Raw genomic sequence first — 55,277 nt, forward strand, 5'->3', positions numbered from 1 at the left:
CTTGCGTCAGGTTCTCGGCGACGATGGCGTCGGTTACGCAGCCCTGTTCCATGGCCGCCTCCAGCAGCGTTTCGAAGCGCTCGCGGGCATGCGCTTCGCCCTCGAAATCGGCATTCTCCAGCAGCACGCACCACGGCGTGTCACGGAACAGCGGCACGCGCAGCTGCGGATAGTGCTTGTCCACCAGTGACAGCGCAAACTGGCCCATTATCTCGAAGCCGGTCAGTCCCGCATGCAGGTGCTGGCGTGCCAGCCCGAGCAGGTCGACCGCAGCCTGCACCGAAGGCACGGCAGCCCAGGCGGTGAGCTGCACGCGCGGCTGCGGGTAGAGCTTCATGGTCGCGGCGGTGATGACGCCCAGCGTGCCCTCGCTGCCGATGAACAGGTCGCGCAGGTCGTAGCCGGTATTGTCTTTGCGCAGGCCCTGCAGGCTGCTCCAGATCTCGCCCTGCGGCGTGACCACTTCCAACCCCAGACACAGCTCGCGGCTGTTGCCGTAGCGCAGCACCTGCGTGCCACCGGCGTTGGCGCCCAGGTTGCCGCCCAGCGTGCAGCTGCCCTCGCTGGCCATGCTCAGCGGAAACAGCCAGCCCGCGTCGGCCGCGGCCTGCTGCACGTTCTGCAGAATGCAGCCTGCTTCGGCGTTGATGGTCTGGTTGGCCACGTCGATGGCACGGATGGTCTGCATGCGCTGCAGGCTGAGCACGATATTGCGCCCATGATCGCGTGGCACGGAGCCGACGACCAGGCCGGTATTGCCGCCCTGCGGCACGATGGCGATCTGCTCCGCTGCACACAGCTTGACCACCTCGGCCACTTCCTGCGTGCTGCCGGGCTTGACCACGCACAGCGCCAGCCCCTCGTGGCGCTTGCGCCAGTCGCGGCAGTAGGGGGCGGCATCGCTGCCGGTCAGGACGTGGGAGGCACCGACGATGCGGGCAAAGGAATCCGGAAGTGCGTCTTGCATGGCGCAATGATACGGCTCTCGAACGCGCCAGGCGGGCAGATAATGCATGCAGGCCATGGTGGCGACGTCAAGGATCTGGAATGAACGGAAGCGGGCAGCGATCGGCAATGCCCTTGCAGGGTGAGGGAGGCGCAGCGCGCCGCCTGTTGCTGCGCCCCCTGCTCGACGACCTGTTCGCCGGGCTGACCGTGGCCGGCGTACTGTTACCCGAGGCGGTGGCCTATGCGGCAATCGCCAACGTGCCTCCGGCCCATGCCCTGCTCGGGGCGCTGGTGGGGCTGTGCCTCTATCCCTGGTTCGGCAGCAGCCGCTTTGCCATCGTGTCGCCTACCTCGTCGGCTGCTGCGGTATTTGCCTCTGCCGTGGCGCTGGGTGGGGTGCCGATGGGGCTGGCGCTGGTGATGCTGACCGGCGTGCTGTTTCTGCTGGCCTGGGCGCTGCGGGCTGAATTCCTTGGCGCGTTCGTTTCGCGGCCGGTGCTGCGCGGCTTTGCCTGGGCGCTGGCACTCACCATCATCCTGCGGCAGGTGCCGCATCTGGCAGGCATGCCTGTATCCGCACCGGGCTTTTTCTCGTTGCTGGAGCAGCTGTGGCACTACCGCGCGCTGGTGCATGGGCCCAGCCTGGTGTGGGGCTTGGTGGCGCTGCTGTGCTGGGGGCTCTTCAAGCGCCTGCACCGCTGGCTGCTGGTGCCGCCTTCGCTGCTGATTCTGGTGGCCGGCATCGTGGCGTCGCAGTTGCTGGCACCGGCGCAGGACGGTGTTGCACTGGTCGGCGCCATCGAATGGAACTGGGCCGGCTGGCACTGGCCCTGGCCCTGGCCCAGGCTGGCTGATGCCTACTGGCTGCGCGCTGCAGAAATCGCGCCGGCGCTGCTGGTGATCCTGTTTGCCGAGTCCTGGGGTTCGGTGCGCACGCTGGCGCTGCAGCATGGCGACCGGGTGGCGCCGCGGCGGGAGCTGCTGGGGCTGGGTCTGGCGAACCTGGCCAGCGGAGCGCTGCAGGGGTTGCCCGTGGGGGCAGGGTTTTCAGCTTCGTCGGCGAACGAGGCTGCAGGCGGTCGCAGCAAGCTGACGGGACTGGCTGCTGCGCTTGCGCTGGCGCTGCTGCTCTGGCAGGGCCGCGACTGGCTGGCGCTGCTGCCCGTGCCGGTGCTGGCGGCCGTGGTGATCGGCATTCTGGCGCACAGCCTGTGGCCGCGCACGGTGTTGCATAGCCTGCGCTTGCGCAGCGACACCTGGCTGGCCTGGGTGGCGGCCGCGGCGGTGCTGGTGTTCGGCGTGCTGTTCGGGCTGCTGCTGGCGGTGGCGCTCTCCGTGCTGCTGGTGCTGCGACGCTTTGCGCGCCCGCTGTGGAGCGAGCTGGGACAGCTGCCGGGAACGCGGGACTATCTCGACCGCAAGGCGCACCCCGAAACCTTGCGCATGCCGGGCATCACCGTGCTGCGGCCCGAAGAGCCCGTGTTCTTCGCCAATGCCGAGCGTATCTTCGCCGGCATGCGCGAGCACGCCTTGGCCAGCGGGACGCAGGTTCTGGTGCTGAGCATGGAGTTGTGCGACACGCTGGATTCCAGCAGCGTGGAGGCGCTGGCCGAACTGGCCCAGGATCTGGGGCACCACGGTTGCACGCTGATGCTGGCGCGCGTCAAGGACCGGTCGCGCGAGTCGCTGCAGCGGGCCGGGCTGCTTGACGGCAGTGCGGGGCAACTGGTGCCGGTTTTCTGGAGCGTGGATGATGCGGTGCAGGCGGCGCAGCAGCGGCTGAACTGCCTTGCCGGCGATCTGGTCTAGTGCAACGACGGGCGCCTGTCTCAGGCCTGCGCCGAGCCTGCGGGTGCGTCAGGCGTTGCAGCGGAGGGTGCGGTCGCCGCTGCCATCTGGTGGTCGACGTTTGCGTCCGCCTGTGCCAGAGTCTTTGCAAAGAATTGCCGCGCCGCCTGAAAGCGCAGCTTGATGTGCATCACGCAGGCCACGAACAGCGCCACGCACAGCACGGCTTCCAGCAGGGCGTAGTAGCTGCTCGGCGCACGGTCGCTCCAGGCGCGCACGGCACCTTCGCAGAAATACAGCCACACCATCAGGCTGAGCCAGCGGTAGGTGTACATGCGGTTCTTGAGCAGGCCGGCCAGCGGCAGGCACAGCGGCAATGCCTTCAGCGCCAGCCAGGAGCCGCCCGGACGCACCGGCGCCAGCCACAGTTCCCACGCCACCAGCAGCAGCACCAGCGCCAGCAGCAGCCCCACGGCCGCAACACGCGTACGGCGGATGGCAGGAGTGGGCGGGATCGGCTGCAGGCTGAGGTCGTTGAATTCGTTCATGGAAAAGGATCTGGCAGAAAGCCGCCAGCGGCAGGAGACGGCTGCCAAGGCTACCACGAATGCGCTGCCATTGCCGCACAAAGATGGCATGATGGCGGCCATGCAGAAACTGCTTAGACGCTTGCTCGACTTTCATGCGCGGCTGCCCATGCTGTTGCTGGACTTTCCGTGGCGCGAAACCCTGGCCATGCTGCGCCAGCGTTTCCGCGAGGACCATCTCTCGCTCACCGCCAGCAGCCTGACCTTCACCACGCTCACGGCCATCGTGCCCTTTTTCGCGGTGGTGCTGTCCATCTTCACGGCCTTTCCGATGTTCGGCAAGCTGCAGCGCGCGCTGGAACAGTGGATGGTGCAGAACCTGATCCCCTCGGCCATCGCCAATCCGGTGGTGGAAAGCGTGACCGTGTTCGCCACCCACGCCAAGCAGCTCGGTACGGCGGGCACCGTATTCTTCGTGCTGACGGCGCTGATGCTGATGTCCAGCATCAACGAGCATCTCAATGCCATCTGGCGCGTGCGCAAGCAGCGTCCGATCGGGCAGCGCCTGCTCATTTACTGGGCTGCCGTCACCATCGGACCGGTGGTGCTGGGGGCCAGCGTGGCCACTACCTCCTATGTGCTGTCGCTGTCCAAGGGCTGGATCACGGGCACGCCGGTCGGCACGCCGGGCGGCGTCCAGTTCCTGATCAACACCGTCGAGTTTGCCTTGATGGCGGGGGGCATGGCGGCGCTTTACCACTTCGTTCCCAATACGCGCGTGCGCTGGACGCATGCGCTGGCCGGTGGCGTGTTTGCGGCGGCGGGCATTGCGCTGGCGCAGCGCCTGCTGGCGGCCTATCTGGCACGTGTGCCTTCCTACTCGGTGGTGTATGGCACTTTTGCCACCTTGCCGATCCTGCTGCTGTGGGTTTATCTGGCATGGATCATCATCCTGCTGGGGGCCGTCATCGCCGCCTATCTGCCCGCCTTGCTGCACGGACTGCGCCGCCGCGGGCAGGGCATGGGCTGGCAGATGCAACTGGCGATCGAGTTGTTGCGCAAGCTGCACCATGCCCAGCAGATGCCGGCTCGCGGCGTGCCGCTGGAACTGCTGTCGCAGCAATTGCGCGTGGAGGCCCCCCAGCTGGAGCCGGTGCTGGAAGAACTGGCGGAGTTGCGCTGGGTCGGGCGTCTGGACGAGGCCGATTCGCCCTGGGTGCTGCTGGTGCCCGCGGAAAAAACCCGCCTGGAACCGCTGATCGCCCGCTGGCTGCTGCCGCAGACGCCGCAGTTGCAGCCGCTGTGGCACCACACGCTGGCGGACATGACGCTGCTGGACGCGCTCAAGCGCGAGAATGTGGCGTCCAAGACGGCAGTTTAGGCGGCGCAACATTCAACGCTGGCTGTCTGACGGCTTGGATGCCGCATACTCCGTCACGCTTGGACTGACGCGCATGGCAAGCTGGCATCAATCCTGCGGGATTGGCTGCATGTTTTCGTCTGCCAGGCCGACCAGCAAGGCTCGCCCATCGGCACGCAGGCGGAATTCTCCGTAGGCGGCTTGGGCCCAGCGCTCGCCGGTGCCTTCCTTGAAATACCACGCATCCGTGACCAGAACGGTGCGGCCACTCTTGCGGCTGAGCGGCATGCGTCGCTCGTCGGACGCCAGAGGCGGGCGACGATCGTCCAGTTCCAGCCGTCGTGCGGTGGCCAGGCCGTTCGCGGCACGCTGGAACACCACATGGCGGGCCTGCTCCAGGCTTTCGTCCATGCCGCCGGTGGGGGTGGCCGGGCCCAGGTCAAACGCCAGTGCCATATAGTCACCCTGCAGCAGGGAGCGTGGATCGACGGGTGCCAGTTTCACCAGCAAGCGCTCCCCATCGCGGATCAATGCCTCATTGTTCAGCACTCCGGGCAGCAGAATGGCGGCCATTGCGGCAGGAACCAGCAGCACCAGATGGCGACGCAGCCGATCAGGAGCCGCTGCCGGTGCATGGCTTTCGGGGATGGACAGCATGGAGGCTGACAGCAGCGGTGCCTGGCGGGCCTGGGTGTGTCGCAGCCAGACTGCGAGCGCGCCTGTGACCAAGGCCAGCCCGATCAGCGAAATTGCCTTGTGCACCAGCAGATAGTCGGTCTGGTAGTAGATGGCCCCGATGACCCACGCGACGGCCGCTGCCGCCGCCAGCGCCAGCCGCCAGCGCTGCGTGACGGCAGCCGTGGCCAGGAAACACAGCGGAATGCCCAGCGACGGCAGAAACCACGATGCCACCACCAGCAGCACGGCCAGCAGGCCCAGCGCAGGCTGGTGCAGCAGCGGCCAGCGCTGGGCCCCAATGGCATAGGCTGCCGCCGCGAACAGGCCGGAACTGAGAGGCAGCCACCATTGCCAGAACTGCAGGCCGGCCGCTTCGGTCCACACATTGTTGCCCCATGCAGTGGGGGTCATGCCCCCGCCGCCCAGCATGCCGGTCATCATGAAGGTCATGCCGGCGCTGGCAGCCTGTTGCACCAGCACCGTCAGCATCCACCCGGCCCAGAAGGCCTCACGCCGGGCAGCGAAACGCACCAGCGGCAAGCCCAGCCAGCGTGCGGGGGAGCGCAGCATGGCAAGCGGCCAGATCAGGGCGATCAGGGCGGGCAGCCAGGCCAGCGTCCAGGTCTGGTCCAGCATCCATAAATCGGTTTGCGCGTAAAGCAGACTCGCGATGACGGCGGGCATCATCCAGCACAAGGCGGCGCCAAGCAGCAACTGCAGCCACGGCTCGCGCAGAAAAACCACCAGTCCCATCAGCACGGCGAACAACAGCCACAGGGCTTCCCGCTCACCCCAGAGCGAGCCCGCTCCGATGACCAGGAAGGCCAGCCCCGTAATCAGCATTGCATACGCCATTTGTTCCAGGAACAGCGGGAGCGTCGGCTGACGCAGCAGCAGCACCGTTCCCGTCGTGAACAACGCTCCCAGCGTCAGCGCGGCGGAGCTGGTATTCCATGCAAACAGACCGAGCGCGATCACAAAAGGCACCACGGCAAGCCAAGCGCCGAGTGCCGTGAGCAGGACCACCGACCAGGGACGCTCGCCGGAATCCGGAACCAGGGCTGCAAGGGCATGTGCCCGCGAGCTCCACCAGCCATGCGCCACGCCCGTATCCAGCGCCGCAGTCAACGCGATGTCGTTCTCTTGCGGGGCATGCTTCTCGCGTTCGTCGTCAACCGGACGTGTACCTGTCACTGCACGGTAGCGTCGCATGATCCAGGCCACGGCACCCGCCAATCCCAGCATCGCGAAGATGCCGAGCAGCATGATGAGAAAAGGGTCGGCATAGCCGGCCAGGCGCAGCAGGCGTTCCGTGAGGAATACGAAAAGCAGTACCAGGACCCCGAGGCTGGCGGCACTCAGGATCAGTACGTCGAAATGGCGGCGCGTGCCATACCAGGCAACCATGGCACCGAACAGCAGCAATCCCGGCAACAGTGCGACGGCATGGCCCATGAGTGTCAGGAACTGCGCCACCGACAGCGAGCCGATCAGCAGGACCGTCCACAGCATGGCCACACGATGCGACAGTGCACTGCTGCCCGTGATGCGGCGCCAAGCAGGATACAGCGCGACGCTGACCAGCAGGCTTGCCGCAAACGCCGCGAGCATGGACAGCAATTGCGGCGCCTCGTAGTTGCTGGCCCACCGGTCCATCTGGGCCCAGGCCCACAGGCTGATGGCCGTGTTGGCAATCAGGCTCCAGGGCATCCACAGGGCGCGGTGACGCAGGCCCAGGCACAAGGGCAGCGTCAGGCCGGCCCACAGGGCGAACAGCTGCCAGGGATCGGCGCCGGTTTGATAGGTTTGCCCGAAATACGCCAGCAGCCCGCCTACCGATGCTCCTGCCAGGACGCCCAGGGCAAGGCTGGCGGCCCGGAAACGCGCCAGCGCCCAGCTGCCAACGCTGCTGGCCAGCAACAGTGCACCCAGCAGGGCAAAATGCACCGGCCGCTCCCACAGTCCCCAGTTGGCTGCAATCCACAGGATCACGCCGAAGCCGGCCATGACAGCGGCGAGCAGCGTCAACGCCGGCACCGCCAACCGGTTGGCCGCGGCGGGCTGCGCGTCCATGCCCGCGGCGTTGTGAAGGGCTTGTCCTTGCGCGGGATTCAGCCCGAAATGCCGGGCCAGGTCGAACAGGTCTTGTCTGAGCGTCATGGAACTGTGCTTGCCCAACACGGGAGATGCGGCCCTGGCAGGCCGCACCGGCACCGTGTCACGCGGTTGCGCGCACCTGCGACATGCCTTTCACCGCTGCCTGGATGGCGCGCAGCACGCCATCCGGAGCCTCGGTCATCAGGCTGTGGCCGGCCGGCAGCGTGAACACCTGTGACTTGCCAGCGGCGCCGATCAGGCTTCTGGCGGCCTTGGGCGGCGTCATCTGGTCGGCGCTGCCCAGCACGAAGGTGACGGGGCAGTTCACGCGCGCCATGTCTTCCAGCCCGGTGGCATAGCTGTTGCAGGCATTGAAACCGATGTTGAATACATTGTGCGAGCGGTTGCTGGCCAGCACGTACTGCATCAGCGCGCGGGCGCCGCCGTAGGTCCAGCTGCCCACATTGGCGCCCTGGCCCGGCACGGCCGCGCACAGCGTGGAATGCGAGAAGGTGTTGACCATGTCGATGGCCTTGCCCGGCGCCGAGACCGACATCTCCAGCAGCGCCGGCGATACCGGCATCGGAAACGCTGTGCCCACCAGCACCACCTGCACGACGCGTTGCGGATCCAGGCTGGCCGCATGCAGCGCAATCAGCGAACCCCAGCTGTGGCCCACCAGCACCGCCTCGGTCACCTGCAGGTCGTCCAGCAGCCCGAGCACGCTGGCCGCCGCTTCGGCCACGCTGGCCGGCGGCGCGCCGCTGCTGCGGCCATGGCCGGGCAGGTCGATCGCCAGCACGTTGAAACCATGGTTTGCAAAGTAGCGGCTCTGCAGTGCCCAGACGCTATGGTCGTTCAGCACACCGTGGATGAACACCATGGTCGGCAGATCGGGGTTGTAGTCCTTGCCACCGGTGTACGCGTACAGCACTTCGTTGTTGACGGTGCGTTTCATGCCTGGCCTCCTGCTTTTTCTGCCGCTTTCAGGGCGCGTTTCAGATCGTCGATCAGGTCGTCCGGATCCTCCAGGCCGATGGACAGGCGGATGGTGCCCTGCGTGATGCCGGCCTGCGCCAGCGCCTCGTTGTCCATGCGGAAGTGCGTGGTGCTGGCCGGGTGGATCACCAGGCTGCGACAGTCGCCCACGTTGGCCAGGTGGCTGAACAGCTTGAGCGCCTCGATGAACACCTTGCCCTGCGCGCGGTTGCCGGCGATGTCGAAGCTGAATACGCTGCCCGCACCGCGCGTGCCATGGCGCAGCAGCTTGCCGGCCAATGCGTGGCTGGGGTGGCTCTCCAGCAGCGGATGGCCCACGCGCGTGACGAACGGATGGCTGGCCAGAAACTGCACCACTTTTTCCGTGTTGGCCATATGGCGCTCCATGCGCAGCGGCAGTGTTTCCAGCCCTTGCAGGATCAGCCAGGCACTGTGCGGGCTGAGCGCCGCGCCAAAGTCGCGCAGGCCTTCGCGGCGCGCGCGCAGCAGGAAGGCCCCGGTGCTGCTTTCCTCGCTGAACACCATGCCATGAAAACCGTCATAGGGCTCGGTCAGCTCCGGAAACTTGCCGGAGGCCTCCCAGTCGAAGCGTCCGCCGTCGATCACCACGCCGCCCATGACCGTGCCATGCCCGCTCAGGAACTTGGTGGCCGAATGGTAGACGATGTCTGCGCCCAGCTCCAGCGGCTTCAGCAGATAGGGCGTGGTCAGCGTGGAATCGACCGCCAGCGGCACGCCGGCCGCATGCGCGATATCGGCCACGGCCGGAATGTCCAGCACATCCAGACCCGGATTGCCCACGGTCTCGCCAAAGAACAGCTTGGTATTGGGCTGCACCGCATTGCGCCAGGCTTCCAGATCGCCCGGCGGCACGAAGGTGGTCTCGATGCCGAAGCGCGGCAGCGTGTAGGCCAGCAGGTTGTGGCTGCCGCCATAGAGCGCGGCGCTGGCAACGATATGGCTGCCCGTGCCCATCAGCGTGCTGATGATCAGGTGCAGCGCGGCCTGGCCGGTGGCCACGGCGATGGCGCCCACGCCGCCTTCGAGTGCGGCCATGCGCTGCTCGAGCACGGCGTTGGTCGGGTTGCTGATGCGGGAGTAGACGTGCCCCGCACGCTCCATGTTGAACAGCGCGGCCGCATGGTCGCTGTCCTGGAACACGAACGAGGTCGTCAGGTGGATCGGAACGGCGCGCGCGCCGGTGGCCGGATCGGGCGTGGCGCCGGCGTGCAGGGCCAGCGTATCGAAGCCGGGGTTGGCGTAGCCAGGCATGGGGTCTCCTTCAATGTTTTGTGCCGATTGTGCAAGTGTATATGCTGGGTGCAGCGGGCTAACACGGAGGAAAATGTCTCCAAATGTGGGCTATATTGATCCTGTTGTTTTGTTTTTCACCGGCCATTCCAGAGACAAGGTGCCAACATGAAAGTAAGTGACATTCTTCGCGTCAAGGGCAATACGCTGTACACGGTGCACCCTGACGATTCGCTGCTCAACGCGCTGAACGTGGTGGTGGAGAAGGACATCGGGGCACTGGTGGTGATGGAGCATGGCGAACTGGCAGGCATGCTGTCCTTCCGCGAAATCAACATCCAGCTGGCCAAGAACGGCGGCAGCCTGGGCAACTCCACGGTGCGCGCCGCCATGGATGACCACCCCATCACCTGCACGCCCGAAACCGCGCTGGACGAAGTGCGCCGCATGATGCTGGATCACCATGCCCGCTACATCCCGGTGATGGAAGGCAAGGTGCTGCAGGGCGTGATCAGCTTCTACGACGTGGCCAAGACCGTGGTGGAAAGCCAGAACTTCGAGAACAAGATGCTCAAGGCCTACATCCGCGACTGGCCGGCCAAGGACGAGGAAGACGCCGGCGTCGAATAAGCCTTCGGCACTGGGGCACAGTTGCACAGGGCCCGTGGATTCGAAAGGGTTTCGCATGACACAGGCCATGTTTCGACTGGCAGGGGTTGCAGCAGCAGCGGCTGTGCTGGCTGCCTGCGCCCCATTGCAGGCGCCGTCCGCGGCACCGGCAGCCTCCACGGTTCCACCCAACCCTGAAGCCTCCAGCGGCTGGACCAGCAAGCCCGGCTGGCAATGGCAGCGTCAGGCCGTGGCGGCCGCCAATCCGCTGGCAACGCAGGCAGGGCTGGAGATTCTGCGTGCCGGCGGCAATGCGCTGGATGCGGCGATTGCCGTGCAAATGGTGCTTGGGCTGGTCGAGCCGCAATCCAGCGGCATCGGCGGCGGCGCCTTCCTGCTGTATGACGATGGCAGGACGCTGCAGGCTTGGGACGGGCGCGAAACTGCGCCGGCAGGTGCAAGCGAGACGCTGTTCCTGGGCGCCGATGGCAAGGCCCTGCCGTTCCATGAAGCGGTAGTGGGCGGGCGCTCGGTCGGCGTGCCTGGCGTGGTCGCCATGCTGGAGCAGGTGCATCGAAAGCAGGGCAGCCTGCCGTGGAAGCGCCTGTTCGAGCCGGCGATCCGACTGGCAGAGGCGGGCTTTCCCGTCAGTGCGCGCCTGCACCGGCTGCTGAGCGCCGAAAAATACCTGCGCGCCAACGACAGGACCGCCGCCAGCTATTTCCATGGCCCGGACGGCCAGCCCTGGCCAGTCGGCCATGTGCTGCGCAATCCCGAATATGCGGCCGTGCTGCGCGGCATTGCCGGTCAGGGCGCACGCTACCTGATGCAGGGCGAAGTGGCGCAGGCCATGGTGCGTACCGTGCAGGGTCATGCCGGCAATCCGGGCAAGCTGGCGCTGAGCGATCTGGCACGCTACCAGCCGCGCCAGCATCCGGCGCTCTGTTTCGATTACGAGGCCGTAGCACGCCGCTACGCCATCTGCGGCATGCCCCCGCCCAGTTCGGGCACGCTGGCGATCGGGCAGATCCTGGGCATTCTCAATCACACCCAAGCCGCGAAGCTGCCTCTGCAACAGGGCCAGCCGAGTGCCGACTGGCTGCACCTCTACACGGAGGCAGCGCGCCTGGCGTTTGCCGACCGCGCGCAGTATGTGGCCGATCCCGATTTCGTGCCGGCCCCGGGCGGCAGCTGGCAGGCCCTGCTGCAGCCGGCCTACCTGCAGCAGCGCGCCAGCCTGATCCAGCAGGGGCCGCAAGGGCGTTCCATGCAGACTGCGCAGCCGGGCGAAGCCGGTGGCGTGCGTGCCGCCTGGGCGCCCATGCCGGCCCAGCCCGAATACGGCACCAGCCACATCAGCGTGATCGATGCGCAGGGCCGCGCCGTCTCCATGACCACCACCATCGAGGACCAGTTCGGGGCACGCCTGATGGTCAACCGCGGCAAGGGGCTGGCGGGCGGCTTCCTGCTGAACAATGAGCTGACGGATTTCAGTTTCACGCCCACGGATGCCGCTGGACGCCCGGTCGCCAACCGCGTGCAGCCCGGCAAGCGGCCACGTTCCAGCATGGCGCCCATCCTGGTATATGCGAAGCGGCCGGATGGCAGTCGCGGCGAACTGCTGATGAGCGCGGGCAGCCCGGGCGGCGCGCTGATCATCCATTACGTGGCCAAGACGCTGTACGGCACGCTCAACTGGGGCCTGAATCCCCAGCGCGCCATCGACCTGCCCAATTTCGGATCGATCAACGGTCCCACGCTGCTGGAGCAGAAACGCTTCGCCCCGGCCACCATCGAGGCCCTGCGCAAGCGCGGCGCCGAGGTGCGCGAGATGGACATGACCAGCGGCCTGCAGGCGATCCAGAAAACGCCGCAGGGCTATTTCGGCGGGGCCGATCCGCGGCGCGAAGGGGTGGTGCTGGGAGACTGACAGGCAAGGTGGAGCCTGATCCCGCAGGTTTCAGGCTCGTTCCGTGCCTGCAAAGCGGGACAGGACGCCGCGTCGACTCAACAGGCGGAAACTTGCTTGAGCTTCTCCAGCGCCAGCACGTAAGGCGGATCGTTCGGCACATTCGCCAGCGCATAGCGCACCACGCGCACGGTAGCCGGATCGAGGCTGCACACGTAATCTTCCAGCGCGGAACGCTCCTGCTTGCCGCCGGCGTGCCCGTGGTACACCACCAGCACGATCAGCCCATGCGGCTGCAGCAGCTGCCAGATGCCCTCCAGCGCCGCGATGGTGCTGTCGGCCTGCGTCGTTACCTGCTTGTCACTGCGCGGCAGATAGCCCAGATTGAACACGGCGGCCTGCACCGGCTGCTGCACATGCTGCTGCACGGTTTCATGTCCGGCATGAATCACGCTGACGCGGTAAGCGACGCCGTGTGCCTCCAGCCGTTCGCGCGTGGCCGAGATGGCCTGCTCCTGCACATCGAAGGCATACACATGCCCGCCATCGCCCACCCGTTGCGCCAGCAACAGCGTGTCGTGCCCGTTGCCGGCCGTGGCGTCGATGGCGATATCGCCCGGCTGCAAGGCGCGTTGCAGCAGCCCGTGGGCAAAGGGAACAATCTCGGGCAGGTGGCGGGTGAGGGCAGGGCGCATGGCGTATCGGCAGACAGACAGGAAAACTCAGGCGGCAGGCATCAGGCCCTGTTCGGCCATCGACAGGCTCTGCCCCCGCGCCACGATGATATGGTCCAGCACGCGAATGTCGAGCAGGGCGAGCGCCTGTTGCAACTGGCGCGTCAGGGCAATGTCGGCACTGGATGGCTGCACCTGCCCGCTCGGGTGATTGTGCGCCAGCACCACGCTGGCGGCATGGTGGTGCAGCGCGCGCAAGGCCACTTCGCGCGGGTAGACGCTGGTCTGGTTAAGCGTACCGCGAAACAGCGTCTCGAGCTGGATCAGCTGGTGCTGGCTGTCGAGAAACAGCACGGCAAAGCACTCATGCGGCAGATTGCCGAGGTGCGCCTGCAGGTAGTGGCTGACCAGCGCCGGGTGGTTGAGCAGGGTACGCTGCTGCAGCTGTTGCGCCATGGCCCGGCGCGCCAGTTCCATCACGGCCAGCAGTTCGGCACGTTTGGCGGTGCCGCCCAGGCCCTTGATCTGCCCTAGCGTGCGCGCATCGGCATGCAGCAGCCCGGCCAGACCCTGGCAGGCATCAAGCACATCCTGCGCCATGACCAGCACGTTGCGCCCGGCCGTGCCGGTGCGCAGCAGCAGTGCCAGCAGTTCGACATCTCCCAGCGCTGCGGCACCATGCTGCAGCAGGCGTTCGCGCGGACGGGAGGCATGCGGAAGGTCGTGGAGCGCCATGAAAACCCATTGATAAATAAAAAGTATTATAAATGAGTGATGCCGGATTTGATCCCGGGCAGGCGACAATGCCCTCGCTCCGCCTGCCATGCAGCCAGCCTCTTACAATAGCGCATCCAACCTCCGGACCGGATCATGACTGAAGCTACCCCCTCCGCAGCCCCCGGCACGCCCGTGGTGCAAGCCGATTCCTTTCTCACCCTGCATTACCGTCTGTCCGGTCCGCAGGGCGATGTGATTGACACCTTCCTCGAGCAGCCCGCCACGCTGTCGCTGGGCACTGGCGAACTCTCGCCGGCGATCGAGGAGAAGCTGATCGGCATGCCCGAGGGCACGCACACCACCTTCGAACTGCCGGCCGGCGCCGCCTTTGGCGAGCGCAATCCGCAGATGCTGCAGTGGCTCAAGCGCAGCGTGCTCAAGGAAATGGGCGATCCGAACGAGGAATACGCGGTCGGCGAAGTGGTGCAGTTTCCCACGCCCGACGCGCAAGGCCAGTTTGCCGGCACCGTTGCCGAGCTGGGCGAGGACGCCATCCTGTTCGACTTCAACCACCCGCTGGCGGGGCAGCCCGTCACCTTCGAGGTGCAGATCATCGGTGTGCTATGACTGAACGCAATCCTTCGGCCCCCATAACCGCTCCCGATGCCGGCATCGTGCTGGCTGCGCCGCGCGGCTTCTGTGCCGGTGTGGATCGTGCCATCGACATCGTCGAACGCGCACTGGAGAAATTCGGCCGTCCGATCTACGTCCGGCACGAAATCGTGCACAACACGCATGTCGTGAACGACCTGAAAAATCGCGGCGCCATCTTCATCGAAGACCTGGCCGAGGTGCCACCCGGCGCCACGCTGGTATTCAGCGCGCATGGCGTGAGCAAGGCGGTGCAGGAAGAGGCCGCCCAGCGCGGCTTCCAGGTGTTCGATGCCACTTGCCCGCTGGTGACCAAGGTGCATGTCGAAGTCGCCAAGCTGGCGAAGGAAGGCTACGAATTCATCATGATCGGCCACAAGGGGCATCCCGAAGTGGAGGGCACCATGGGCCAGCTCGACAGCGGCATCCATCTGGTGGAAGACGTGGAAGATGTGGCCCGCGTGCAGCCTTCGCAGACCGAACGTCTCGCCGTGGTCACGCAGACCACACTCAGCGTGGACGATGCGGCAGCCATCACGGCCGCCGTCAGGGCGCGTTTCCCGAACATCCGCGAGCCCAAGCAGCAGGACATCTGCTACGCCACGCAGAACCGCCAGGACGCCGTCAAGGTGCTGAGCAGGCAGGCCGACGTGGTCATCGTGGTCGGCAGCCCGACCAGCAGCAACAGCAACCGCCTGGCCGAACTGGCGCGGCGGCTGGGCGTTCCGGCCCATATGGTCGACAATGCCGATGAGTTGCAGCCCGAGTGGTTCAAGGATGCTGCCACGGTCGGCATCACCGCCGGCGCGTCCGCCCCCGAAATCCTGGTCGAAGAGGTGGTGGCCCGCGTGAAGGCCTACGGAGCCGTTTCCGTGCGCACCATGGATGGCGTGCAGGAAACGCTCAAGTTCCCGCTGCCCAAGGGCCTCAAGCTCGACCAGTAATTCCCCGTTTCAGAAGTATCCCCATGCTAGACATCCTCCTGCTCCGCAAAGACCTCGACAACGTAGTGGCCCGCCTGCAGACGCGCAAGTCGCCGCAGCCCTGGCTGGACGTGGCTGCCTTCACCGCCCTCGAAGCCGAGCGCAAGACCATCCAGACCCGCACCGAGGAGCTGCAGTCGCAGCGCAACACGCTGTCCAAGCAAATCGGCCAGCTCAAGGGCAAGGGCGACCATGCCGGTGCCGAGGCCGTGATGGCTCAGGTCGGTTCCATCAAGCAGGAGCTGGAAACCAGCGCCGCCCGCCTGACCGAGATCCAGACCGCGATCGACGAGATCCTGCCCGGCGTGCCCAACCTCCCGCACGAGAGCGTGCCGGTGGGCAAGGACGAAGCCGACAACGTGGAACTGCGCCGCTGGGGCACCCCGCGCCAGTTCGATTTCGAGGTGCGCGACCACGTGGATCTGGGTGCACCGCTGGGTCTGGATTTCGACACGGGCGCCAAGCTTTCGGGAGCGCGATTCAGCTTCCTGCGCGGCCCGGTGGCGCGCCTGCACCGTGCGCTGGCCCAGTTCATGCTGGATGTGCAGACCACCGAGCATGGCTACACCGAGTGCTACACGCCCTACATCGTCAACGCCGACAGCCTGCGCGGCACCGGCCAGTTGCCCAAGTTCGAAGCCGACCTGTTTGCCGCGAAGAAGGGTGGCCAGGAGTCGGAAGAGCATCCCGACAACACCCCGCTGTATCTGATCCCGACCAGCGAAGTGCCGCTCACCAACACCGTGCGCGACACCCTGTTGGCCGAATCCGACCTGCCGATCAAGCTGACGGCCCACAGCCCCTGCTTCCGCTCCGAGGCGGGCAGTCATGGCCGCGACACGCGCGGCATGATCCGCCAGCACCAGTTCGACAAGGTCGAGATGGTGCAGATCGTGCATCCAGAGAAGAGCTACGAGGCGCTGGAGGAAATGACCCACCACGCCGAAGCCATCCTGCAGAAGCTGGGCCTGCCGTACCGCGTGATCGTGCTCTGCACCGGCGACATGGGCTTTGGCGCCACGCGCACGCACGATCTGGAAGTGTGGGTGCCGGCGCAGAACACCTACCGCGAGATCAGTTCGGTCAGCAACTGCGAGGCGTTCCAGGCGCGCCGCATGCAGGCCCGCTTCAAGAACGCGAAGGGCAGGAACGAACTGGTGCACACGCTCAACGGTTCCGGTCTGGCCGTGGGCCGCTGCCTGGTGGCTGTGCTGGAAAACTACCAGCAGGCGGACGGCAGCATCGAGGTGCCCGAGGCGCTGCGCCCCTACATGGGTGGTGTCAGCGTGCTGCGCGCGGACTGAGTCAGGCGAAAAAATGCGGACGGCCTCTTGGCGGAGGCTGTCACTTGCATGTAAAATTGCCTGTTTCCTGCAGCGCTCTCGCTGCGGAATGAACAGACCACGGAGAGATGGCAGAGTGGTCGAATGCACCGGATTCGAAATCCGGCATACAGGTTCTCCTGTATCGAGGGTTCGAATCCCTCTCTCTCCGCCAGATGGTCCACGAAATCAAGCACCTACAGCATGCGCTGCAGGTGCTTTTTTCTTGGCTGGGCCTCAGGGCGCCGGCGGGATGATGATCGTGGGTTCGTCCTTGTCAGCAGGAGCTTCTTCCGACACCGCCATCGCTTGCGAGGCAGGCGCAGCCGGTGGCTCGCTCGCTTCTTGCGGAGCTGCAGGCGCGCAGGCATCGCGGATCGTGGTTGCTAGTTCGACGCCGCTGCCAAATGCAATCCATAGCGGAAAACCGACCGTCATGCCTGCCGCCGTAAAGGCGATGGCGCCAGGGCCGGTCAGCAGGGCGGCAGCCAGCACGGTAATCAGCACGGCACGGCCGCCGGTTCCCTGCTTGTCCCAAGCGCGGTCCTTGGCCTCGGCTGCCAGCACCTTCAGGGTGGGCAGGGCGGCCCGGCTGGAGAGGGTGACGGACACTGCCTGGCTGGCCCTGGTCCACGCCGGCACACGGGAATGGCGCAGGTCGACCATGCGCGTGGCCCAGTCATGCAGAGCTTCCTTTTCCACCGCCGACAGGCCGTCGACCAGTTGCTGCACCACGGCGCGCTGGTCACGCTGCATCGATGCAGAGCTTGCCGGCTCGTCCGCCGCAGAATCGGCACTGGCCAGCTGGGCTTCCAGATCGCGCACCTTGTTGCGCAGGGCTTGCAGTTCCTTCTCGAGTTCGCTGTGTTCCATGGGGTCCTCCGTGAGTCATGGCAAACCCTATCTGCCGCTGATTGCGGGCGATTCAATGCGCAATGTGTAAGGATCTGTCCCGGCCAGGCTTGCAGCGCCAGCCTAGCTGGGTTTCATGTCAATACAGCGTCTCGACATCGCACGCGAGCAGATAGCCGGCACCGCGCTCAGTCAGAATCAACCGAGGCTGCGCCGGGTCGGCCTCGAGCTTGAGCCGCAGCCGCCGGATCTGCACGTCGATGGTGCGGTCATACACCTCGGCCTCGTGCAGGCGCGACATGGACAGCAGCTGGTCGCGCGACATCACGCGCCGCGGCGCTTGGCACAGGGCGCTGAGCAGGCTGATCTCGCCATTGGACAGCTCCACATACGAACCATCGGGCGACTTGAGACGCCGCGTGCGCAGGTTCAGTTCCCAGCCGGCAAAGCGGAAGGCGCGGCGCGCGCTGTCGCGCTGCGGCAGCGTGGCCTGCACCTGATAGCGCCGCAGCACTGCGCGCACGCGCGCCAGCAGCTCGCGCGGGCTGAAAGGCTTGGTCACGTAATCGTCGGCACCCAGTTCCAGCCCCATCACACGGTCGGCCTCTTCGGTGCGACCGGTTAGCAGAATGATGGGCACGGTGGCGCGCGCACGCAACTGGCGCGCCAGATCCAGCCCGTCCTCGCCCGGCAGGCGCAGGTCCAGCAACACCAGGTCGATCGCCTGACTGTCGAAGCAGGCTATCATTTCCCGACCGGAACTGCAGGGCGTGGCGCGCAATTCATGCTCCTGCAGGTAGTCGCAGACCATGTCACGCACATCGGGATCGTCGTCGACGACCAATACATGGGGCTGGTTCAGGAAGGACATGGTCAGGATGGTAACGGAGAATCGGGGCCCCGCACGCAGACACTCGCTGTCGCGTTTCCTCTCCAGCGGCCGTATGCCCTGGATGGCTCTGCTGCTGGCCTGGCTGCTGCTGGTGCTCCTGACGGCGGCTGCCCTGTGGGTCATGCGCAGCTCCACCCTGAGCGAGCAGCAGCGGGCCCTGCATACGCTGGCCGTGGTGGCTTCCGACGAGCTGGAGCGTGGCCTGGACGGGGTGAATGAAGGCCTGACGGCCATCGGCAATGCCATCGAGGAAGATGGCATGCCCGGCAGCGAGGAAGAGGTGTCTGCAAGGCTGCGCCGCCGGGTGGAGTTGATGCCCATGGCGCAGACCCTCTGGCTGCTCGACCGGCATGGGGCTGGCGTGGCGGGTTCCGATTCTATCGGCTTTCCGGAAGCGGAGAGCTTCAGGCCGGCCCTCAAGCCTGCCGGCATCGACGGGCTGGCCTTCAGCCCGCCGTTCCAGGATTCCCATGCCGCCCACCCGCTGGTGGCCATCGCCAGTTCCGTGGACACGGCGCGGTTCGGCTGGGTGGTTGCCGGGGTGCCGGCCGATGCCCTGCTGGGGGCATTTCAGGCGGCCTTGCCCGAGGACGAGGCGCAAATGCTGGTGTACCGGCGTGACGGCACACTGCTGGCCTCCACGCCGGGCGCTTCGCATCCCGTGAGCCGACAGTCCCGGCTGGTGGAGCAGATTCCCATCGAACCCTACGGCCTGAAGGTGGAACTGCTGCGCAGCCGCGATGTGGTGCTGCATGACTGGACCAATTCTGCGCAGATCGCCGGTGCGCTGCTTGCGTTGTTGGCGGTGGTGATGGCGGTGGCCCTGTGGATTCTGCAGCGCGCCCAGCGGCGTCATGTGCAGGCGCAGGAGGCGCTGCGCCGGCAGCAGGCCCGGGGCGAGCGACTGGAGGTGCTGGGGCGCATGGCAGGCGAGGTGGCGCATGATTTCAACAACGTGCTCGGCGCGATTGCCGGCTATGGAGAGATGGCGCTGGACAAGGCCGAACCCGGCAGCGCCCAGGCACGGCAACTGGGTCGCCTGATGGGGGCAACGGAACGGGGCAGGGCGCTGACGGAGCGCATCCTGGCTTTCAGCCGCGGTGGCGCCCGGCGCTCGGTGGTGTTCCGGCTGCAGCCGGTGATCGAGGAGGTGCTGGAGCATGTGCGCAGCCTGCAGCAGCCGGGCATTGTGCTGGATGTGCAACTGCAGGCGCCGCAGGCAACGGTCAAGGGGGATCCGCTGCAGGCCTATCAGGCGGTGCTGAACCTTTGCGTCAATGCCGTGCAGGCGATGCCGCAGGGCGGTGTGCTGCGCGTGGCGCTGGGCGAGGAGCGCGTGGCGCAGGAGCAGGTGCTTTCCCACAGCCAGCTCGGCGCCGGAGACTGGCTCAGGCTGTCGGTGGCGGATCAGGGGCGGGGCATCGATCCGGTCTCGATGGAGCATCTGCTCGAGCCCTTCTACACGACGCGGGGCGGCGAGGGCGGCACGGGTCTGGGCCTGTCTGTGGTGCATGGCGCCATGGTCGAACTGCACGGAGCCATCGATGTTCAAAGCCGGCCTGGAGAGGGGGCGTGCTTCACGCTGTGGTTTCCGGTGGGTAGTCCCGCGCTGGAGCCGCTGTCAGTTCCTGCAGAAGCCAGAGCGGGCGGGACGATCCCGCGCATCCTGGTGGTGGATGACGAGCCGGAGCTGGCAGAGCTGGTTGCCAGCACGCTGGAACTGCTGGGGTATGAGGCAACGGTGGAGACGCAGTCCTCCCGGGCCCTGGCTCTGCTGCAGGAGCAGCCGGCGCGTTTTGCGGCCCTGCTCACGGACGAACGCATGCCGGACCTCTCCGGCACCGAACTCGTCCGTGCCTTGCGCACGGCTGGAGGAGCTTTGGCTCAGTTGCCGGTGCTTCTGGTCACCGGGCAGGGCGGCCCCATGCTGGCCGCGCGCGCACAGGAGCTGGGCATCGGCTCCATCCTGCGCAAGCCGCTGGACCGGCAGGAACTGCTGCAGGCGCTCGAGGCCATGCTGCATGGCACCCCAGCGCCGTGAGGGCGGCCTGCAGTCGCATCGATTGCAGTTGCAACAGGGGGAGGCGGGTTTTGTCACGCGCCCTGTCATCAGGGCAGTGATGATCGGGATCAGCAAGTTTTTTCCAGCCCGTTTTCCAGGAGATTCATGATGACCTTGCGCCAGTCTTCCTTTTCCGCGCTGTTCGCTGCCTGCCTGCTGGCCGGTGGTGCCGCCATGGCAGCCCCTGCCACTCCCGCCGCTACGGCCAGTGCTCCTGTGAAAACAGCGTCTGGTGCGATCAAGTCGACTTCCTTCTTCGGCAAGCTATTGCCTGCTGCCAAGCCTGCTTCTGCGGCTGTGGCCACCAAGCCGGCTTCCAAGCCCATGACTTCTGTCGCCAAGCCGGCAGTTCCGGCCGCTCCCGCCAGACCCGCTGTAGCAGCCACGCCTGCTAAGCCGGCAACTCCAGCTGTCGCGGCAACTCCTGCCAAGCCGGCTACCCCTGCCGTTCCTGCCACTCCCGCCGCCAAGACCAGCGTCCCGGTAAAGGCAGCATCCGGCAGTGGTCTGGGCAGCACTCAGGTGTGGGTCAACGCTGATTCCAGGGTTTATCACTGCCCCGGCACCAAATACTACGGCAAGACCAGGAAGGGCCAGTACATGAGCGAGGCGGCTGCCCGCGGCGCTGGCAATCGCGCCGACCGTGGCGTTGCCTGCTCCACCAAATAAGCGCTCCTCTCGCACAACACTGCCGGGCATGCGGACGACGGCGGCCTTCCGGTCGCAGGCGTCTGTTGCCCGGTTTTTCGCGTACGGGTGATTTCGGAATCCGGCACGCAGGAAGTATCCCATGGCAGACTCAGAAAGCGACTATGTCTTGCGCGGCCCCGACTTGCCCGACTTGCTGGGCGAGGACATCCTGGCAGACCTGTTCGAGGCCACGGCACATCGCATTCCCCACAAAACCGCGCTGACGCACGGAGAGCGCCAGCTCAGCTATGCCGAGCTGGATGCCTCGGCCGATGCGGTGATGCACCGGCTGATCGAGGCCGGCATCCGGGCGGGCGACATGGTCGGCCTGTGGCTGCCGCGCGGCATCGAACTGCTCGTGTTGCAGCTTGCCATTGCCAAGACCGGTGCCGCCTGGCTGCCCTTCGACGCCGAGGTGCCGGTCGAGCGCATTGCCATCTGCCTGGAAGATGCGCAGGCGCGTGCCTTGCTGATCGACGCGCACCATGGCCAGCCGGTGCTGCAGCAGCCCGACATCCAGGCGCGCATTCTCACGGCGCAGGAACTGCTGCAGCCGCTGCCCGAGGGCATCGTGCTGCAGCGCCGCCAGAATGCCTCGCCGGATTACACGGCTTACGTCATCTACACCAGCGGCTCCACCGGCAAGCCCAAGGGCATTGCCATCACGCAGCGCAGCATCTGCCATTTCCTGCGCAGCGAGAACGCCCGCCTGGGTGTGCGCGAGGACGATCGTGTCTACCAGGGCTTCTCGGTCGCCTTCGACATGTCCTTCGAGGAGATCTGGATCAGCTACCTGGTCGGCGCCACGCTCTGGATCGCCCCCAAGGAAATCGCCGGCGATCCCGAAGCCCTGCCGCGCGCCCTGATCGAGAACGACATCACCGTGCTGCACGCCGTGCCCACGCTGCTGGCGCTGTTCGCCCAGGATGTGCCCAATCTGCGCATCATCAACCTGGGTGGCGAGATGTGTCCGCAGACGCTGGTCGAGCGCTGGGCGCATGGCCGGCAGATGTTCAACACCTATGGCCCGACGGAAGCGACGGTTTCAGCCTCGCTGGCCGAGCTCAAGCCGGGCCAGCCGGTCACCATCGGCGAGGCGTTGCCCAACTACGGCCTGCTGGTGATCGAGGTGATCGATCCCGACAGCATCGTGGATGGCAAGGTGCCCCCGCTCAAGATCCTGCCGTTTGGCGAAACCGGCGAGCTGTGCATCACCGGCCCCGGCGTGGCCGCCGGCTTCCTGGGCCGCCCCGACCTGACGGCCGAGAAATTCCTGCCCAATCCCTGGGCCCGCAACGAACAGGAAGCGCGCCTGTACCGCACGGGCGACCTGGCCCGCGTCGAAACGCAGACCGGTGGCGTGCAGCAGATGCAGTGCCTGGGTCGTGCCGATGACCAGGTGAAGATTCGCGGCTTCCGCGTCGAACTCGGCGAAATCGAAGCCGTGCTGGCACGCCAGCCGGGCGTGGGGACTACCGCCGTGGTGCTGCGCAATGACGATGGCATCGAGCAGCTGGTCGCATTCTATGTCCCCTCCCGCAGCGACACGCCGGCCACGAGTGCATTGCGCAACGGTTTGGCCGGGGTGCTGCCGCCCTACATGGTGCCCGCGCGCTTCGAGCCGTTGCCGGCCATGCCGCGCCTGTCCAGCGGCAAGATCGACCGCAAGGTGCTCAAGGCACAGCCGCTGGCGGCTGCAGCGGCTGCAGAAGGCAGCGACCGGCCCGAAACTCCCGCCGAGGAGGCGCTGTTCGGCGAACTGGAAAAACTGTTCCCCGGCCAGCCGGTGCGGCGCGAACTGGACTTCTTCAATGACCTGGGTGGCCATTCACTGTTCGCCGCGCGCCTGGTGTCGCTGCTGCGGCAGGACGCCCGCTTTGCCCAGACCACGGTCGGCGACATCTACCAGCACCGCCGCATCGGCCTGATCGCCGAGGCGCTGCAGCAGCGCATGGACGAATCCGGCAGCGCCCCCGCGGCCGAGCGCCCCTTTGTGCTGCACAGCGCCTGGCGCCGTTGGCGCTGCGGGCTGGCGCAAGGCCTGGTCACGCCGTTCCTGGTGCTGCTCAAGATGGCGCAATGGCTGGCGCCGTTCTTTACCTACCATTTCTATACCGGCGATCCGGACGACTCGCTCGTGTATGCCGTTGCCATGTCGATCGTGGCCTTCCTTGTCACCACGCTGGCCGAATTTGTCGTTGCCTGGGCCGGCAAATGGCTGATTGCCGGCCGGCTGAAGCCAGGCAGCTATCCGCTCTGGGGCTGGACCTATTTCCGCTGGTGGCTGGTTGACCGGCTGACCGAAGCCGTTCCCACCTACATGATCAACGGCTCGCCGCTCTATTCCTGGTGGCTGCGCGCGCTGGGTGCGAAGGTGGGGGCCGAAGTCAACCTGGGTTCGGTGACCTTGCGTGTGCCCGAGCTCATCTCCATCGGCGACGGTGCCGCCATCGGCAACGCGGTCAACCTGGAAAACGCCCGCGTCGAAGGCGGCATGCTGCATCTGGGCCGCATCGACATTGGCCGGGAAGCCTGTATCGGCTCCTACGTCGTGCTGGAGGGCGACACGGCCATTGGCGAATACGGCCATCTGGAAGGGCAGTCGGCGCTGGGCAGCGGCCAGCGCGTGCCGGCACGCAAGGTCTGGCATGGCTCACCCGCGCGCGAACGGGGGGATTTCGACCCCGCCAGCCTGCCGGCACGTCCGCCGGTCAGTACCGCACGGCTGTGGTTCGAAAGCGCCTTCTTCATCGTGGGGGCCCTGGCCGTCGCGGTCCTGTTCTTCATGCCGGTATTCCCGACCTTCATGCTGATCGACCTGATGGACGTGGATGCCATCGCGGTGCGCCCGCTGCTGGATTCGGGCTCGATCAGCGACTGGGAAGCGTTCGGGCTGCGCCTCGTCAAGTTCTTCATCCTGGCGCTGCCGGCCAGCCTGGTGTTCATCCTGGCCACGGCGTTGATAGCGGCCCTGATCCGCTGGGCCTTCCTGCCGAAGATGCGCGCCGGCTCCTGGCCCCTGCACAGCAAGCGCTATCTGGCCAAGTGGCTTGTCAACCAGATTCAGGAATCCAGTCTGGCGGTGCTGCACGGGGTGTACGCCACGGTGTATTCCGCCACCTGGTACCGGCTGCTGGGCGCCAGGGTCGGCAAGGAAACCGAGCTGTCCACCGCGCTCGGCGTGGTGCCCGACATGCTCACGCTGGGCGACGAATGCTTCATCGCCGATGCGGTGATGCTGGGAGACGAGCACATCGACGGTGGCTGGATGACGGTCAGGCCGACCGTGGTGTCGCGCCGCAGCTTTGTCGGCAACGGTGCCTACGTGCCGGATGGCACCACCATTCCCGAAAACGTGCTGATTGGCGTGATGAGCGCCGTGCCGCGCAACGCCTCGATGCAGGACGGCGACACCTGGGTTGGTTCGCCGCCCATGCACCTGCCGGCGCGCGAAGTGGTGAGCGGTTTCCCCGAACACCTTACATTTGCCCCCTCGCGCCTGCGCAAGCTGGGGCGCGGCAGCGTCGAGGCGTTCCGTATTGCAGCGCCCCATGCGCTGGTCATCGCCGTGGGCTATGCCCTGGTGCTCGATGCCATGCCGCTGGCGGCCCGTGGCCGCTGGGATGAAGTCGCGCTGGATCTGGCGGTGGGCGGCGTGCTGTTCGGGCTGGCCACCTTCGTCTTCGTGGCCCTGTTCAAGTGGCTGCTGCTGGGCCGCTACAAACAGCGCTCGGTGCCGATGTGGACGCCGTTCGTCTGGCTGTCCGAGGCAGCGACCAACCTCTACGAGGGCATTACCGTGCCCTGGTTCCTGCGCTACCTGCGCGGCACGCCGTGGCTGTCCGATGCCTTCAACCTGCTGGGAGCGCGTATCGGCCGTGGCGTCTACATGGACACCACCGACATCACCGAATTCGATTGCGTGCACATCGGCGACCACAGCGAACTCAACGCCCTGTGCTGCCCGCAGACGCACCTGTTCGAGGACCGCGTGATGAAGGTGGACCATGTGCGCATCGGCAGCCGCGTGACGCTGGGCGCGCGCTGCACCGTGCTGTACGGAGCCCAGGTGGCGGATGGCGCGCAGCTCGGGCCGTTGACGCTGGTGATGAAGGGCGAAGCGATTCCGGCCGGCACGCGCTGGCACGGCCTGCCGGCCACACCCTGGAGGGCGTGATACGCGGGTTGCCATCCATCTGTCATATTTTCGTCATATGGCTTTGCCATCATCACGGCGATGTAAAGATGGGGCGACCCACGACACTGGAAAAGAAAGGGAAGACTTATGTTCGGGGGTGACAACCATTCCGGCGATCCGGCCAGCCTGTATCAGCGCATGAGCCAGGAGGTCATGGACAGCTATGACGAATTCCTGGAACTCGAGCTGGAAGATGCCGACAGCCTGATCGGCCACGAGGCCGGCGAGGGCCACCACAGCACACTGGACCGCCGCCTGTATTTCCGTGAACTGCTGCGCCTGCAGGCCGAACTGGTCAAGCTGCAGGACTGGGTGCAGTTCACCAAGGAAAAGGTGGTGATCGTGTTCGAGGGGCGTGATTCGGCCGGCAAGGGCGGCGTCATCAAGCGCATCACCCAGCGCCTGAACCCGCGCGTGGTGCGCGTGGCCGCGCTGCCCGCACCCAACGACCGCGAACGCACGCAGTGGTATTTCCAGCGCTACGTCTCGCACCTGCCCGCGGGCGGCGAAATCGTGCTGTTCGACCGCAGCTGGTACAACCGTGCCGGCGTCGAGCACGTGATGGGTTTCTGTACCGATGACGAATACGAGGAGTTCTTCCGCAGCGCGCCCGAATTCGAGCGCATGCTGGTGCGTTCGGGCATCCGCCTGCTCAAGTACTGGTTCTCCATCAGCGACGAGGAGCAGCACAGCCGCTTCCTGAGCCGCATCCACGATCCGCTCAAGCAGTGGAAGTTCAGCCCCATGGACCTGCAGAGCCGCGTGCGCTGGGAGGCCTACACCAAGGCCAAGGAGGTGATGCTGGAGCGCACCCATATCGAGGAAGCCCCCTGGTGGGTGGTGCAGGCGGTGGACAAGAAGCGTGCCCGCCTCAACTGCATCAGCCATATCCTTGAGAGCCTGCCCTATACCGAGGTGGATCGCCCCGAAGTGATCCTGCCCGAGCGCACCCGCCACCCCGATTACGTGCGTCATCCGATTCCCGAGGCCATGTACGTGCCCGAGCGCTACTGAAAAAAGTGGCCGGGGTAGGTGAATGCGCCAACCCGGAGCGAGGCCGTTGCTGCGCTATCATGTATCAGCGTGTCACCGGTTGATACGTTTGGCTGCGTGTCAGTCCGGTGCGCCAATTCCCATTCCCGTTAGCTAAAACCACCTGAGTGTTAGGAGAGAACCATGTCGCGTGAAGTCGTAGTCGTCAGCGCTGTCCGTACCGCCATCGGTACCTATGGCGGCAGCCTCAAGGATGTGCCCCCCACCGAACTCGCCGCCCTGGTCGTGCGCGAATCGCTGGCCCGCGGCTCCGTCGAAGGCAAGGATGTCGGCCATGTGGTGTTCGGCCACGTCGTCAACACCGAGCCCAAGGACATGTACCTGTCCCGCGTGGCCACCGTCAACGGCGGCTGCCCGATCGAAACCCCGGCCTTCAACGTCAACCGCCTGTGCGGCTCCGGCCTGCAGGCCATCGTCTCCGCCAGCCAGTCCATCCTGCTGGGCGACTGCGACGTGGCCATCGGCGGCGGTGCCGAGAACATGAGCCGCGCGCCCTACGCCAGCCTCAACACCCGCTGGGGTGCCCGCATGGGTGACACCAAGATGGTCGACATGATGGTCGGTGCCCTGAACGACCCGTTCCAGACCATCCACATGGGCGTTACGGCCGAGAACGTGGCCAAGGATTTCAACATCACGCGCGAAGACCAGGATGCGCTGGCCCTCGAAAGCCACCAGCGCGCCGAAAAGGCCTGGGCCGAGGAGCGGTTCAAGGACCAGATCGTGCCGGTCACCATCAAGGGCCGCAAGGGCGATGTGGTGTTCGAGAAGGACGAGCACTTCCGTCCTGGCGCCAAGATCGAGGACTTCCAGAAGATGAAGCCCGTCTTCGTCAAGGAAAACGGCACCGTGACGGCTGCCAACGCTTCCGGCATCAACGACGCGGCTGCTGCCGTGGTGCTGATGGACGGCGAAGCTGCCAAGGCCCGTGGCGCCAAGCCGCTGGCACGCCTGGTGGCCTATGCCCACGCCGGTGTCGAGCCGCGCATCATGGGCATCGGCCCGGTGCCGGCATCCAACATGGTGCTGAAGAAGGCCGGCCTGACCATCAACGACATGGACGTGATCGAGGCCAACGAAGCCTTCGCCGCCCAGGCCTGTGCCGTCACGCGCGGCCTGAACGCCGATCCGGCCAAGGTCAACCCGAACGGTTCCGGCATCTCGCTGGGTCACCCCATCGGTGCCACCGGTGCGGTCATCACCGTCAAGGCCATCCACGAGCTGCACCGCACTGGCGGCCGCTACGCGCTGGTCACCATGTGCATCGGCGGTGGCCAGGGTATCGCTGCCATCTTCGAACGCATGTAAGCACGAGGCCTGCGGCCCCCGTGCCGCAGGGCTGGATGCAGGAGCCACGACATTGCCGTGGCTTTTTTTATTTCACGATGACTCCAGCCCGACATTACGACGGACTACGCCCAAGCAAGATACAGCAGGTTTATCAATGACTTAGGCGAGTTCAACATATGCCGGTGCTTTCTGAAACCTGACCCGGCTTGTGCTCGCATGGCTCCCATGTGGCTCTTGGAAACCGGGTCGTTCCGAGGAGTCATCATGGCAAAACTCAAGCTCACCAAGTCCGCAGTCGATGCGGCGCAACCCCAGGCGCAGGCCGTCGAACTCCGGGACACTATGGTGCCCGGCTTCCTCTGCAAGATCACCCCGGCGGGCCGCAAGGTGTTCATGCTTCAGTACCGCACGAACGCCGGAGAGCGGCGCAAGCCTGCCTTGGGCCTGTATGGGGAACTGACCGTCGAGCAGGCCCGCGCCTTGGCCCAGGAGTGGCTGGCCGAGGTGCGCAAGGGCGGTGATCCTGGCGCGGCCAAGGCCGCCGCCCGTGCCGTGCCCACGGTCGCGGAACTGTGCGGCAAGTTCATGGAGGACTACTCCAAGCTGCGCAACAAGCCCAGCACCCAACGCGGCTATCAGGCCGTCATCGACCGCTGCATCGTTCCGATGCTGGGCCGGATGAAGGTGCAGGACGTGAAGCGGCCCGATGTGGCCACGGTGATGAAGAAGATGGCCCACAAGCCAGCCGAGGCCAACAACGCCTTCAGCGTGATGCGCAGGATGTTCAACCTGGCCGAGGTGTGGGGCTACCGGACGGACGGCACCAACCCGTGCCGCCACGTTCCGATGTACCCGAATGGGAAGGCCACGCACCTCATCAGCGATGAGGACATGGCGCGAATCTTCTGCCATCTGGGCAAGCTGGAGGACGAAGGGCTGGAGCCTTACGTCATTCCCCTGGCGATCCGCTTGCAATTCGAGTTCGCCGCCCGCCGTGGCGAAATCGTCACGCTTCAATGGGATTGGGTGGACTTCGAGAACCGGCGCGTGGTCTGGCCCGACAGCAAGACAGGCGGCATGTCCAAGCCCATGAGTGAGGAAGCCTACCGACTGCTTTCGACCGCGCCGAGGCAGGACGGAATTCCCCATGTGCTGCCGTCCCCAAGCCATGCGGGCCAGCACCTGACCACGGGCGAGTATTACGGCGGCTGGTGCCGGGCTCTCAAGGCTGCCGGCGCGGCCCACGTCGGCACGCACGGCATCCGCCACCGCTCGGCCACGGACATTGCCAACTCGGGCATCCCGGTCAAGGTCGGCATGGCGTTGACGGCGCACAAGACCGTGGCGATGTTCATGCGCTACGTCCACACCGAGGATGACCCGGTGCGCAAGGCGGCCGATCTGGTGGCGAACCGGCGCAAGATCATCACCGGGGCGCGGCAGCAACAGCCGCAGGAGGCGACGGCATGAGCACCCGGACACCCAAAGCTATCGCCATGCCTGCCGGCTACGCCGGCATCCACGGCGGCATCGTGGAACTGCTCGATGCCGCTCGCCAGGCGGCGGCGCGCAGCGTCAATGCGCTGATGACGGCCAGCTATTGGGAGGTTGGCCGCCGCATTGTGGAGGCCGAGCAGCAGGGCAAGCGGCGCGCGGGCTACGGCGAGCAGTTGATCGAGCGGCTGTCCGCTGATCTGACCGTGCAGTTCGGGCGCGGGTTCGGCGTCAACAACCTGGAGAACATGCGGCGGTTCTTCCTCGCGTATCCCCGCTCCGAGATTTCCCAGACACTGTCTGGGAAATTGGGCGGCGGCCCGGCCTCAGAGAATTCCCAGACGGTGTCTGGGAATTTGAGCCTCGTCGAACTGGCGCAGGTGTTCACGCTGCCGTGGTCGGCCTACGTGCGACTGCTGTCGGTCAAGGACGACCATGCCCGCCGGTTCTACGAAGCCGAATCCCTGCGCGGCGGCTGGAGCGTGCGCCAGCTTGACCGGCAGATCGGCAGACATCATTGCATTCATGGATGGCTCCTCAATGAAAAAGGGCGGATCAACACAAAGCCGCCAGGGCCTGCGCCACCCAGCTCCGGCACTGCCTTGGCATCGCGTTGCGAGTGCTGGCGCAGCAGCAGGCCGCGCCGTCAGGGGAATGTCGGCGCAAGCACCGCCCACAACCAACGCTGTCAAAGCATTTCCCGCTTCATATGGAAGATCGTCAACACATTCAACGTCAGTTGCTCAGGTGGGGTGCACTGCGGTCGCGTCGTTCGCTTTTTATGCCCACACCAATGTATCGCCGGCCATCCAAGCGATGCGCGCAGCCTGAACGCCCGGGTCGCCCGCATGTCCCAACGAGGCAAGCGCGTTTGCATGACAATGAAGCGGTCATAGTTCCCATGGGTACTGCATATGTCTGCTCGTGCATTGGCTCTCTTGCTGGCTCTGGTGCCACCAATGGTGTTGGCCGCATCCCCCACCCCTGCGCCTGCGCAGGTGGCCGCTGTGGCACGTGAACCGCCGCGGCCTGGTGGTGCTGGGCTTTCCGTCCAACGACTTTTTGCAGGAAAAAAGCGACAACAAAGAGATTGCCGAGTTTTGCTACAACACCTATGGCGTGATCTTTCCGATGTTTGCGCGCTCTGCCGTGCGTGGCTCGGATGCCAACCCGTTCTACAAGCAACTGGCGCAAATTACGGGCAAGGTTCCGTCCTGGAACTTCAACAAATACCTGATTGACCGCTCTGGGCGTTCGGTGACCCACTACGCCAGCACGGTCGAGCCTGACAACAAGGCATTTGTGGAGCAGCTGGAAAAGCTGCTTGCCACGCCCTGACGAAGGGCAAGCTGCGGCGCTGGGCGTGCGGTGCCGCTTGAAGTGTGACGTTCTTTCGCTATTTTTTTTGCAGCAGCTGCGCCAGCGCCCCCGATAGCTCGGGGTAGCGCCAGACAAAGCCCGCTGCCTGGGCGCGCTGTGGCACCAGGCGCTGGCCGCCCAGCAGCAGCACCGACATCTCGCCCAGCGCCAGGCGCAGCGCCCAGGCGGGCGCGGGCAGCAGCGCGGGGCGATGCAGGGTGCGCGCCAGGGTGCGGGTGAAGTCGGCATTGCGCACCGCTTCGGGTGCGCAGGCGTTGAAGGGGCCGCTGGCGTCCTGGTGCTGCAGCAGGTAGTCGATCAGCGCCACCTGGTCGTCCAGGTGAATCCAGGGCATCCATTGCTGGCCGCTGCCCAGCCGGCCGCCCAGGCCCAGGCGAAACGGTGGCAGCAACCGCGCCAGCATGCCGCCCTGCGCGGCCAGCACCGGCGCGGTGCGCAGCAGCGCGACGCGCACACCCCATTGGCGCGCCCGCTCGGCCTCTTGTTCCCAGGCCACGCACAGACGGCTGCCAAAGTCGGTGTTGCCGGGGGCGCTGTCTTCGGACAGCCATTGCTCGCCGCCGTCGCCATACCAGCCCACGGCCGAGCCCGAAAGCAGCACGCGCGGCGGCACGGTCTGCCGGCCTATCCAGTCCACCAGGCTGCGCGTCAAGTCCACGCGGCTGCGCCACAGCAGGGCCTGGCGCGCCTGGGTCCAGGGGCGATCGGCTATGGGGGCGCCGGCCAGGTTGACCACAGCGTCCATTGGTGGGCCGGCGTCCAGTTCTTGCAACTGCGCAATGCCGCGCGCGCCGCTGCACAGCGCGCGCACCTGCTGGGGGCTGCGGCTCCAGACGCAGAGGGCGTGCCCCTGCCGGCTCCAGTGCTGGCACAGCGCGCGGCCAATCAGGCCCGTGCCGCCGGTAAGTAGGATGCGCATGGTGGCATCTCCTTTCGTCAATGTGTTGATGGCCCCGTCACCAAGGCAGGCGCTGGCCGTCGTAGGCCCAGAAGCCGCCGCTGTCCTCTGGGGTCAGGTGGTCGAGCACCGCCAGTAAGTCGCACGCCGCATCCTGCGCGGGCCGCCCGATCTGCGCGCCGCGAAACGGGGCCGACAGGGCCGAATCCACCGTGCCTGGGTGCAGCGCCGCCAGCACGCACTGCGGGTGGGTGCGGTCCAACTCGATGGCGGCGGTCTTCACCACCATGTTCAGCGCGGACTTGGACGCGCGGTAGCTGACCCAGCCGCCCAGGCGGTTGTCGCCAATGCTGCCCACCTTGGCCGATAGCACGGCGAAAAGGCTGCGCTCGTCGCGCGCCAGTTGCGGGGCGAAGTGCGCCAGCGCTAGCGCCGGGCCGATGGTGTTGATGGCGAAGCTGGCGGCCATGTGGTCGGCCTGGAGTTCGGCAAGTCGTTTCTCAGGGTTGCCGGTGGGGCCCTGCAGCATGCCGGTGGCCACCAGCACCAGATGCCAGGGCCCTTCGGCGTGCAGGGCCTGGGCTGCGGCAGCGATGCTGCCGGGCGCACCAAAGTCCAGCGCAGGTGTGCTGCCGCGCGCCAGCGTGCGCACCGCGGCGCAGCGCGGGTCGGTGCGCAATTGCGCGGCCATTGCGCCGCCAATGGCGCCGGTGGCGCCCAGCACCAGGGCGCGGTAACCGTCGGGCAGGGATTGCATGGCGGTAGGGCCTTTCGTCAAAGGGTTTCCAGCCGCTGGCGCAGCTGCGTGGCCTGCGCGCGCAGGGCGGTTTGCTGGGGCTCGTCCATCTTCTGCCACTGGCGGTACACCAGGGCCAGGCGCGGGTTGCCTTGCAGCGCCGGGGCGTGGCGCGCAAAAAAGTCCCAGTATAGGGCGTTGAAGGGGCAGGCGCGCGCGCCGGTCTTTTGCTTGGGGTCGTAGGCGCAGCCCCGGCAATAGTCGCCCATGCGCTGCAGGTAGGCGGCGCTGCTCACGTAGGGCTTGGTGGCGATCACGCCGCCATCGGCGCGCTGGCTCATGCCCAGGGTGTTGGGCAGTTCCACCCACTCAAAGGCGTCGATGTAAATGCCCAGGTACCAGCGGTGCAGCGCCTGCGGCTCCAGCCCGGCGAGCAGCGCGAAATTGCCAATCACCATCAGCCGCTGGATATGGTGCGCGTGCGCTGTCTGCAGCGACTGGGTGATGGCCAGGTGCAGGCAGCGCATGCGTGTGTCGCCGCTCCAGAACCAGTGCGGCAGCGGCTGGTGGTGGCCCAGCGCGTTGTGCGCGTCGTAACCCGGCATGTGCGCCCAGTAGATGCCGCGCACGTATTCGCGCCAGCCCAGAATCTGGCGCACGAACCCCTCCACCGCGGCCAGCGGGGCCTGGCCGCTGCGCCACGCACCCTCGGCGCGCTGCAGCACCTCCAGCGGGTGCAGCATCTTCACTTGCCAGCCCACGCAGTGCTGGCGGCACCAGCGCGCCACGGCCAGGTCGCGGGCGTAGGTGTGGGCGTTGCCGGTTTCTTCGTGCGAGGCCAGGCGCGCAAAGGGCTGCAGCGCATGCAGGTGCGCCAGCACCTCGGGCACCTCGCCCACGGCCAGCTGCAGCGTGGCGCCACAGGTGCGCAATTGCAGGGCCAGGTCGCGCAGGCTTTCGCGCAGAAAACCGTAGTGCTGCAGCGCGCAGTCGGGCTGCGCCCACAGGCTGGGCTCCAGCACGTACAGGCACAGCACCGGGCCCTGGCGCGCGGCGTGGATCAGCGGCGCGTGGTCATGCACGCGCAGGTCGCGTTTGAACCAGACGACGGTGTAGGCCATGGTGCGCTTGCCTGGGGTGGGGGCCGATGCGTGGGGCGGTCAGTGCGCCGGGTCCTGGCGCTCGTGCGTGACCCAGATGAGCGCGGCGGTATCGACCCCCAGCGCGCGCGCCTGGGCGACGATGGCGTTTTGCTGTGCCGGGGCGATGTGCTTGTCGCGCGCCAGAATCCAGGCGTAACCCGTATCAGGCCCCACGACCAGGGCCCAGCGGTAGTCCGGGTCCAGCGCGGCGACGTGGTAGCCGCCGTAGAACGGCCCGAAGAACGACACCTTGAGCGACGCCGTGGTGGGCGCGCCGGTGAACAGGGCTTTGCCCACGGCTTCGCGCCACTGGCCGCTGGCCGGGGCATAGCCGCGGTTGACCACGCGCACGCTGCCGTCGGCCTGCGCGGTATAGGTGGCGGACACATCGGTCATGCCGCGCTCAAAGGCGTGATCCAGGCGCGCCAGCTCATACCAGCGGCCCTGGTAGCGCTGCATGTCAAACGGCGTCACGGCGGTCACGCCCTGCGGCGGGCGGGTGCTGGCGCAGCCCGCCAGCAGCAGGACAGTGCCGGCCAGCAGCAGGGCCAGCAGTGCCAGGCGATGGCGATGCTGGCGCGATGGGCGGGCGCTACGCAGGGTGCGGGCGGCGGTGTGCATACAAAGTCCTCCAGTGGTTCATTGGCCGCGGCGCCACTGCGCCACCAGCGGTTGCAGGGCAGGCAGCTGCGCCACGGCGCTAACGCCTGCCAGCGGCCGCTGGTACAGCGCGGTGCAGGCGCCACCCACCCACAGCGCGGTGGCGGGGGGCAGTTGCGCGCGCAGCTCGCGCAGGCTGGCCTGCACCAGGGCGGGTTTGTGCACGTTGCTGAAGCTCAGGGCCACCACGTCGGCGCGGTGGGCCCGCGCGGCCTGCGCAATGTCGGTCAGCGGCGTTTGCGTGCCCAGCGACACGCAGGTGCAGCCCTCCAGCGCCAACAGGGCTTCCACCATCAGCAGGCCCAGGCTGTGCTGCTCTTGCGGCAGCGTGGTCAGCAGCACCTTGGGGCCCAGCGGCACGGGCTGCGGCGCCAGCGTGGAAATGGCATGGCGCAGCACGCCGGTGATGACCTCGGTGTACAGGTGCTCCTCGTAAATCTCGAAGCGGCCCTGCGCCCAGGCGTCGCCCACCGCAGTCGTCAAAGGCGCGACCAGATCGGTGACAAAAGCCCCCAGGCCCATGCGCAGCTGGGCGTGGCTCAGGCCGTGCCGCAGCGCGCGCGGATCGTGCGTGCCGATGGCGTGGAGCAGTTCCTCCAGCAGGTGCGAGTGGAGAGAGTCTTGTTTGTGTGTCTTGGACAAAAAGGCTGTGGTGGCCGGTTCCTGGCTTTCCAGCAATTGCCCCAACTGGGCGTCATCCAGGCCCACCACCTTGCCTGGCCGCAGGCCGCCATCGAGCAGCCGGCGGATTTGCTTGAGCCGCTGCACCTGGGCTGCGCTGTACAGCCTGTCACCCGCCGAATCCCGCGTGGGCGCAGGGAATCCATAGCGCTTTTCCCACACGCGTAAGGTGTCTTTGCCCAGGCCTGTTTCGCGCTCCACGGCGGCAATCGGCAGGCCTGCATCGCCGGTGGGGGGTGCAGTAAAAGACGGTGCGGGAGTTGGGGTGCTCATGGACAAAGGAGGATGGGTTGCGTTAATTGTCTAAGACAAAAATAATTTTGTCTAGTACAATACGCATTATGTGCAGCAGCCAGGGCTGCACTCCACAGTACCGCAGATTGGAATCAGGCCCATGAAAGTCGCAGTGATCGGATCAGGCATCTCGGGTTTGGCGGCCGCGCACCGCCTGCGGCGGCACGCGCAGGTGGTGCTGTTCGAGGCGGGCAGCTATTTTGGCGGCCACACCCACACGGTGGATGTCACGCTGCCCGATGCCCAGGGCCAGCGCGTCACGCACGGCGTGGACACGGGTTTTCTGGTGCTCAACGAGCGCACCTATCCCGGTTTGATTGGCTTGCTGGAAGAACTGGGCGTACCCACGGCGGCGTCGGACATGTCGTTCTCGGTACAGGTGCCGGGTGCTGGCGCGCTGGGGGCAGGGGCGCTGGAGTGGAGCGGCTCCAGCTTGGCGACGGTATTTGCCCAGCGGCGCAACCTGCTGCGACCGCGCTTTCTGGCCATGTTGGCCGAGCTGCTGCGCTTTAACCGCCTGTGCACCGCCCTGGCCGAGCGCGGTGAAGACCGGGCGGTGGCCCAGCCTTTGGGCGAGTTTCTTGACCAGCACGGCTTTGGCGCTGCGTTTCGTGATTGGTACTTTTTGCCCATGCTGGGCTGCATTTGGAGCTGCCCGACGGACCAGATGCTGCGCTTTCCCGTGGCCACCATGGTGCGCTTTTGCCACAACCATGGCCTGATCCAGGTGCGGAACCGGCCCCAGTGGTACACGGTGGCGGGCGGCGCGCGCCAGTACGTCCATGCCATCGTGCAAGGGCTGGACGCGCGGCTGGCAACGCCAGTAGAACGCATCCAGCGCAACGCCGCCGGCGTGCTCATCCAGACCAGCGCCGGCAGCGAGCATTTCGACGCCGTGGTGCTGGCCGTGCACAGCGACCAGGCCTTGCGCCTGCTGGCCCAGCCCAGCGCTGTTGAACAACAGGTGCTGGGCGCCATCCGCTACCAGCCCAACCGCGCCGTGCTGCACACCGACACCCGCGTGATGCCCCAGCGCCGTGCCGCCTGGGCCGCGTGGAACTACGAGCGCGCGGCCAGCGGCGCACAGGAATCGGCCCGCGTCTGCCTGCACTATTGGCTCAACCGCCTGCAGCCGCTGCCCTTTGCCCAGCCGGTGCTGGTGTCGCTGAACCCCTTGCACGACATTGCCCCGGCACAGGTGCTGGGTGAGTTCGACTACGACCACCCGGTGTTCGACCTGGGGGCCATGGCCGCACAAAAGCGCGTGCCGCAGCTGCAGGGCGCGCAGCACACCTGGTTTGCCGGTGCCTGGACGGGTTACGGTTTTCATGAAGACGGCCTGCAGTCGGGCTGGCGCGCCGCCGATGCGCTGCTGGCGCAGATGCAGCGCAGGAAGGCCGCATGACCCCCGCTGCCGCACCCGGCCCTGTGCCGCACATCGGCTTCGGCCATGTGTGGCACACGCGGCTGCGCCCGCGCCAGCACCGCTTCAGCGTGCCTACCTTCTTCCTCATGTTGCCCATGCGCACGCTGCGCGCGCAGCCGCAGGCGGCGGGGGTGCTGGCCCTGAACCGCGCCGGGGTGCTGGCCTTTCGCGATGCGGATCACGGCGACGGCAGCGACGCGAGCCACGGCGGCGCACTGGCCTGGCTGGAGGCGCTGCTGCATGCCGAGGGCATTACCGACGCGCAGGGCGAGATCTGGCTGCAGTGCTACCCGCGCGTGCTGGGCTACAGCTTCAAGCCGGTAAGTTTTTGGTACTGCCACCGCAGCGACGGCAGCCTGCGCGCCATCGTGGCCGAGGTGAACAACACCTTTGGCGAGCGCCACGCCTATCTGCTCGATCAGCCGCGCTACGGCCAGGAGCTGCAGGCGCGCAAGGCCTTTCATGTGTCGCCGTTTTGCGCGGTGGAGGGCGGCTACCGCTTCGAGTTCCGCCGCAGCGGGCCCGAAGGCCTGGGCTCAGCGCGGGTGCGTATCGATTACCACGACGCCGAAGGCCCGGTGCTGCTCACCGGCATGGCCGGGCGGCTCGAACCCCTTACCGCCGCCAGTCGCCGCCGCGCGTTGTGGCGCTACCCCCTGCTGACGCTGGGCGTGATGGCCCGCATTCTCTGGAACGCCTTGCTGCTGTGGCTCAAACACGTGCCATTCCACGCCAAGCCCGCCGCGCCGGTGCTGCCCGTTTCCCGTTCATCCTCATCCGAGCACTGACCATGAACACCACCACGACGACAAACCCGTTCTCGCTGCCCCTGCCCGCCAGTGCGCCCGCCAGCGCGCGCAGCGGACTGCGCCTGCTGCAGCGCTTGCAGCACGGCACGCTGCACCTGGAGCTACCCGACGGCAGCACGCTGCAAGTGGGCCAGGGCGCGGGCCAGGGCGGCTACCCGCACGCCAGCCTGCACCTGCACCACTGGCGCGTGTTTGGCGCAGTGCTGCGCTCGGGCGACATCGGCCTGGCCGAGGGCTATATCGCCCAGGAATGGAGCACGCCCCACCTGGCCGACCTGCTGCGCCTGCTGATGGCCAACCGTGATGCGCTGGAATCCCTGGTCTACGGCGCCTGGTGGGGGCGCCTGGCCTACCGGCTGCGCCACCTGCTCAACCGCAACAGCCGCGCGGGCAGCCGCCGCAACATCCACGCCCATTACGACTTGGGCAACGCCTTCTACCAGCTGTGGCTGGACCCGAGCATGAATTACTCGTCGGCCTGGTTCCAGGGTGACTTGACGGGCGACCTGACCGCTGCGCAGCACGCCAAAGTGCGCCGCGCCCTGCACAGCGCCGGCGTGCAGCCCGGCAGCCGCGTGCTGGAAATTGGCTGCGGCTGGGGCGCACTGGCCGAGATGGCGGCGGGCGAGTGTCAGGCCCATGTGACGGGCGTGACGCTGTCCACCGAGCAGCTGGCGTTTGCCCAGGTGCGCCTGCAGGCCGCGGGCCTGGCGCCGCAGGCCGATCTGCGCCTGCAGGACTACCGCGACATACAGGACGGGCCATTCGACGCCATTTGCTCCATCGAGATGGTGGAAGCCGTGGGCCAGGCCTACTGGCCCAGCTACTTTGGCGCGCTGGCGCGGCTGCTCAAGCCCGGCGGGCGGGCCTGTGTGCAAAGCATCGTCATCGACGACGCGCTGTTCGACCGCTACGTGCAGGGCACGGACTTCATCCAGCAGTACGTCTTCCCTGGCGGCTGCCTGCCCAGCCCGGCGCGCTTTCGCGCCGCCGCGCAGCAGGCCGGCCTGCGCGTGATCGAGGAATTCGCCTTCGGCCCCGACTACGCCGAAACCCTGCGCCGCTGGCACCGCCAGTTCACCGAGCGGCGCGCCCAGGTGCTGGCCCAGGGCTTTGATGCGGCCTTCCTGCGCACCTGGGAGTTTTACCTGGCGTACTGCGAGGCGGCCTTCGACAGCCGCAACATCGACGTGGTGCAGTACACCTTGGTGAAAGATTAAAAACCATAGCTGCTCGCGCTTTCTGCATATGCCTTACAGCCTCATTTCATCGCTAAACCGAATGGCCCGCGTGGGCGTGCTGGCGGTGGCCTTGGGGGCCGCGGTCGCCAGCGCCACCGCTGCGGCCGATGGCGCAGCCGCCCCGCCCAGCTTTGTGCAGCAGGCGCTGCCCGCCGCAGCCCTGCTGGGCCAGGGGCAGATGCGCTTTCTGGGGCTGCGCATTTACGACGCCCGCCTGTGGGTGGGCCCGCAATTCAAGGCGGCCGACTTTGGTGACTACCCGCTGGCGCTGGAGCTGAGTTACCACCGCGCCTTCAAGGGCGCGGCCATCGCGCAGCGCTCCATCGACGAGATCGAGCGCCAGGGTGAGTTGCCGCCCGCGCAGGCGCAACGCTGGCTGAAAGTCTTGACCGCCTTGCTGCCCGATGTGCAGTCTGGCGACCGGCTGACCGGCCTGTACCAACCCGGCCGGGGCATGCGTTTTTGGCGCGGCGAGCAGTTGCTGGGCGTCACGGACGATGCCGAGCTGGCGCGCCGCTTTTTCGCCATCTGGCTGTCGCCGCGCACCTCCGAGCCCGGCCTGCGCAGCGCCTTGCTGGCGCGCAGATCAGAAGGCGGGCCATGACCCGCGCCCATCTTCCGTGGACTGCCGCGCAGGTGCTGCCCTGGCGCGCCGGCCTGGCCTACGGGCTGCTGGGCCTGCCACTGGCCTTTGCCGCGCTGCCGTTGTACGTGGTGCTGCCGCATTACTACGCCAGCGACCTGGGCCTGCCGCTGGCCACCGTGGGCGCGCTGCTGATGCTGGTGCGGCTGATGGATGCTGGGGCTGAGCCGCTGCTGGGCCGCCTGAGTGATCGGCTGTACCGCCGCACCTCGCAGGCCGTGCTGTGGGTGGCCGGGGCTGCGGCGCTGCTGCTGGCGCTGGGCCTGGCGGGCCTGTTCTTCCCCCGCGTGCAGGGTAAAGCGGCGCTGGCGGTGTGGATGGTGGCGGGGCTGCTGTTCACCTGCCTGGCGCACAGCCTGCTGGTCATCGCGCACCAGGCCTGGGGCGTGCGCCTGGGGGGCGACGCCTTGCAGCGCAGCCGCATCGTGGCCTGGCGCGAGGGGGCGGGGCTGCTGGGCGTGGTCACGGCCAGCGCGCTGTCGGTGGCCTGGGGCGCGGGCAGTATGTTGGCCGTGTTTGCGTTGGCACTGCTGGCCGGCTGGCTGGTGCTGTGGCGCGCGCCGCGCCCGCCGGTGGCGGTTGCGCTACGCGATAGGGGGCATCAACCCAGTCCTGCGCTGTGGCAGCCACTGGCCGAATCACCATTCCGCCGCCTGTTGACCGTGTTTTTGTGCAACGGCATCGCCAGCGCCATACCGGCCGCGCTGATGCTGTTCTTCGCCCAGGACCGGCTGCTGGCCACGCAGCCGCAGATCGCGCTGTTTCTTGTGCTGTATTTCGTCAGTGGCGCGCTGTCCATGCCGGCTTGGCTGCGCGTGGTGCGCCGCTTCGGGCTGGAGCGCGCGTGGCTGGCCGGCATGTTGCTGGCTGTGGTCTGCTTTGGCTGGGCTGCGGGCCTGGAAGGCGGCCAGGTGCTTGCCTTTGGCGTGATCTGCGTGCTGTCCGGCATGGCGCTGGGGGCCGACCTGGCCGTGCCCGGCGCGCTGCTGGCCCTGCTGATCGAGCGCCACGGTGCCCAGGGCGTGCACGACGGCGCCTACTTGGGCTGGTGGAACCTGGCCACCAAGCTCAACCTGGCGCTGGCCGCAGGCGCCACGCTGCCGCTCTTGCAATGGCTGGGCTACACGCCCGGCAGCCAGGATTTTTATGCGCTGCAGCACCTGGCTTGGGTCTACGCGCTGCTGCCCTGCGCGCTCAAGCTGGTGGCCGCGTCGTTGCTGCACTTGCTGCTGATCGATTCTCCAGACCACCCCCAGGAGTGACACCATGAACACACGCCGCCATGTTTTGTTGACCATGCTTGCGGGCTCGGCCGTCCTCGCGGGCTGCGCCGGGCCGCAGGTCAGCGACTACGCCCAGCAGCGCCCCGCGCTGCAGCTCGATCGCTATTTCAATGGCCGCATCCGTGCCCACGGCATTTTCCAGAAGCGCGGCGGCGAGGTGGTACGCCGCTTCACCGTGGTCATGGACTGCCATTGGGAGGGCAACCAGGGCGTGCTGGACGAAGCCTTCAGCTATTCCGACGGCAGCACCTCCCGCCGCGTCTGGCGCCTGACCAAGCACGAGGGCGGGCGCTACACCGGGCGCGCCGACGACGTGGTGGGCGAGGCCGCGGGGCAGGAGTCCGGCAACGCCTTCCGCTGGAACTACACCCTGCGCCTGCCGGTGGACGGCAAGGAGTACGAGGTGCAGTTCGACGACTGGATGTTCCTGGTCGATGAGCGCGTGATGCTCAACCGCGCCACCATGAGCAAGTTCGGCATCACGCTGGGCGAAGTGCTGCTGTCCTTCACCAAGGAATGAGCCCATGCCTCTGAACCCCCGCATCACCGACTGGCACGGCAAGCGCGTATGGCTGGTGGGCGCGTCCACCGGCATTGGGCGTGCCGTGGCCGCGCTGCTGCACGCACGCGGGGCGCAGGTGTGCGTGTCGGCGCGTCAGCAGGGCCTGCTGGACGCCTTCGTGCGCGAGCACCCCGGCAGCCAGGCGCTGGCGCTGGACGTGACCGACGCCCAGGCCACGGCCAGCGCTGCGCAGCAGCTGCTGCAGGGCGGGCCGCTGGATCTGGTTCTTTATTGCGCCGGCTACTACCGCCCCATGGCGGCCGACGCGCTGGACTTGCCCGAGCTGCTGCAGCACCAGCGCGTGAACGTCGCTGGCGCGCTGCATGTGCTGGCGGCCGTGGTGCCCGCGCTCTTGCAGGCCGCCAGCGCCGGGCGCGCGCCGCACCTGAGCCTGGTGGCCAGCGTGGCCGGCTGGCGCGGCCTGCCGCAAAGCCTGGCCTATGGGCCCACCAAGGCGGCGCTGATCAACCTGGCGGAAAACCTGTTTCTCGACCTGCGCCCCAAGGGCGTGGGCGTGAGCCTGGTCAACCCCGGCTTTGTCGATACGCCGCTCACGGCACAAAACCAGTTCACCATGCCGTCCCTCATCACACCCGAACAGGCGGCGCTGGCCATCGTGCGCGGCTGGGAGCGGGGGGTGTTTGAATCGCATTTCCCCAAGCGCTTCACGGGCGTGCTCCGCCTGATGCGCTGCCTGCCGTACCGCTGGTATTTCCCGCTGGTGCACCGCTTCACCGGCCTTTGACCCATGCAAACCTCTCCCGCCGCTTCGTGCCCCGACACCCCCGCCGCCGTGCAAAGACTGATTGCGCTGTACGAGCAGCTTAGCCCCGCGCACCTGGCGCGGCTGGGCGACTACTACGCGCCCGACGCGCAGTTCAAAGACCCCTTCAACTACGTGCGCGGCGTACCCGCCATTGCGCAGGTGTTTGCGCACATGTTTGACACGCTGGAGCAGCCGCGTTTCGTCGTCACGCAGCACCTCGTGCAGGGCAAGCAGGCGTTTCTGGCCTGGGAATTTCACTTTCGCATGCGGCGCTGGCGGCCTCAGGTGGCGCAATGCATCCGCGGCGCCACCCTGGTGCGCTTTGACACCCAGGGACGCGTAACGCTGCACCGCGACTATTGGGATGCCGCCGAAGAGCTGTACGAAAAACTGCCACTGCTCGGCACTCTGATGCGCTGGCTGCGCAAGGCAGCTTCCGCCACCCACAAGGCCGCACCATGATCACCGTTCACCATCTTGAAATGTCGCGCTCCCAGCGCATCCTCTGGCTGCTGGAGGAGCTGGGCGTGCCCTATGACATCCGCCTCTACCGGCGCGACCCGGCAAGCCGGTTGGCGCCTGTCGAACTCAAGCGTATCCACCCCCTGGGCAAATCGCCCGTGGTGACCGATGGCGACACCGTGGTGGCCGAGTCCGGCGCCATCATCGAATACTTGGCCGAGCGCTTTGGCGCCCAGGCGCCGGCAGAGCTTGCCCACCTGGAGCCCGCGCGCGGCACAGCAGAGCATCGCCAGTGCCGCTTTTGGATGCACTACGCCGAGGGCTCGCTGATGAACTGGCTGGTGATGAAGCTGGTGTTCGACTCCATTCCGCGCCAGCCCATGCCGTTCTTGGTGCGGCCCGTGGCCCGCGCCCTGTGTGCCAAGGTGCAGCAAAAGCTCATCACGCCGAACGTGCAGACCGCGCTGGCCTTCATGGAGGCGCACCTGGCGCAGCACCCCTGGTTTGCGGGCGAGCACCTCACCATGGCGGACTTTCAGATGAGCTTTGCCGTGGAGGCAGCCCTGGCCCGGGGCGGCAACGAAGCGGCTTGGCCGCATCTGGCCGCCTACCGCCAGCGCCTGCAGGCACGGCCTGCCTACCAGCGTGCGCTGCAAAAGGGCGGGCCGGTGTTGATGTCCTCGTGAACGGACCATGACGATAAAAAAAATACCTGCGGGCAGCAACGGCGTGGCGGCTACGGCCCCCAGCGCCTTGGTGTGGCTGCGCCGCGACCTGCGTTGCCACGACCACGCCGCGCTCTACCACGCGCTGCGCCGCCATGAGCGCGTGTACTGCGCCTTCGTGTTCGACACCGACATCCTGGATGCGCTGCCCACGCGCTGCGACCGGCGCGTGGAGTTCATCCACGCCAGCGTGCTGGAGCTGCACGACGGCCTGCAGCAGCTGGCCGCACGCAGCGGCGCGCCCGGCGGCGGGCTCATCGTGCGCCACGGCCCGTCGCTGACGTGCATCGTGCAACTGGCGCAGGCGCTGGGCGTGCAGGAGGTGCTGGCCAACCGCGACTACGAGCCCCAGGCCCTGGAACGTGACCAGCGCGTGGCCCAGGCCTTGGGCGAGTTGGGCATCGCTTTTAGCGACTACAAAGACCAGGTGCTGCTGGAGCGTGACGAGGTGCTGACCCAACAGGGCCGGCCCTACAGCGTGTTTACCCCCTACAAGCGCGCCTGGCTGCAGCGGCTGGATGCCTTCCAGCTCAAACCCTACCCGGTGGCGCGCTACGCACGACATCTGGCGCCGCCACCTGCCGGCGAGCGCCTGCCCACGCTGGCAGACCTGGGCTTTGTCCCCACCAACCTGCACGCGCTGCCTCTACCCACCGGGATGCGCGGTGCGCAGCAGCTGCTGCACGACTTTGCGCCACGCATGGCGGCGTATCACGAGGCGCGCGACTACCCCGGGCGCAAGGGCGTGTCCTACCTGTCGGTGCACCTGCGCTTCGGCACCGTGTCCATCCGTCAGCTGGCGGCGCTGGCGGCGCAGCAGGCATGCGAAGGCAGCGCGGGCGCGCAGACCTGGCTGTCCGAGCTGGCCTGGCGCGACTTTTATTTCATGATCCTGTGGCATCACCCGCAGGTGGTCACGCAGTCCTTCAAGCCCGAATACGACCGCGTGCAGTGGGACGAGGCCCCTGAACTGTGGCAGGCCTGGTGCGAGGCACGCACCGGCTACCCGCTGGTCGATGCCGCCATGCGCCAATTGCTACACACCGGCTACATGCACAACCGCCTGCGCATGGTGGTGGCGAGCTTTCTGACCAAGGATCTGGGCATTGACTGGCGCCGCGGCGAGCGCTTTTTTGCCCAGCACCTGAACGACTACGACCTGGCCGCCAACAACGGCGGCTGGCAGTGGGCCGCGTCTACCGGTTGCGACGCGCAGCCCTACTTCCGCATCTTCAACCCCATCACGCAGTCCGAACGCTTCGATCCGGACGGGCAGTTCATCCGCCGCTACCTGCCCGAACTGGCCCGAGTGCCGGATGCGCACATCCACTTTCCCGCCGCCATGAAGCCGGTCGAACTCGCGGCCTGCGGTCTGCGGCTGGGGGTGGACTACCCGCAGCCTGTCGTCGATCACGCCAGGGCACGCGAGCGCACACTGATGCGTTTTTCGCCTATTTCATAAAGTGAAGTTTCATGAGGGCTCAGAACTATGGAATTACGTCACCTCCGTTACTTCTTAGCCGTTGCTGAAGAACTCCACTTCGCCCGTGAGGTAGAACGGTTGCACATTGATCAGTCACCTCTGTCCCGCGCTATCAAAGAGCTGGAGGAGGAACTGGGAGCGAGCCTGTTTGTTCGCACCACCCGTAGCACTCAGTTAACCCGTGCTGGGCGGCCTTTTCAGCCTGAATTACCGCCATAACGGCCTTTGACCGGCCTGCGTCTGCCGGTTCGCATCATCGTCAACCGCGATTTGGTGCTGCGGCCGTACCAGCCGCTGTTCTTCAACAGTGGAGCGATGCGATGAGTACGACCAAGAAACTGCGGCTGGGGCCGCTGCCCAAGACCGAGAGCGTCAAGCTGACCTTTGCTTGTCCGGCCAGCTTGAAGGCCGACCTCGACCGATACGCCGCGCTGCACGCGCAGGCGTATGGCAAGGTTGTAGATGCCGAGAAGTTGATCCCGCACATGCTGGAGGTGTTCATGGCCGGGGATCGGGGATTCAGGAAAGGAACAACAGCCAAAGTTGCCGTGCAAAAACAGCCTTGACGATCTTGACATCACTCCAACGACAAAGCGCAGCCACAGGCTGCGTTTTGTCGTTCTGGTAGTCGTGCAGTTGGGCTAATATGGATAGACAAGTCGGCCTGCTGTTGGGGAACGCACCCGATGCAACGCGCCCCGGCTTTCTTTCTCGTCGGTCTTATGTGGCACCTAGCCCACAACGCCGCAGTCACTTCAAGCGGCCCAAAACAGAGATAACCTAGCGTCCTGTATAGAGTTTCAAGCCGTGGGCGATTTGCACACGGAGCTTGACACCAGCAATTTTTTATGCCCGATTGGGAAAAGGCCCTGCAGGTGCCGCAGTGTTCTACTGCGGCAATGAGCGGTGACAACATTACATTTAATGAATTAATATAATGAGGTGGCGCCGCCGGTACGCGACTGCCAGATCAGGCACAACGCCGGGCAATGGGTGCAGAATAGAAGCAATGCAGTTGACCAATACCCGCGATATCCGTGCGCAGATTGCCAATATCAGCAAGACGCGCAAGATCACCAGTGCCATGCAGCAAATCTCCTTTGCCAAGCTGGCGCAGGCGCGCAAGCGGGCCGAGGCAATCAGGCCCTATGGCCGCATTCTGCGCGGCATGATGGCGCGCCTGGTGCGCGTGGATCAGGATTACCAGCCGGCGCTGATGGCCCGGCGCGTGCCGGCGCACCGCATCGGCGTGATCGTGGTCACTACCGACAAGGGGCTGTGCGGCCCGCTCAACACCCGCCTGCTGCAGCAGGTGGTGGCGCAGCTGTCGTCCTGGGAACAGGCGCGGCGCGATGTGTCGCTGACTGTGGTGGGGCTGCGCGGCTTCTCCACCCTGAGCCGTGCCGGCTTCAAGGTGGTGGCGCACGTGCCCTGCGGCTGCGAGTTCCAGCATTCCGAGGAACTGCTGGGTACCATGTCGGTGCCGATCATGCAGTTCCTGAAAGGCGAGATCGACGAGTTGTACGTGGCCACCAACCGTTTTGTCAACACGCTCAACTACGAACCTGTGGTGTCGCGCTTCCTGCCGCTGGACGACCAGTTGGTGGGCGTGCCCGAATACCTGCAGCCGGCCATCGGGCATGCTTCCTACGCCCCGGTGGATTATGTGTACGAGCCTGGCGAGCCGGAGGCGGTGGATGCCTTGCTGCGGCGTTATGTTGAAACCATCATTTACCAGGCGGTGGCGGAAAACGCCGCATGCGAGCAGGCCGCCCGCATGACGGCGATGAAGTCTGCCACCGAGAACGCGGACCGTCGCGTGGAGGAACTGACCCTGCAGTACCACAAGGCACGGCAGGAAGCGATCACGCGCGAACTGATCGAAATCGTGGCAGGAGCGGCGGCAATCGATGGACGATAGGATGATCACCCCCCAGGCAGCCCCCAAGGGCGTATCCGGTTTGCCGGCTTCCGGTGCACGGGCGGAGCGTGCCAATATCGGCAGCTTCCATCCCGGCGGGCGCGAGGCGCTGCCGCAGAAGCTGCACTTGCAGGTCAGCACCGTCAACGCCTTGCTGTTCGACGGCGACGTGCAGGAAGTGACGCTGCCCGGAGAGGCTGGCAGCCTGGGCGTGCTGCCGGGCCACGATCCGATGCTGCTGCTGTTGCGCTCCGGCCCGCTGGTCTACCGCGACCAGCGCCATGGCGAGGGGCAATCGGTGTACGTGATCGGCGGTCTGGCGGAGGTGGGGCCGGGCTATGTGCGCGTGCTGGCGGACCACGCCGTACACTCCGACGATGCCGATGCGCGCCGCCGTGCGGAAGCCATGCACCGGGCCGAGGCAGAACGTCCGGCCGAACCGCGGGCGGCCGATTTCGCCGGTATCAAGGCCGCGCTGGATGCCGAACTGTTGCGCTTTTTCCAGTTGGTGCTTTTCGGCAGAGACAAGTAAATTCCTGATCAGGATTTATGCGCCGTTACGGCTTGTCGTGCATGTATTCGCAGACACGGGCTGCCGGCGATCCCGTTCAATCCTGCGGCACCACCATCTCTGCATATTCGTACAGCTGCTCCAGCACCTGCATGCTTTCCGGCGCCAGATCCTGCTGCTGCAGTTCGTCCAGTTCGGCCAGCAAGGCGTCGACGCTGCGGGCGCCGCCTTCGCCGTCGAGCAGGCGTGCGGTGCAGTGCTCCTGCCACTGCCCGGCTTCTTCCGGCGTGAGGGTGTCCGGAAAGTTGCGCGCACGGTAGCGGAACAGCAGTTCCGGCAGCCGTTCGTCCTCGAAGCTGCTGCGGCTGGTCGCCAGTTGCGCAGGTGAGAGCTGGCGCAGTTCGTCCAGCTTGCGACGATCGCCATTGCCCAGGAAACCGCCATACAGATCGCCATCGACGTCGACTGCAGTGCCCGCTGCCGGCCGCGTGAACACCTGCGCCCAGATGGCGCTCATGTCGGGCAGGTCGCGCGCCAATACCGCATGCTGCAATTGCGGCTCCAGCTCGAACTGCCAGCGTGCCGCCATCTCCGGACTCAGCGTGCGCAGGTTGCGCACCACCATGGGCGACTTGTTCAGGTGGATGCTCTTGATCGGCAGGCGCTGCACGCCCGCGGGCAGTGCATCGCTGCGCGTGAACAGGCGCTGGCGGATGGCTTCGGCATCCAGCAGGGCGAGTTCGGACGGGTCGTGGCGCAGGTCCCACGCCAGCAGCTCGTTGCGGTTGGTCGGGTGGCTGGCCAGTGGCCACATCAGCGCCAGACAGCCGCGCTCGGCGGGCACCATGCCGGAGACATGCAGAAAGGGCTGTGCCGTCTGCTGCGTGGCGGGCAGGCCGAGTTCGCTGGCGACGCGGTCCTTGCGGCGCAGGCCCAGGGCAAACTCGAACAGGCGCGGCTGCTTCTCGCGCAGCAGACGCGCCAGCGCGATGGTGGCGCGCACATCGGACAGGGCGTCGTGCGCTGCCTCGTGCACCAGGCCGTTGGCGGCGCTCAAATGCTCGAGCTTGAAGCTCGGCTTGCCATCGATTACCGGCCATTCGATGCCCTGCGGGCGCAGCGCATAGGTCATGCGCACCACGTCCAGCAGGTCCCAGCGCCCGCATTCGTTCTGCCATTCGCGGCCATAGGGGTCGATCAGGTTGCGCCAGAACAGGAAGCGGGTGAACTCGTCGTCGAAGCGGATGGTGTTGTAGCCCACGCCGATGGTGCCCGGCTGCGCCATCGCCTCGTGGATGGTGCGCGCAAACTGCCACTCGGGTAGTCCCTGCTGCAGGCATTGCTGCGGCGTAATACCTGTGATCAGGCAGGAGCCGGGGCTGGGCAGATAGTCTGGCGCCGGCTGGCACAGGATGTTGATCGGCTCGCCGATTTCGTTCAGGTCGGCATCGGTGCGGATGGCGGCAAACTGCGCCGGGCGGTCGCTGCGCGGGTTGATGCCGAAGGTTTCGTAGTCGTGCCAGAGAAAGGTAGGGATCATGTCGGTCAGGCGGGCTGTTCGGCGCCCAGGAAATCCTCGATCAGGCGGGCCAGCACTTCGGGCTGGTCGTGGTGCAGCATGTGGCCGGCATCGTCCACGATGGCGTGGCGCACATCGGGAATGCGCGCCATGCGGGCACGGTATTCCTCCTGCGTGTAGCGTTCGCCCCAGAACTGCCCGATGCTGTCCTCGCGCGCCTCGACGCAGAGCGTGGGCGCGGTGATGCAGGCGAGGCAGGCCATGGCCTCGTCGGCGTTGTAGAGCTGGTGGTTGGGAATCTTGTGGCCGGCATGCGCCTGGATATGCCAGTTTCCGTCGGCATCCTGTTCGGCCCAGCGGCGTGCCAGCCACAGGGCCTTGTCCAGCGGCAGGCGGGCGTTGGTCTGCTGCAGGCGCCGGGCCACGGCCGGCAGATCCGGATAGTGGCGCAGCTTCAGGGTGCCGGCGCGCAGGGCGCGCACGTTGTCCATCCACTGCACCAGGCGCTGGGGCGCATCTTCCGGCTGGGTGGCCGGCAGGCCGAAACCTTCCAGGTTCACCAGGCGGCGCACGCGCTGCGGACGCACGCCGGCATACTGTGTGACGACGTTGCCGCCCATGCTGTGCCCTACCAGATCCACCGGGGCGTCGCCCGCGAAATGATCGAGCAGATAGTCCAGGTCCAGCAGGTAGTCGGCAAAGATGAAGTGGTCGGCCTGGCTGGCGGAGGTGCTGCCAAAACCGCGCCAGTCCGGCGCGATGACATGGCGATCCTGCTGCAGGGCATCGACCAGGAACTGGTACGACGCCGCCACATCCATCCAGCCATGGCACAGCACCAGCAGCGGCTGGCCTTCACGCGGCTGGCCCCATTCCAGCACATGGTGCTGCAGGTCGCGGATGGGCAGGCGATGCGATTGCGCTTCGCGGCGGGGCTGGTAGGGGGGAAGTGTGGTATCGGAAGCCATGGGGTACAGCAAAATTGACAAATGAAACAGATCAGATTCCCAAAGTATGCCTGCTATGGACGCAGAAAAGCCACCCGAAGGTGGCTTTGCATTCAACGCGAGGTCAGACGCGTGAATCAGCGGGCCGGCTCGGCCACGAAGATTTCCACGCGACGGTTCTGTGCGCGGCCATCGACGGTGGCGTTGCTGGCGATCGGCTGGGTGGAGCCGGCGCCGGAAGTGGCGATACGGCTGCCTGCCACGCCCTGGCTCACCAGATAGGCCTTGGCGGCATCAGCGCGACGCTGGGACAGCGGGTTGTTGATGGCATCAGTACCGGTGCTGTCGGTGTGGCCCACGATGGACACGGTGGCAGCCGGGTTCTGGTTCAGCGTCTGGGCCAGGCGCTGCAGGATCGGGTACATGTTGGCGTTCAGCACGGCAGAGTTGGTGGCAAAGCCGGCGTCAGACGGGATGTTGATCTTCAGGCGGTTGTCGGCAGTCTGGGAGACCTGAACCGGGGTGCCGGCGGTCACTTGCTGCATGGCCTGCTTCTGCTGTTCCATGCGCTGGGACCACAGGTAGCCACCAGCAGCGCCCAGGGCGGCACCAACGGCAGCGCCGGTGGCGCGGGTGCGGTTGTCGCGGTCGCCAACCTGGTTACCCACCACGGTACCCAGACCAGCACCCACGGCAGCGCCGATGGCGGTGTTGCGACCGGTGGTGGTCATGGTGCCATCAGCGGCACAACCTGCCAGCAGGGCGGCAGCGGAAGCAGCAATAGTCAGGGAAGTGAAAGCCTTCTTCATGTTCTATCTCCTTTGAAAATGATTGCTTGCAGCGGTTTTTTGCTCGCAACGGTTACATTCTAGGCAGCGCGTCATGGCAAATTTGTAGGACGGTGCTGATCCGGCTGGTAATTGTTTGTATCCGACTTTGAAAGTCTTCCGGATGATGCTTGTGAATTCATGGGTGAAACGGGAAAAACATCACGAAAACCCGTAAACGCAACTGTCAGGAGTTTGTCAGCACGAAGGCGTGACAAGGATTGGAATCTCCATTGTTTTCAAACGCTTAGGGAAAAGCTGCAGGCATTTGGCAGGCTGCGGCGCCCATGCTTGCGAATGGTTGCAAGTCGCACTGGCTACGGGGAGCGGACTGTTGTTTTCCCATGCGCCGATGTGCTGCTTCCCCTTGACAGCAAGGCTGGCAAGACGCGAATGCAGACGTGCCGAGCCCTGATAATGGTGCCTATGGCAAAAAAACCGCATGTGAGCGAAACGCCCGCAACGCAGTTGCTGCGCAAGAACGGGATCGCGTTCGAGGAATATACCTACGAGTGGGAGCCGCATGGCGGCGCGCGCCACAGCGCCGAGGTGCTGGGGCTGGATCCGTTCAGCGTGGTCAAGACGCTGGTGATGCAGGACCAGGACCGGCAGCCGCTCGTCGTGCTGATGCACGGCAACCGCAGCGTCTCCACCAAGCAGCTGGCGCGTCAGACCGGACGCAAGCATATCGAGCCTTGCGCGGTGGAAGTGGCGCAGCGCCACAGCGGTTACCTGGTTGGCGGCACTTCACCGTTCGGCACGCGGCGCGCCATGCCGGTCTATATCGAGCGCAGCATCCTGGAGCTGCCGCGCATCGCCCTCAATGGCGGACGCCGCGGCTATCTGCTCGGTATCGATCCGCAGGTGTGCATCCAGCTGCTGCAGGCGCAGCCGGTGGACTGTGCACTGGCAGAATAGCGCCTGACCTCGCAACGAACTTCCTTCATTCATGCAAACCTCTTCCCTGATCGCCCTCGTGCTGGCCTACCTGATCGGCTCGCTCAGTTTCGCCGTCATCGTCAGCAAGGCCATGGGCCTGAGCGACCCGCGCAGCTACGGCAGCGGCAATCCCGGCGCCACCAACGTGCTGCGCAGCGGCAGCAAGAAAGCCGCCATCCTCACGCTGCTGCTGGATGCCTTCAAGGGCTGGCTGCCGGTGTTCGTGGTGCAGCACTGGGGTGGCCAGTGGGGCTTGGGCGCGACCGATGTGGCGCTGGTGGGCCTGGCGGCTTTCCTGGGGCACCTGTATCCGGTGTTCTTCCGGTTCAAGGGCGGCAAGGGCGTGGCCACTGCCGCCGGCGTGCTGATCGGCTTCGGTCCCTTGCTGGGCCTGCTGGTGCTGGCGATCTGGCTGGTGGTGGCCTTCGTGTTCCGTTACTCGTCCCTGGCGGCGCTGGTGGCGGCCATGGCGGCGCCGCTGGTCTACATGCTGGGCATCAACGGCTGGTGGAAGGTGGAGGGCCCGGTGCTGATGGCGGTGGTCCTCATGAGCATGCTGCTGCTGTGGCGTCACCGCGAGAACATCCGCCGCCTGCTGGCCGGCGAAGAAGGCCGTATTGGCAGCAAGAAATAGGGCGTTGCCAGACTTGTTCGTCAGCAAACCTTCCGCGCAGCTTTCTGTCGCGGTTGAAAAATCGGAGAGAAAAAGCACATGGGTCATTCCATCTGCCGCCTGAACGTCGAGCCGCGCTACAGCGACGCGGCCATCTGCAACGGCGTGGTCTATCTGGCCGGGCAGGTGCCCGACGACGCCAGCGCCGACACGGCCGGCCAGACGCGCCAGGTGCTGGCCACCATTGACCGCCTGCTGCACGAAGCCGGCAGCAGCAAGTCGCGCATCCTCATGTGCCAGATCTTCCTGGCAGACATCGCCGACATCGGCGTGATGAACAGCGTGTGGGACGAGTGGGTGGACAGCGCCAACAGCCCGCCCCGCGCCACCGTGCAGGCGGCGCTGGCCGACCCGGCCTGGCGCATCGAAGTGGTGGTAACTGCCGCGGCTTAATCGCGGAAGTTGTTGAAGCTCAGGGGGACGTCGGTCACGTCCTTCTTGATCAGCGCCATGGCGGCCTGCAGGTCGTCGCGCTTGGCGCCGGTCACGCGCACCGAGTCGCCCTGGATGGAGGCCTGCACCTTCATCTTGCTGTCCTTGATGATTTTCTGGATCTTCTTGGCCAGCTCGCTCTCGATGCCGTTGCGCACCTTCACGACCTGCTTGACCTTGTCGCCACCGATCTTCTCGACCTTGCCGACTTCGAGGAAGCGAACGTCGACGTTGCGCTTGGTCATCTTGTTGCGCAGGATGTCTTCCACCTGCTGCAACTGGAAATCGGCATCGCCGAACAGCGTGATTTCCTTGTCCTTGATCTCGATGGCGGCACTGGTGCCCTTGAAGTCGAAGCGGGTGCCGATTTCCTTGGAGGTGTTTTCGACGGCGTTTTTGACTTCGACCAGATTGGGTTCGCAGACGGTATCAAAAGAGGGCATGAGGGCTCCTGGCTCGTAGTGTGTGTCTTGGGAATGGTGGGACAATTATCCCCCATGACTATTCTCCGCATCGAACGCAACGCTTCCCTGGATACCTTCAACACCTTCGGCATCGCCGCGCGTGCGCACGACCTGCTGCACGTGCGCTCGGCGGCCGACCTGCAGGCACTGAGCGAGCAGCCGGAACTGCTGTCCAAAGGCTGGCTGGCGCTGGGCGGCGGCAGCAATCTGGTGCTGACGGGCGACGTGCGCCAGCTGGTGCTCAAGATCGAGATCATGGGCAAGGCCCTGGTGGATGAAGATGACAAGCACTGGATCGTGCAGGCCGGCGCCGGCGAGAACTGGCACGGTTTTGTCGAATGGACGCTGCAGCAGGGCTATCCCGGCCTGGAAAACCTGGCGCTGATTCCGGGCGTAGTGGGCTCGTCGCCGGTGCAGAACATCGGCGCCTACGGTGTCGAACTGCAGGACCGTTTCCACAGCCTGGATGCGGTGGACATCGACACCGGCCGCAGCTTCACGCTGACGGCGGCGCAATGCGGTTTCGGCTACCGCGATTCCGTGTTCAAGCACGCGCCCGCCAAACCGGGCGACCATGGCCTGGCTGGCAAGGCTGTCATCACCCAGGTGCGCTTTGCACTGCCCAAACAGTGGCGTGCCGAAACCGGCTATCTCGACATCCAGCGCAAGATGGCCGAACTGCAGATCACGCAGCCGACGGCGCAGCAGGTGTTCGACATGGTGGTGGCGATCCGCAGCGCCAAGCTGCCCGACCCGGCCGTGATCGGCAACGCGGGCAGCTTCTTCAAGAACCCGGTAGTCAGCGCCGAGCAGTGCCGCGACATCATCAACCGCGAGCCCAATATCGTGCACTATGAGATGCCCGACGGCACCATCAAGCTGGCGGCCGGCTGGCTGATCGACGCCTGTGGCTGGCGCGGCAAGAGCATGGGCAATGCCGGCGTGTACGAGAAGCAGGCGCTGGTGCTGGTGAACCGCTTCGGCGAAACCGGCGTGCGCGCCACCGGCGGCGAAGTGATGACGCTGGCGCGTGCCATCCAGACCAGCGTGTACGAGCGCTTCGGCATCCGTCTCGAGCCGGAGCCCGTGGTGGTGTGAGGGGTCCTGATTCCTGCCGGGGCGCAGGCTCCTGATCAGGGGCCGCCTGGAGAGCGCGATCGAACGCTTCGCGTAGCGTGAAGGTTTTCACCTATTTCGGCTTTGTCTCGGGCCCGAGCGCAAAATTTGAAGCAGGCGGCATCGTATGATCAGAAAACGTGATCCCTTATTTCAGGAAGGATGCCAACCATGAACAACTCCATCGTCGACGAGCTACTGGGCCAGCTGCAGGGGCCGCTGCTGGGCCAGATCGCCGGCCAGCTGGGCACCGACAATTCCCAGACGCAGAACGCCATCACAGCCGCCATCCCCATGATCGTGGGCGCACTGGGCCGGAACGCCCAGACCCCGCAGGGTGCGGATGACCTGTTCGGCGCGCTGCAGCGCGACCACGTGCCTGCCGCGGGTGGCGTGGATCTGGGCGGCCTGCTGGGCTCGCTGCTGGGCGGCGGTGCCGCCATGGCGCCGGCCCGCCAGATGGACGGTGGCGGCATTCTCGGCCACATCTTCGGCGGCGCGCAGCCGCGTGCCGAAGCAGGCCTGGGCCAGGCGACCGGTATCGGCTCCGACAAGTCGGCCCAGTTGCTCAAGATCCTGGCGCCCATCGTCATGGCCTTCCTGGCCAAGAAGGTGATGGCTGGCGGCATGAACTCCGGCAGCCTGGGCGGCATGCTGGGCCAGGAGCGTGCCCAGGTGCAGCAGCAGGGCGGCCTTGGCGGCACCCTGATGAACGCCGTGCTGGACCAGGACGGTGACGGTCAGGTCGGACTGGGCGACCTGCTCAAGATGGGCGCGACCTTCCTGGGTGGCCGCCGCTAAGCGCATCCGGCATCAGCCCTTGCGCTGATGCGTCTCGCACCGACGCCCGCATGGCATCCGCCTGCGGGCGTTCCTGTTTTCACGGCATGGCCACGAAAAAGCCGCCCGGCTTGCGCATCGGGCGGCTCGTGCAGAAAAGGCCGGAAAGGCTCAGTCCTTCTTGCCTTCCAGCTTCAGCATGGCAGCGCCTTCGCCGAGCTGCAGCAGGCCGCTGTTGGCATAGATGCCCAGCTTGTCGCGCGTATCGACGATGTCGAGGTTGCGCATGGTCAGCTGGCCGATGCGGTCGGCCGGAGAAAAGGGCGCGTTCTCGACCTTTTCCATGCTCAGGCGCTCGGGCGCGTAGGTCAGGTTGGGCGACTCGGTGTTCAGGATCGAGTAGTCGTTGCCGCGGCGCAGTTCCAGCGTTACTTCGCCGGTGATGGCGCGCGCCACCCAGCGCTGGGCGGTTTCGCGCAGCATCAGGGTCTGCGGATCGAACCAGCGGCCCTGATACAGCAGGCGGCCCAGCTTCAGGCCGTTGATGCGGTACTGCTCGATGGTGTCCTCGTTGTGGATGCCGGTCACCAGGCGCTCGTAGGCGGTCCACAGCAGCGCCATGCCGGGCGCTTCGTAGATGCCGCGGCTCTTGGCCTCGATGATGCGGTTCTCGATCTGGTCGCTCATGCCCAGGCCATGGCGGCCGCCGATGCGGTTGGCTTCCAGGAACAGTTCCACCGGATCGTGGATCTCCTTGCCGTTCAGCGCGACCGGCACGCCTTCCTCGAAGCGCACGCGCACTTCCTCGGGCTTGACTTCGACTTCCGGCTTCCAGAACGCCACGCCCATGATCGGGTTGACGATGCGGATGCCGCTGCTCAGTTCTTCCAGGTCCTTGGCTTCATGCGTGGCG

At 66.2% G+C, this 55,277-nt stretch carries 51 protein-coding genes, 1 tRNA gene and 2 pseudogenes (2 of these 54 cut by a window edge); 35 read left to right on the top strand and 19 right to left on the bottom strand.

Features of this window, described 5'->3' with window-relative positions:
- A protein-coding gene (locus KKQ75_RS01625) for an FAD-binding oxidoreductase (RefSeq protein WP_213359473.1) crosses the window boundary here: on the bottom strand, positions 1-967 show its 5' portion. Its footprint begins 443 nt before the window's first position; the window shows 967 of its 1,410 coding nt (coding positions 1-967); the start codon lies at positions 965-967; its stop codon lies off the left edge, out of view.
- Positions 968-1,074: 107 nt separating this feature from the next.
- Here KKQ75_RS01625 and KKQ75_RS01630 point away from each other — a divergent pair, with 107 nt between their 5' ends.
- Positions 1,075-2,757, top strand: coding sequence for a SulP family inorganic anion transporter (locus KKQ75_RS01630; protein WP_213359484.1), 1,683 nt, complete (start codon positions 1,075-1,077; stop codon positions 2,755-2,757).
- Positions 2,758-2,777: 20 nt separating this feature from the next.
- Here KKQ75_RS01630 and KKQ75_RS01635 read toward each other — a convergent pair whose 3' ends face one another.
- Positions 2,778-3,284 (bottom strand): DUF2069 domain-containing protein, encoded by a 507-nt coding sequence (locus KKQ75_RS01635; protein ID WP_213359487.1) that lies wholly within the window; start codon positions 3,282-3,284, stop codon positions 2,778-2,780.
- Between KKQ75_RS01635 and KKQ75_RS01640 the strand changes: the two genes are divergently transcribed.
- Positions 3,283-4,644 (top strand): YihY family inner membrane protein, encoded by a 1,362-nt coding sequence (locus tag KKQ75_RS01640; protein WP_250130963.1) that lies wholly within the window; start codon positions 3,283-3,285, stop codon positions 4,642-4,644. The genes KKQ75_RS01635 and KKQ75_RS01640 overlap by 2 nt on opposite strands.
- A gap of 87 nt (positions 4,645-4,731) precedes the next feature.
- Here KKQ75_RS01640 and KKQ75_RS01645 read toward each other — a convergent pair whose 3' ends face one another.
- The 3 genes from KKQ75_RS01645 to KKQ75_RS01655 are packed head-to-tail and all read right to left on the bottom strand — an operon-like array spanning position 4,732 to position 9,669.
- A complete protein-coding gene (locus tag KKQ75_RS01645) occupies positions 4,732-7,461 on the bottom strand; it encodes a GDYXXLXY domain-containing protein (protein WP_213359489.1) in 2,730 nt (909 codons plus the stop codon).
- A gap of 58 nt (positions 7,462-7,519) precedes the next feature.
- Positions 7,520-8,356, bottom strand: a complete 837-nt coding sequence (locus KKQ75_RS01650; RefSeq protein ID WP_213359491.1) for an alpha/beta fold hydrolase — start codon at positions 8,354-8,356, stop codon at positions 7,520-7,522.
- Complete coding sequence (locus KKQ75_RS01655) at positions 8,353-9,669, bottom strand: O-acetylhomoserine aminocarboxypropyltransferase (RefSeq protein WP_213359493.1); 1,317 nt, start codon at positions 9,667-9,669, stop codon at positions 8,353-8,355. The genes KKQ75_RS01650 and KKQ75_RS01655 overlap by 4 nt, the downstream gene beginning before the upstream one ends.
- A 147-nt stretch (positions 9,670-9,816) precedes the next feature.
- Between KKQ75_RS01655 and KKQ75_RS01660 the strand changes: the two genes are divergently transcribed.
- Both KKQ75_RS01660 and KKQ75_RS01665 read left to right on the top strand, forming a co-directional pair.
- Positions 9,817-10,278: a CBS domain-containing protein gene (locus KKQ75_RS01660; protein WP_091817570.1), complete on the top strand. Its 462-nt coding sequence runs from the start codon at positions 9,817-9,819 to the stop codon at positions 10,276-10,278.
- Between the two features lie 55 nt (positions 10,279-10,333).
- A complete protein-coding gene (locus KKQ75_RS01665; RefSeq protein ID WP_213359496.1) occupies positions 10,334-12,187 on the top strand; it encodes a gamma-glutamyltransferase family protein in 1,854 nt (617 codons plus the stop codon).
- A 77-nt stretch (positions 12,188-12,264) separates the two neighbouring features.
- Here the strand turns inward: KKQ75_RS01665 and KKQ75_RS01670 are convergent, their stop codons facing one another.
- Together KKQ75_RS01670 and radC are read right to left on the bottom strand one after the other, a co-directional pair.
- On the bottom strand, positions 12,265-12,861 hold the full coding sequence (locus KKQ75_RS01670) for a class I SAM-dependent methyltransferase (RefSeq protein ID WP_213359499.1): 597 nt from the start codon (positions 12,859-12,861) through the stop codon (positions 12,265-12,267).
- A 27-nt stretch (positions 12,862-12,888) separates the two neighbouring features.
- Positions 12,889-13,575: a RadC family protein gene (gene radC / locus KKQ75_RS01675; protein WP_213359501.1), complete on the bottom strand. Its 687-nt coding sequence runs from the start codon at positions 13,573-13,575 to the stop codon at positions 12,889-12,891.
- A gap of 135 nt (positions 13,576-13,710) precedes the next feature.
- Between radC and KKQ75_RS01680 the strand changes: the two genes are divergently transcribed.
- The 4 genes from KKQ75_RS01680 (at position 13,711) to KKQ75_RS01695 (ending at position 16,688) form a co-directional block, all read left to right on the top strand.
- On the top strand, positions 13,711-14,184 hold the full coding sequence (locus KKQ75_RS01680) for an FKBP-type peptidyl-prolyl cis-trans isomerase (RefSeq protein ID WP_213359503.1): 474 nt from the start codon (positions 13,711-13,713) through the stop codon (positions 14,182-14,184).
- Positions 14,181-15,152 (top strand): 4-hydroxy-3-methylbut-2-enyl diphosphate reductase, encoded by a 972-nt coding sequence (gene ispH, locus KKQ75_RS01685; protein WP_213359505.1) that lies wholly within the window; start codon positions 14,181-14,183, stop codon positions 15,150-15,152. The genes KKQ75_RS01680 and ispH overlap by 4 nt, the downstream gene beginning before the upstream one ends.
- 23 nt (positions 15,153-15,175) lie before the next feature.
- Positions 15,176-16,495 (top strand): serine--tRNA ligase, encoded by a 1,320-nt coding sequence (gene serS / locus KKQ75_RS01690; protein ID WP_213359509.1) that lies wholly within the window; start codon positions 15,176-15,178, stop codon positions 16,493-16,495.
- A 101-nt stretch (positions 16,496-16,596) separates the two neighbouring features.
- Positions 16,597-16,688 (top strand) — tRNA-Ser (locus KKQ75_RS01695).
- A 62-nt stretch (positions 16,689-16,750) separates the two neighbouring features.
- Here the strand turns inward: KKQ75_RS01695 and KKQ75_RS01700 are convergent.
- Positions 16,751-17,386, bottom strand: a complete 636-nt coding sequence (locus KKQ75_RS01700; protein ID WP_213359512.1) for a hypothetical protein — start codon at positions 17,384-17,386, stop codon at positions 16,751-16,753.
- A 118-nt stretch (positions 17,387-17,504) separates the two neighbouring features.
- Positions 17,505-18,236 (bottom strand): response regulator, encoded by a 732-nt coding sequence (locus KKQ75_RS01705; protein WP_213359514.1) that lies wholly within the window; start codon positions 18,234-18,236, stop codon positions 17,505-17,507.
- A gap of 73 nt (positions 18,237-18,309) precedes the next feature.
- On the opposite strand from KKQ75_RS01705, the gene KKQ75_RS01710 reads away from it, so the two are divergent.
- The 8 genes and pseudogenes from KKQ75_RS01710 to KKQ75_RS01745 all read left to right on the top strand — a co-directional run.
- The gene (locus KKQ75_RS01710) at positions 18,310-20,298 is read left to right on the top strand and encodes an ATP-binding protein (protein ID WP_213359516.1); all 1,989 of its coding nucleotides are present in this window, start codon (positions 18,310-18,312) and stop codon (positions 20,296-20,298) included.
- Between the two features lie 129 nt (positions 20,299-20,427).
- On the top strand, positions 20,428-20,988 hold the full coding sequence (locus KKQ75_RS01715; RefSeq protein ID WP_213359528.1) for a hypothetical protein: 561 nt from the start codon (positions 20,428-20,430) through the stop codon (positions 20,986-20,988).
- A gap of 121 nt (positions 20,989-21,109) precedes the next feature.
- Positions 21,110-25,186, top strand: coding sequence for a Pls/PosA family non-ribosomal peptide synthetase (locus tag KKQ75_RS01720; RefSeq protein ID WP_213359531.1), 4,077 nt, complete (start codon positions 21,110-21,112; stop codon positions 25,184-25,186).
- 159 nt (positions 25,187-25,345) lie between these two features.
- On the top strand, positions 25,346-26,221 hold the full coding sequence (gene ppk2, locus KKQ75_RS01725; RefSeq protein ID WP_250130964.1) for a polyphosphate kinase 2: 876 nt from the start codon (positions 25,346-25,348) through the stop codon (positions 26,219-26,221).
- Between the two features lie 162 nt (positions 26,222-26,383).
- Positions 26,384-27,568, top strand: a complete 1,185-nt coding sequence (gene bktB / locus KKQ75_RS01730; RefSeq protein ID WP_213359537.1) for a beta-ketothiolase BktB — start codon at positions 26,384-26,386, stop codon at positions 27,566-27,568.
- A 246-nt stretch (positions 27,569-27,814) separates the two neighbouring features.
- Entirely contained in the window at positions 27,815-29,020 is a 1,206-nt protein-coding gene (locus KKQ75_RS01735; RefSeq protein ID WP_213359539.1) for a tyrosine-type recombinase/integrase, read from the top strand.
- On the top strand, positions 29,017-29,940 hold the full coding sequence (locus KKQ75_RS13020; RefSeq protein WP_250130965.1) for a DUF1016 N-terminal domain-containing protein: 924 nt from the start codon (positions 29,017-29,019) through the stop codon (positions 29,938-29,940). Before KKQ75_RS01735 ends, KKQ75_RS13020 begins: the two co-directional genes overlap by 4 nt.
- A gap of 127 nt (positions 29,941-30,067) precedes the next feature.
- A pseudogene (locus tag KKQ75_RS01745) lies at positions 30,068-30,382 on the top strand (glutathione peroxidase); the annotation flags it as partial.
- A 58-nt stretch (positions 30,383-30,440) separates the two neighbouring features.
- On the opposite strand, the gene KKQ75_RS01750 reads toward KKQ75_RS01745, so the two are convergent.
- From KKQ75_RS01750 to KKQ75_RS01770, 5 genes are read right to left on the bottom strand one after another with little or no spacing between them, the layout of a single operon-like run.
- Positions 30,441-31,343, bottom strand: a complete 903-nt coding sequence (locus KKQ75_RS01750; protein WP_213359542.1) for a TIGR01777 family oxidoreductase — start codon at positions 31,341-31,343, stop codon at positions 30,441-30,443.
- A 37-nt stretch (positions 31,344-31,380) separates the two neighbouring features.
- Positions 31,381-32,079 carry an SDR family NAD(P)-dependent oxidoreductase gene (locus KKQ75_RS01755; protein ID WP_213359544.1) on the bottom strand — a complete coding sequence of 233 codons (699 nt, stop codon included), beginning with the start codon at positions 32,077-32,079 and terminating at the stop codon, positions 31,381-31,383.
- Positions 32,080-32,096: 17 nt separating this feature from the next.
- Positions 32,097-33,179 carry a deoxyribodipyrimidine photo-lyase gene (locus tag KKQ75_RS01760; protein WP_213359546.1) on the bottom strand — a complete coding sequence of 361 codons (1,083 nt, stop codon included), beginning with the start codon at positions 33,177-33,179 and terminating at the stop codon, positions 32,097-32,099.
- A gap of 39 nt (positions 33,180-33,218) precedes the next feature.
- Positions 33,219-33,821, bottom strand: coding sequence for a lipocalin family protein (locus KKQ75_RS01765; RefSeq protein ID WP_213359548.1), 603 nt, complete (start codon positions 33,819-33,821; stop codon positions 33,219-33,221).
- 18 nt (positions 33,822-33,839) lie between these two features.
- The gene (locus KKQ75_RS01770; protein WP_213359553.1) at positions 33,840-34,814 is read right to left on the bottom strand and encodes a MerR family transcriptional regulator; all 975 of its coding nucleotides are present in this window, start codon (positions 34,812-34,814) and stop codon (positions 33,840-33,842) included.
- A gap of 121 nt (positions 34,815-34,935) precedes the next feature.
- On the opposite strand from KKQ75_RS01770, the gene KKQ75_RS01775 reads away from it, so the two are divergent.
- The 14 genes and pseudogenes from KKQ75_RS01775 to atpC all read left to right on the top strand — a co-directional run bounded on the left by KKQ75_RS01775 (position 34,936) and on the right by atpC (position 46,688).
- Positions 34,936-36,240: an NAD(P)/FAD-dependent oxidoreductase gene (locus tag KKQ75_RS01775; RefSeq protein WP_213359563.1), complete on the top strand. Its 1,305-nt coding sequence runs from the start codon at positions 34,936-34,938 to the stop codon at positions 36,238-36,240.
- Positions 36,237-37,049, top strand: a complete 813-nt coding sequence (locus tag KKQ75_RS01780; RefSeq protein ID WP_213359565.1) for a DUF1365 domain-containing protein — start codon at positions 36,237-36,239, stop codon at positions 37,047-37,049. The genes KKQ75_RS01775 and KKQ75_RS01780 overlap by 4 nt, the downstream gene beginning before the upstream one ends.
- Before the next feature lie 2 nt (positions 37,050-37,051).
- A complete protein-coding gene (locus KKQ75_RS01785; protein ID WP_213359569.1) occupies positions 37,052-38,290 on the top strand; it encodes an SAM-dependent methyltransferase in 1,239 nt (412 codons plus the stop codon).
- Between the two features lie 61 nt (positions 38,291-38,351).
- Positions 38,352-38,915 (top strand): chalcone isomerase family protein, encoded by a 564-nt coding sequence (locus tag KKQ75_RS01790; protein ID WP_250130966.1) that lies wholly within the window; start codon positions 38,352-38,354, stop codon positions 38,913-38,915.
- On the top strand, positions 38,912-40,216 hold the full coding sequence (locus tag KKQ75_RS01795) for an MFS transporter (RefSeq protein ID WP_213359586.1): 1,305 nt from the start codon (positions 38,912-38,914) through the stop codon (positions 40,214-40,216). The genes KKQ75_RS01790 and KKQ75_RS01795 overlap by 4 nt, the downstream gene beginning before the upstream one ends.
- 4 nt (positions 40,217-40,220) lie before the next feature.
- Entirely contained in the window at positions 40,221-40,757 is a 537-nt protein-coding gene (locus KKQ75_RS01800; RefSeq protein WP_213359588.1) for a DUF3833 domain-containing protein, read from the top strand.
- Between the two features lie 4 nt (positions 40,758-40,761).
- A complete protein-coding gene (locus KKQ75_RS01805) occupies positions 40,762-41,544 on the top strand; it encodes an SDR family NAD(P)-dependent oxidoreductase (protein ID WP_213359600.1) in 783 nt (260 codons plus the stop codon).
- A gap of 3 nt (positions 41,545-41,547) precedes the next feature.
- The gene (locus KKQ75_RS01810; RefSeq protein WP_213359602.1) at positions 41,548-42,027 is read left to right on the top strand and encodes a nuclear transport factor 2 family protein; all 480 of its coding nucleotides are present in this window, start codon (positions 41,548-41,550) and stop codon (positions 42,025-42,027) included.
- The gene (locus tag KKQ75_RS01815) at positions 42,024-42,713 is read left to right on the top strand and encodes a glutathione S-transferase family protein (RefSeq protein ID WP_213359608.1); all 690 of its coding nucleotides are present in this window, start codon (positions 42,024-42,026) and stop codon (positions 42,711-42,713) included. The genes KKQ75_RS01810 and KKQ75_RS01815 overlap by 4 nt, the downstream gene beginning before the upstream one ends.
- Before the next feature lie 7 nt (positions 42,714-42,720).
- The gene (locus KKQ75_RS01820) at positions 42,721-44,214 is read left to right on the top strand and encodes a cryptochrome/photolyase family protein (RefSeq protein WP_213359611.1); all 1,494 of its coding nucleotides are present in this window, start codon (positions 42,721-42,723) and stop codon (positions 44,212-44,214) included.
- A gap of 27 nt (positions 44,215-44,241) precedes the next feature.
- Positions 44,242-44,448 (top strand): annotated as a pseudogene (locus KKQ75_RS01825) (LysR family transcriptional regulator); the annotation flags it as partial.
- A 107-nt stretch (positions 44,449-44,555) separates the two neighbouring features.
- Entirely contained in the window at positions 44,556-44,801 is a 246-nt protein-coding gene (locus KKQ75_RS01830) for a DUF2274 domain-containing protein (protein ID WP_213359613.1), read from the top strand.
- Between the two features lie 443 nt (positions 44,802-45,244).
- Positions 45,245-46,156, top strand: coding sequence for an ATP synthase F1 subunit gamma (atpG, locus tag KKQ75_RS01835; RefSeq protein ID WP_213359615.1), 912 nt, complete (start codon positions 45,245-45,247; stop codon positions 46,154-46,156).
- Between the two features lies 1 nt (position 46,157).
- Positions 46,158-46,688 (top strand): ATP synthase F1 subunit epsilon, encoded by a 531-nt coding sequence (gene atpC / locus KKQ75_RS01840; protein WP_213359617.1) that lies wholly within the window; start codon positions 46,158-46,160, stop codon positions 46,686-46,688.
- A gap of 76 nt (positions 46,689-46,764) precedes the next feature.
- Here the strand turns inward: atpC and sbcB are convergent, their stop codons facing one another.
- From sbcB to KKQ75_RS01855, 3 genes are all read right to left on the bottom strand, one after another.
- Positions 46,765-48,207, bottom strand: coding sequence for an exodeoxyribonuclease I (gene sbcB / locus KKQ75_RS01845; protein ID WP_213359619.1), 1,443 nt, complete (start codon positions 48,205-48,207; stop codon positions 46,765-46,767).
- Positions 48,208-48,212: 5 nt separating this feature from the next.
- Positions 48,213-49,154, bottom strand: coding sequence for an alpha/beta fold hydrolase (locus KKQ75_RS01850; protein ID WP_213359625.1), 942 nt, complete (start codon positions 49,152-49,154; stop codon positions 48,213-48,215).
- Positions 49,155-49,270: 116 nt separating this feature from the next.
- Positions 49,271-49,942 (bottom strand): OmpA family protein, encoded by a 672-nt coding sequence (locus tag KKQ75_RS01855; RefSeq protein WP_213359629.1) that lies wholly within the window; start codon positions 49,940-49,942, stop codon positions 49,271-49,273.
- Between the two features lie 444 nt (positions 49,943-50,386).
- Here KKQ75_RS01855 and ybaK point away from each other — a divergent pair, with 444 nt between their 5' ends.
- The 3 genes from ybaK to KKQ75_RS01870 all read left to right on the top strand — a co-directional run bounded on the left by ybaK (position 50,387) and on the right by KKQ75_RS01870 (position 51,965).
- Positions 50,387-50,878 carry a Cys-tRNA(Pro) deacylase gene (gene ybaK / locus KKQ75_RS01860; protein WP_213359632.1) on the top strand — a complete coding sequence of 164 codons (492 nt, stop codon included), beginning with the start codon at positions 50,387-50,389 and terminating at the stop codon, positions 50,876-50,878.
- Between the two features lie 31 nt (positions 50,879-50,909).
- Positions 50,910-51,533, top strand: coding sequence for a glycerol-3-phosphate 1-O-acyltransferase PlsY (plsY, locus tag KKQ75_RS01865; RefSeq protein ID WP_213359635.1), 624 nt, complete (start codon positions 50,910-50,912; stop codon positions 51,531-51,533).
- A gap of 78 nt (positions 51,534-51,611) precedes the next feature.
- The gene (locus tag KKQ75_RS01870) at positions 51,612-51,965 is read left to right on the top strand and encodes a RidA family protein (RefSeq protein ID WP_213359637.1); all 354 of its coding nucleotides are present in this window, start codon (positions 51,612-51,614) and stop codon (positions 51,963-51,965) included.
- Here the strand turns inward: KKQ75_RS01870 and KKQ75_RS01875 are convergent.
- Positions 51,962-52,447, bottom strand: a complete 486-nt coding sequence (locus tag KKQ75_RS01875) for a YajQ family cyclic di-GMP-binding protein (protein ID WP_213359640.1) — start codon at positions 52,445-52,447, stop codon at positions 51,962-51,964. The genes KKQ75_RS01870 and KKQ75_RS01875 overlap by 4 nt on opposite strands.
- A 54-nt stretch (positions 52,448-52,501) precedes the next feature.
- Here KKQ75_RS01875 and murB point away from each other — a divergent pair, with 54 nt between their 5' ends.
- Positions 52,502-53,566, top strand: a complete 1,065-nt coding sequence (gene murB / locus KKQ75_RS01880) for a UDP-N-acetylmuramate dehydrogenase (protein WP_213359645.1) — start codon at positions 52,502-52,504, stop codon at positions 53,564-53,566.
- 189 nt (positions 53,567-53,755) lie between these two features.
- Positions 53,756-54,385, top strand: coding sequence for a DUF937 domain-containing protein (locus KKQ75_RS01885; RefSeq protein WP_213359647.1), 630 nt, complete (start codon positions 53,756-53,758; stop codon positions 54,383-54,385).
- A gap of 150 nt (positions 54,386-54,535) precedes the next feature.
- Here the strand turns inward: KKQ75_RS01885 and argG are convergent, their stop codons facing one another.
- Positions 54,536-55,277, bottom strand: the 3' portion of a protein-coding gene (argG, locus tag KKQ75_RS01890; protein ID WP_213359657.1) for an argininosuccinate synthase. The gene runs 599 nt beyond the window's last position; the window shows 742 of its 1,341 coding nt (coding positions 600-1,341); its start codon lies beyond the right edge, outside the window; it ends in the stop codon at positions 54,536-54,538.

The organism is Brachymonas denitrificans (assembly GCF_907163135.1).
GTDB lineage: Bacteria > Pseudomonadota > Gammaproteobacteria > Burkholderiales > Burkholderiaceae_C > Brachymonas > Brachymonas denitrificans_A.

What these genes read in the sequence shown, in the direction of transcription:
- KKQ75_RS01700 (WP_213359512.1), bottom strand. Translation starts at nt 17,386, where the DNA reads ATGGAACACAGCGAACTCGAGAAGGAACTGCAAGCCCTGCGCAACAAG.
- KKQ75_RS01640 (WP_250130963.1), top strand. Translation starts at nt 3,283, where the DNA reads ATGGAAAAGGATCTGGCAGAAAGCCGCCAGCGGCAGGAGACGGCTGCC.
- KKQ75_RS01850 (WP_213359625.1), bottom strand. Translation starts at nt 49,154, where the DNA reads ATGGCTTCCGATACCACACTTCCCCCCTACCAGCCCCGCCGCGAAGCG.
- plsY (WP_213359635.1), top strand. Translation starts at nt 50,910, where the DNA reads ATGCAAACCTCTTCCCTGATCGCCCTCGTGCTGGCCTACCTGATCGGC.
- KKQ75_RS01665 (WP_213359496.1), top strand. Translation starts at nt 10,334, where the DNA reads ATGACACAGGCCATGTTTCGACTGGCAGGGGTTGCAGCAGCAGCGGCT.
- sbcB (WP_213359619.1), bottom strand. Translation starts at nt 48,207, where the DNA reads ATGATCCCTACCTTTCTCTGGCACGACTACGAAACCTTCGGCATCAAC.
- KKQ75_RS01630 (WP_213359484.1), top strand. Translation starts at nt 1,075, where the DNA reads ATGCCCTTGCAGGGTGAGGGAGGCGCAGCGCGCCGCCTGTTGCTGCGC.
- KKQ75_RS01720 (WP_213359531.1), top strand. Translation starts at nt 21,110, where the DNA reads ATGGCAGACTCAGAAAGCGACTATGTCTTGCGCGGCCCCGACTTGCCC.
- KKQ75_RS01750 (WP_213359542.1), bottom strand. Translation starts at nt 31,343, where the DNA reads ATGCGCATCCTACTTACCGGCGGCACGGGCCTGATTGGCCGCGCGCTG.
- KKQ75_RS01645 (WP_213359489.1), bottom strand. Translation starts at nt 7,461, where the DNA reads ATGACGCTCAGACAAGACCTGTTCGACCTGGCCCGGCATTTCGGGCTG.
- KKQ75_RS01770 (WP_213359553.1), bottom strand. Translation starts at nt 34,814, where the DNA reads ATGAGCACCCCAACTCCCGCACCGTCTTTTACTGCACCCCCCACCGGC.
- KKQ75_RS01885 (WP_213359647.1), top strand. Translation starts at nt 53,756, where the DNA reads ATGAACAACTCCATCGTCGACGAGCTACTGGGCCAGCTGCAGGGGCCG.
- KKQ75_RS01735 (WP_213359539.1), top strand. Translation starts at nt 27,815, where the DNA reads ATGGCAAAACTCAAGCTCACCAAGTCCGCAGTCGATGCGGCGCAACCC.
- KKQ75_RS01855 (WP_213359629.1), bottom strand. Translation starts at nt 49,942, where the DNA reads ATGAAGAAGGCTTTCACTTCCCTGACTATTGCTGCTTCCGCTGCCGCC.
- KKQ75_RS01795 (WP_213359586.1), top strand. Translation starts at nt 38,912, where the DNA reads ATGACCCGCGCCCATCTTCCGTGGACTGCCGCGCAGGTGCTGCCCTGG.
- KKQ75_RS01655 (WP_213359493.1), bottom strand. Translation starts at nt 9,669, where the DNA reads ATGCCTGGCTACGCCAACCCCGGCTTCGATACGCTGGCCCTGCACGCC.
- KKQ75_RS01710 (WP_213359516.1), top strand. Translation starts at nt 18,310, where the DNA reads ATGCCCTGGATGGCTCTGCTGCTGGCCTGGCTGCTGCTGGTGCTCCTG.
- ispH (WP_213359505.1), top strand. Translation starts at nt 14,181, where the DNA reads ATGACTGAACGCAATCCTTCGGCCCCCATAACCGCTCCCGATGCCGGC.
- atpC (WP_213359617.1), top strand. Translation starts at nt 46,158, where the DNA reads ATGATCACCCCCCAGGCAGCCCCCAAGGGCGTATCCGGTTTGCCGGCT.
- KKQ75_RS01755 (WP_213359544.1), bottom strand. Translation starts at nt 32,079, where the DNA reads ATGCAATCCCTGCCCGACGGTTACCGCGCCCTGGTGCTGGGCGCCACC.
- KKQ75_RS01705 (WP_213359514.1), bottom strand. Translation starts at nt 18,236, where the DNA reads ATGTCCTTCCTGAACCAGCCCCATGTATTGGTCGTCGACGACGATCCC.
- radC (WP_213359501.1), bottom strand. Translation starts at nt 13,575, where the DNA reads ATGGCGCTCCACGACCTTCCGCATGCCTCCCGTCCGCGCGAACGCCTG.
- bktB (WP_213359537.1), top strand. Translation starts at nt 26,384, where the DNA reads ATGTCGCGTGAAGTCGTAGTCGTCAGCGCTGTCCGTACCGCCATCGGT.
- KKQ75_RS01635 (WP_213359487.1), bottom strand. Translation starts at nt 3,284, where the DNA reads ATGAACGAATTCAACGACCTCAGCCTGCAGCCGATCCCGCCCACTCCT.
- KKQ75_RS13020 (WP_250130965.1), top strand. Translation starts at nt 29,017, where the DNA reads ATGAGCACCCGGACACCCAAAGCTATCGCCATGCCTGCCGGCTACGCC.
- KKQ75_RS01680 (WP_213359503.1), top strand. Translation starts at nt 13,711, where the DNA reads ATGACTGAAGCTACCCCCTCCGCAGCCCCCGGCACGCCCGTGGTGCAA.
- KKQ75_RS01785 (WP_213359569.1), top strand. Translation starts at nt 37,052, where the DNA reads ATGAACACCACCACGACGACAAACCCGTTCTCGCTGCCCCTGCCCGCC.
- KKQ75_RS01820 (WP_213359611.1), top strand. Translation starts at nt 42,721, where the DNA reads ATGACGATAAAAAAAATACCTGCGGGCAGCAACGGCGTGGCGGCTACG.
- KKQ75_RS01870 (WP_213359637.1), top strand. Translation starts at nt 51,612, where the DNA reads ATGGGTCATTCCATCTGCCGCCTGAACGTCGAGCCGCGCTACAGCGAC.
- KKQ75_RS01805 (WP_213359600.1), top strand. Translation starts at nt 40,762, where the DNA reads ATGCCTCTGAACCCCCGCATCACCGACTGGCACGGCAAGCGCGTATGG.
- KKQ75_RS01815 (WP_213359608.1), top strand. Translation starts at nt 42,024, where the DNA reads ATGATCACCGTTCACCATCTTGAAATGTCGCGCTCCCAGCGCATCCTC.
- KKQ75_RS01800 (WP_213359588.1), top strand. Translation starts at nt 40,221, where the DNA reads ATGAACACACGCCGCCATGTTTTGTTGACCATGCTTGCGGGCTCGGCC.
- KKQ75_RS01760 (WP_213359546.1), bottom strand. Translation starts at nt 33,179, where the DNA reads ATGGCCTACACCGTCGTCTGGTTCAAACGCGACCTGCGCGTGCATGAC.
- atpG (WP_213359615.1), top strand. Translation starts at nt 45,245, where the DNA reads ATGCAGTTGACCAATACCCGCGATATCCGTGCGCAGATTGCCAATATC.
- KKQ75_RS01670 (WP_213359499.1), bottom strand. Translation starts at nt 12,861, where the DNA reads ATGCGCCCTGCCCTCACCCGCCACCTGCCCGAGATTGTTCCCTTTGCC.
- ybaK (WP_213359632.1), top strand. Translation starts at nt 50,387, where the DNA reads ATGGCAAAAAAACCGCATGTGAGCGAAACGCCCGCAACGCAGTTGCTG.
- murB (WP_213359645.1), top strand. Translation starts at nt 52,502, where the DNA reads ATGACTATTCTCCGCATCGAACGCAACGCTTCCCTGGATACCTTCAAC.
- KKQ75_RS01715 (WP_213359528.1), top strand. Translation starts at nt 20,428, where the DNA reads ATGACCTTGCGCCAGTCTTCCTTTTCCGCGCTGTTCGCTGCCTGCCTG.
- KKQ75_RS01660 (WP_091817570.1), top strand. Translation starts at nt 9,817, where the DNA reads ATGAAAGTAAGTGACATTCTTCGCGTCAAGGGCAATACGCTGTACACG.
- KKQ75_RS01765 (WP_213359548.1), bottom strand. Translation starts at nt 33,821, where the DNA reads ATGCACACCGCCGCCCGCACCCTGCGTAGCGCCCGCCCATCGCGCCAG.
- KKQ75_RS01830 (WP_213359613.1), top strand. Translation starts at nt 44,556, where the DNA reads ATGAGTACGACCAAGAAACTGCGGCTGGGGCCGCTGCCCAAGACCGAG.
- KKQ75_RS01790 (WP_250130966.1), top strand. Translation starts at nt 38,352, where the DNA reads ATGGCCCGCGTGGGCGTGCTGGCGGTGGCCTTGGGGGCCGCGGTCGCC.
- KKQ75_RS01650 (WP_213359491.1), bottom strand. Translation starts at nt 8,356, where the DNA reads ATGAAACGCACCGTCAACAACGAAGTGCTGTACGCGTACACCGGTGGC.
- ppk2 (WP_250130964.1), top strand. Translation starts at nt 25,346, where the DNA reads ATGAGCCAGGAGGTCATGGACAGCTATGACGAATTCCTGGAACTCGAG.
- KKQ75_RS01780 (WP_213359565.1), top strand. Translation starts at nt 36,237, where the DNA reads ATGACCCCCGCTGCCGCACCCGGCCCTGTGCCGCACATCGGCTTCGGC.
- KKQ75_RS01775 (WP_213359563.1), top strand. Translation starts at nt 34,936, where the DNA reads ATGAAAGTCGCAGTGATCGGATCAGGCATCTCGGGTTTGGCGGCCGCG.
- KKQ75_RS01875 (WP_213359640.1), bottom strand. Translation starts at nt 52,447, where the DNA reads ATGCCCTCTTTTGATACCGTCTGCGAACCCAATCTGGTCGAAGTCAAA.
- serS (WP_213359509.1), top strand. Translation starts at nt 15,176, where the DNA reads ATGCTAGACATCCTCCTGCTCCGCAAAGACCTCGACAACGTAGTGGCC.
- KKQ75_RS01810 (WP_213359602.1), top strand. Translation starts at nt 41,548, where the DNA reads ATGCAAACCTCTCCCGCCGCTTCGTGCCCCGACACCCCCGCCGCCGTG.